This window comes from Actinoplanes sp. NPDC049118 (genome assembly GCF_040648555.1).
GTDB lineage: Bacteria > Actinomycetota > Actinomycetes > Mycobacteriales > Micromonosporaceae > Actinoplanes.
The window spans coordinates 1-56,771 of the sequence record NZ_JBEZDY010000041.1; the positions used below are offsets into that span (position 1 = coordinate 1).

The 56,771-nt window shown below is 71.7% G+C and carries 50 protein-coding genes and 1 pseudogene (1 of these 51 running past the window's edge); 28 read left to right on the forward strand and 23 right to left on the reverse strand.

Annotated elements, in window-relative coordinates:
- Positions 1 to 288: 288 nt before the first annotated feature.
- Positions 289 to 756, forward strand: coding sequence for a hypothetical protein (locus tag AB0B58_RS39290; protein WP_360235370.1), 468 nt, complete (start codon positions 289 to 291; stop codon positions 754 to 756).
- An 85-nt stretch (positions 757 to 841) separates the two neighbouring features.
- Here the strand turns inward: AB0B58_RS39290 and AB0B58_RS39295 are convergent, their stop codons facing one another.
- Positions 842 to 2,263, reverse strand: coding sequence for a WGR domain-containing protein (locus AB0B58_RS39295; protein WP_360235373.1), 1,422 nt, complete (start codon positions 2,261 to 2,263; stop codon positions 842 to 844).
- A 120-nt stretch (positions 2,264 to 2,383) separates the two neighbouring features.
- Entirely contained in the window at positions 2,384 to 3,259 is an 876-nt protein-coding gene (locus AB0B58_RS39300; protein ID WP_360235376.1) for a LysR family transcriptional regulator, read from the reverse strand.
- Positions 3,260 to 3,327: 68 nt separating this feature from the next.
- On the opposite strand from AB0B58_RS39300, the gene AB0B58_RS39305 reads away from it, so the two are divergent.
- Entirely contained in the window at positions 3,328 to 3,864 is a 537-nt protein-coding gene (locus tag AB0B58_RS39305; RefSeq protein WP_360235379.1) for a hypothetical protein, read from the forward strand.
- Here the strand turns inward: AB0B58_RS39305 and AB0B58_RS39310 are convergent.
- The gene (locus AB0B58_RS39310; protein ID WP_360235382.1) at positions 3,833 to 4,417 is read right to left on the reverse strand and encodes a TetR family transcriptional regulator; all 585 of its coding nucleotides are present in this window, start codon (positions 4,415 to 4,417) and stop codon (positions 3,833 to 3,835) included. The genes AB0B58_RS39305 and AB0B58_RS39310 overlap by 32 nt on opposite strands.
- A gap of 84 nt (positions 4,418 to 4,501) precedes the next feature.
- Between AB0B58_RS39310 and AB0B58_RS39315 the strand changes: the two genes are divergently transcribed.
- A complete protein-coding gene (locus tag AB0B58_RS39315; RefSeq protein WP_360235385.1) occupies positions 4,502 to 5,413 on the forward strand; it encodes an ABC transporter ATP-binding protein in 912 nt (303 codons plus the stop codon).
- Positions 5,394 to 6,131, forward strand: a complete 738-nt coding sequence (locus AB0B58_RS39320) for an ABC transporter permease (RefSeq protein ID WP_360235388.1) — start codon at positions 5,394 to 5,396, stop codon at positions 6,129 to 6,131. Before AB0B58_RS39315 ends, AB0B58_RS39320 begins: the two co-directional genes overlap by 20 nt.
- A gap of 3 nt (positions 6,132 to 6,134) precedes the next feature.
- On the opposite strand, the gene AB0B58_RS39325 is transcribed toward AB0B58_RS39320, so the two are convergent.
- Positions 6,135 to 7,148, reverse strand: a complete 1,014-nt coding sequence (locus tag AB0B58_RS39325) for an AraC family transcriptional regulator (RefSeq protein ID WP_360235391.1) — start codon at positions 7,146 to 7,148, stop codon at positions 6,135 to 6,137.
- A 116-nt stretch (positions 7,149 to 7,264) separates the two neighbouring features.
- On the opposite strand from AB0B58_RS39325, the gene AB0B58_RS39330 reads away from it, so the two are divergent.
- From AB0B58_RS39330 to AB0B58_RS39360, 7 genes are read left to right on the forward strand one after another with little or no spacing between them, the layout of a single operon-like run.
- On the forward strand, positions 7,265 to 8,254 hold the full coding sequence (locus AB0B58_RS39330; RefSeq protein WP_360235394.1) for a quinone oxidoreductase: 990 nt from the start codon (positions 7,265 to 7,267) through the stop codon (positions 8,252 to 8,254).
- A 25-nt stretch (positions 8,255 to 8,279) separates the two neighbouring features.
- The gene (locus tag AB0B58_RS39335; protein ID WP_360235397.1) at positions 8,280 to 9,170 is read left to right on the forward strand and encodes a TauD/TfdA family dioxygenase; all 891 of its coding nucleotides are present in this window, start codon (positions 8,280 to 8,282) and stop codon (positions 9,168 to 9,170) included.
- 27 nt (positions 9,171 to 9,197) lie between these two features.
- A complete protein-coding gene (locus AB0B58_RS39340; RefSeq protein WP_360235400.1) occupies positions 9,198 to 10,250 on the forward strand; it encodes a 3-keto-5-aminohexanoate cleavage protein in 1,053 nt (350 codons plus the stop codon).
- Positions 10,251 to 10,303: 53 nt separating this feature from the next.
- Positions 10,304 to 11,638, forward strand: a complete 1,335-nt coding sequence (locus AB0B58_RS39345) for an MFS transporter (RefSeq protein WP_360235405.1) — start codon at positions 10,304 to 10,306, stop codon at positions 11,636 to 11,638.
- 29 nt (positions 11,639 to 11,667) lie between these two features.
- A complete protein-coding gene (locus AB0B58_RS39350) occupies positions 11,668 to 12,222 on the forward strand; it encodes an alpha/beta hydrolase (RefSeq protein ID WP_360235408.1) in 555 nt (184 codons plus the stop codon).
- Positions 12,219 to 13,772, forward strand: a complete 1,554-nt coding sequence (locus AB0B58_RS39355) for a long-chain fatty acid--CoA ligase (RefSeq protein WP_360235411.1) — start codon at positions 12,219 to 12,221, stop codon at positions 13,770 to 13,772. The genes AB0B58_RS39350 and AB0B58_RS39355 overlap by 4 nt, the downstream gene beginning before the upstream one ends.
- The gene (locus tag AB0B58_RS39360) at positions 13,769 to 14,803 is read left to right on the forward strand and encodes a putative sulfate exporter family transporter (RefSeq protein WP_360235414.1); all 1,035 of its coding nucleotides are present in this window, start codon (positions 13,769 to 13,771) and stop codon (positions 14,801 to 14,803) included. Before AB0B58_RS39355 ends, AB0B58_RS39360 begins: the two co-directional genes overlap by 4 nt.
- Before the next feature lie 34 nt (positions 14,804 to 14,837).
- On the opposite strand, the gene rraA is transcribed toward AB0B58_RS39360, so the two are convergent.
- The 4 genes from rraA to AB0B58_RS39380 form a co-directional block, all read right to left on the reverse strand.
- Positions 14,838 to 15,308, reverse strand: a complete 471-nt coding sequence (rraA, locus tag AB0B58_RS39365) for a ribonuclease E activity regulator RraA (RefSeq protein ID WP_360235417.1) — start codon at positions 15,306 to 15,308, stop codon at positions 14,838 to 14,840.
- An 86-nt stretch (positions 15,309 to 15,394) separates the two neighbouring features.
- Positions 15,395 to 16,177 (reverse strand): hypothetical protein, encoded by a 783-nt coding sequence (locus AB0B58_RS39370; RefSeq protein WP_360235420.1) that lies wholly within the window; start codon positions 16,175 to 16,177, stop codon positions 15,395 to 15,397.
- 12 nt (positions 16,178 to 16,189) lie between these two features.
- Positions 16,190 to 16,804 (reverse strand): TetR/AcrR family transcriptional regulator, encoded by a 615-nt coding sequence (locus AB0B58_RS39375; RefSeq protein ID WP_360235423.1) that lies wholly within the window; start codon positions 16,802 to 16,804, stop codon positions 16,190 to 16,192.
- Positions 16,805 to 16,874: 70 nt separating this feature from the next.
- Complete coding sequence (locus AB0B58_RS39380; protein WP_360235426.1) at positions 16,875 to 18,167, reverse strand: acetyl-CoA C-acetyltransferase; 1,293 nt, start codon at positions 18,165 to 18,167, stop codon at positions 16,875 to 16,877.
- Between the two features lie 51 nt (positions 18,168 to 18,218).
- On the opposite strand from AB0B58_RS39380, the gene AB0B58_RS39385 reads away from it, so the two are divergent.
- The 5 genes from AB0B58_RS39385 (at position 18,219) to AB0B58_RS39405 (ending at position 24,621) form a co-directional block, all read left to right on the forward strand.
- Entirely contained in the window at positions 18,219 to 19,532 is a 1,314-nt protein-coding gene (locus AB0B58_RS39385) for a 3-oxoacyl-ACP reductase (protein WP_360235429.1), read from the forward strand.
- Between the two features lie 32 nt (positions 19,533 to 19,564).
- Positions 19,565 to 20,347, forward strand: a complete 783-nt coding sequence (locus AB0B58_RS39390; protein WP_360235567.1) for a MaoC/PaaZ C-terminal domain-containing protein — start codon at positions 19,565 to 19,567, stop codon at positions 20,345 to 20,347.
- A gap of 86 nt (positions 20,348 to 20,433) precedes the next feature.
- A complete protein-coding gene (locus AB0B58_RS39395) occupies positions 20,434 to 21,645 on the forward strand; it encodes an acyl-CoA dehydrogenase family protein (RefSeq protein ID WP_360235432.1) in 1,212 nt (403 codons plus the stop codon).
- 24 nt (positions 21,646 to 21,669) lie between these two features.
- Complete coding sequence (locus AB0B58_RS39400; protein ID WP_360235435.1) at positions 21,670 to 23,223, forward strand: AMP-binding protein; 1,554 nt, start codon at positions 21,670 to 21,672, stop codon at positions 23,221 to 23,223.
- 54 nt (positions 23,224 to 23,277) lie between these two features.
- Positions 23,278 to 24,621, forward strand: coding sequence for a hypothetical protein (locus AB0B58_RS39405; protein WP_360235438.1), 1,344 nt, complete (start codon positions 23,278 to 23,280; stop codon positions 24,619 to 24,621).
- Positions 24,622 to 24,646: 25 nt separating this feature from the next.
- On the opposite strand, the gene AB0B58_RS39410 is transcribed toward AB0B58_RS39405, so the two are convergent.
- On the reverse strand, positions 24,647 to 26,551 hold the full coding sequence (locus tag AB0B58_RS39410; RefSeq protein WP_360235441.1) for a methyl-accepting chemotaxis protein: 1,905 nt from the start codon (positions 26,549 to 26,551) through the stop codon (positions 24,647 to 24,649).
- Positions 26,552 to 26,800: 249 nt separating this feature from the next.
- Here AB0B58_RS39410 and AB0B58_RS39415 point away from each other — a divergent pair, with 249 nt between their 5' ends.
- On the forward strand, positions 26,801 to 27,601 hold the full coding sequence (locus AB0B58_RS39415) for an alpha/beta hydrolase (RefSeq protein ID WP_360235444.1): 801 nt from the start codon (positions 26,801 to 26,803) through the stop codon (positions 27,599 to 27,601).
- Positions 27,602 to 27,672: 71 nt separating this feature from the next.
- Here AB0B58_RS39415 and AB0B58_RS39420 read toward each other — a convergent pair whose 3' ends face one another.
- Genes AB0B58_RS39420 through AB0B58_RS39430 form a run of 3 tightly spaced genes read right to left on the reverse strand, consistent with a single transcriptional unit; the run spans position 27,673 to position 31,137 of the window.
- On the reverse strand, positions 27,673 to 28,344 hold the full coding sequence (locus tag AB0B58_RS39420; protein WP_360235447.1) for a TrkA family potassium uptake protein: 672 nt from the start codon (positions 28,342 to 28,344) through the stop codon (positions 27,673 to 27,675).
- Positions 28,337 to 29,674: a potassium transporter TrkG gene (locus AB0B58_RS39425; protein WP_360235450.1), complete on the reverse strand. Its 1,338-nt coding sequence runs from the start codon at positions 29,672 to 29,674 to the stop codon at positions 28,337 to 28,339. Before AB0B58_RS39425 ends, AB0B58_RS39420 begins: the two co-directional genes overlap by 8 nt.
- A 32-nt stretch (positions 29,675 to 29,706) precedes the next feature.
- Positions 29,707 to 31,137 carry a DNRLRE domain-containing protein gene (locus AB0B58_RS39430; protein WP_360235453.1) on the reverse strand — a complete coding sequence of 477 codons (1,431 nt, stop codon included), beginning with the start codon at positions 31,135 to 31,137 and terminating at the stop codon, positions 29,707 to 29,709.
- 374 nt (positions 31,138 to 31,511) lie between these two features.
- On the opposite strand from AB0B58_RS39430, the gene AB0B58_RS39435 reads away from it, so the two are divergent.
- Positions 31,512 to 33,113, forward strand: a complete 1,602-nt coding sequence (locus AB0B58_RS39435) for an MFS transporter (protein ID WP_360235456.1) — start codon at positions 31,512 to 31,514, stop codon at positions 33,111 to 33,113.
- Positions 33,114 to 33,123: 10 nt separating this feature from the next.
- On the opposite strand, the gene AB0B58_RS39440 is transcribed toward AB0B58_RS39435, so the two are convergent.
- Complete coding sequence (locus tag AB0B58_RS39440; RefSeq protein WP_360235459.1) at positions 33,124 to 34,716, reverse strand: glycoside hydrolase domain-containing protein; 1,593 nt, start codon at positions 34,714 to 34,716, stop codon at positions 33,124 to 33,126.
- 327 nt (positions 34,717 to 35,043) lie between these two features.
- Positions 35,044 to 35,853, reverse strand: coding sequence for an isocitrate lyase/phosphoenolpyruvate mutase family protein (locus AB0B58_RS39445; protein WP_360235462.1), 810 nt, complete (start codon positions 35,851 to 35,853; stop codon positions 35,044 to 35,046).
- Between the two features lie 202 nt (positions 35,854 to 36,055).
- Here AB0B58_RS39445 and AB0B58_RS39450 point away from each other — a divergent pair.
- Positions 36,056 to 36,937: pseudogene (locus AB0B58_RS39450) on the forward strand (alcohol dehydrogenase catalytic domain-containing protein); the annotation flags it as partial.
- 9 nt (positions 36,938 to 36,946) lie between these two features.
- Here AB0B58_RS39450 and AB0B58_RS39455 read toward each other — a convergent pair.
- From AB0B58_RS39455 to AB0B58_RS39470, 4 genes are all read right to left on the reverse strand, one after another.
- Positions 36,947 to 37,750 (reverse strand): hypothetical protein, encoded by an 804-nt coding sequence (locus AB0B58_RS39455; RefSeq protein WP_360235465.1) that lies wholly within the window; start codon positions 37,748 to 37,750, stop codon positions 36,947 to 36,949.
- Positions 37,751 to 38,516: 766 nt separating this feature from the next.
- A complete protein-coding gene (locus AB0B58_RS39460; protein WP_360235468.1) occupies positions 38,517 to 39,350 on the reverse strand; it encodes a PhzF family phenazine biosynthesis isomerase in 834 nt (277 codons plus the stop codon).
- 14 nt (positions 39,351 to 39,364) lie between these two features.
- Positions 39,365 to 39,940 carry a carboxymuconolactone decarboxylase family protein gene (locus AB0B58_RS39465; protein ID WP_360235471.1) on the reverse strand — a complete coding sequence of 192 codons (576 nt, stop codon included), beginning with the start codon at positions 39,938 to 39,940 and terminating at the stop codon, positions 39,365 to 39,367.
- A 42-nt stretch (positions 39,941 to 39,982) separates the two neighbouring features.
- Positions 39,983 to 40,327: a helix-turn-helix domain-containing protein gene (locus AB0B58_RS39470; protein WP_360235474.1), complete on the reverse strand. Its 345-nt coding sequence runs from the start codon at positions 40,325 to 40,327 to the stop codon at positions 39,983 to 39,985.
- 263 nt (positions 40,328 to 40,590) lie between these two features.
- On the opposite strand from AB0B58_RS39470, the gene AB0B58_RS39475 reads away from it, so the two are divergent.
- On the forward strand, positions 40,591 to 42,648 hold the full coding sequence (locus AB0B58_RS39475) for a transglycosylase domain-containing protein (protein WP_360235477.1): 2,058 nt from the start codon (positions 40,591 to 40,593) through the stop codon (positions 42,646 to 42,648).
- A gap of 108 nt (positions 42,649 to 42,756) precedes the next feature.
- Complete coding sequence (locus tag AB0B58_RS39480) at positions 42,757 to 43,059, forward strand: hypothetical protein (RefSeq protein ID WP_360235480.1); 303 nt, start codon at positions 42,757 to 42,759, stop codon at positions 43,057 to 43,059.
- A 143-nt stretch (positions 43,060 to 43,202) separates the two neighbouring features.
- Here AB0B58_RS39480 and AB0B58_RS39485 read toward each other — a convergent pair whose 3' ends face one another.
- A complete protein-coding gene (locus tag AB0B58_RS39485) occupies positions 43,203 to 44,429 on the reverse strand; it encodes a hypothetical protein (protein ID WP_360235483.1) in 1,227 nt (408 codons plus the stop codon).
- A gap of 212 nt (positions 44,430 to 44,641) precedes the next feature.
- Between AB0B58_RS39485 and AB0B58_RS39490 the strand changes: the two genes are divergently transcribed.
- The 3 genes from AB0B58_RS39490 (at position 44,642) to AB0B58_RS39500 (ending at position 50,041) form a co-directional block, all read left to right on the forward strand.
- Positions 44,642 to 45,616, forward strand: coding sequence for a hypothetical protein (locus AB0B58_RS39490; protein WP_360235486.1), 975 nt, complete (start codon positions 44,642 to 44,644; stop codon positions 45,614 to 45,616).
- A gap of 348 nt (positions 45,617 to 45,964) precedes the next feature.
- The gene (locus AB0B58_RS39495; protein ID WP_360235489.1) at positions 45,965 to 47,776 is read left to right on the forward strand and encodes an alpha/beta hydrolase; all 1,812 of its coding nucleotides are present in this window, start codon (positions 45,965 to 45,967) and stop codon (positions 47,774 to 47,776) included.
- 372 nt (positions 47,777 to 48,148) lie between these two features.
- Positions 48,149 to 50,041, forward strand: a complete 1,893-nt coding sequence (locus tag AB0B58_RS39500; protein ID WP_360235492.1) for a PAS domain S-box protein — start codon at positions 48,149 to 48,151, stop codon at positions 50,039 to 50,041.
- A 39-nt stretch (positions 50,042 to 50,080) separates the two neighbouring features.
- On the opposite strand, the gene AB0B58_RS39505 is transcribed toward AB0B58_RS39500, so the two are convergent.
- Positions 50,081 to 50,638, reverse strand: coding sequence for a hypothetical protein (locus AB0B58_RS39505; protein ID WP_360235495.1), 558 nt, complete (start codon positions 50,636 to 50,638; stop codon positions 50,081 to 50,083).
- A gap of 212 nt (positions 50,639 to 50,850) precedes the next feature.
- Here AB0B58_RS39505 and AB0B58_RS39510 point away from each other — a divergent pair, with 212 nt between their 5' ends.
- Positions 50,851 to 51,621 (forward strand): SDR family oxidoreductase, encoded by a 771-nt coding sequence (locus AB0B58_RS39510; RefSeq protein WP_360235498.1) that lies wholly within the window; start codon positions 50,851 to 50,853, stop codon positions 51,619 to 51,621.
- Between the two features lie 44 nt (positions 51,622 to 51,665).
- On the opposite strand, the gene AB0B58_RS39515 is transcribed toward AB0B58_RS39510, so the two are convergent.
- The 3 genes from AB0B58_RS39515 to AB0B58_RS39525 form a co-directional block, all read right to left on the reverse strand.
- The gene (locus AB0B58_RS39515) at positions 51,666 to 51,869 is read right to left on the reverse strand and encodes a hypothetical protein (RefSeq protein ID WP_360235501.1); all 204 of its coding nucleotides are present in this window, start codon (positions 51,867 to 51,869) and stop codon (positions 51,666 to 51,668) included.
- An 88-nt stretch (positions 51,870 to 51,957) separates the two neighbouring features.
- The gene (locus AB0B58_RS39520; RefSeq protein WP_360235504.1) at positions 51,958 to 53,277 is read right to left on the reverse strand and encodes a Dyp-type peroxidase; all 1,320 of its coding nucleotides are present in this window, start codon (positions 53,275 to 53,277) and stop codon (positions 51,958 to 51,960) included.
- An 11-nt stretch (positions 53,278 to 53,288) separates the two neighbouring features.
- A complete protein-coding gene (locus AB0B58_RS39525) occupies positions 53,289 to 53,867 on the reverse strand; it encodes a hypothetical protein (RefSeq protein WP_360235507.1) in 579 nt (192 codons plus the stop codon).
- A gap of 235 nt (positions 53,868 to 54,102) precedes the next feature.
- Here AB0B58_RS39525 and AB0B58_RS39530 point away from each other — a divergent pair, with 235 nt between their 5' ends.
- The 3 genes from AB0B58_RS39530 to AB0B58_RS39540 all read left to right on the forward strand — a co-directional run.
- Entirely contained in the window at positions 54,103 to 55,224 is a 1,122-nt protein-coding gene (locus AB0B58_RS39530; RefSeq protein WP_360235510.1) for a catalase family protein, read from the forward strand.
- A 27-nt stretch (positions 55,225 to 55,251) separates the two neighbouring features.
- Positions 55,252 to 55,929: a GAP family protein gene (locus AB0B58_RS39535; protein ID WP_360235513.1), complete on the forward strand. Its 678-nt coding sequence runs from the start codon at positions 55,252 to 55,254 to the stop codon at positions 55,927 to 55,929.
- Between the two features lie 240 nt (positions 55,930 to 56,169).
- Positions 56,170 to 56,771: the 5' portion of an SPFH domain-containing protein gene (locus tag AB0B58_RS39540; protein ID WP_360235516.1), read on the forward strand. It continues 250 nt past the right edge of the window; the window shows 602 of its 852 coding nt (coding positions 1-602); the start codon lies at positions 56,170 to 56,172; the stop codon falls past the right edge of the window.

The window sequence follows — 56,771 nt, forward strand, 5'->3', positions numbered from 1 at the left end:
CGAGCCGAGACCGGCCTTGATCCGGTCGACGATGCCCACGCCGTAGGGCTGGCCGTCGTCGATGACGGCCACCGCGGTGGCCGGGCCCCCCGGCCGGAACCAATGTCGACATCGGACGGCGAACGGTCCGACATAAGAGAATGATGCTAATCGTCCGGTATATCTGTATCTATCAGTTTATGGGAGAGATGCGAAAGATATACGCAATACTGGGCACGGCTCAGCGGCGACCGGCCGAGGTCGCCTGAAACGTGAGGGCCGGATCCAAGACCCAGGAGGAAAGACAGCATGAACCTGTCCCGTTCCCGCGCCTCGCTGATGCGTGCCACCGGCTCCGTCGTGGCGATGGCAGCGGCCGCGCTGGTCACGGCGCTGCCGGGTACCGCCCAGGCCACACCCGCCGAGCACGAAGGAGACGGCGAGCGCAGCGTCTCCGTCACCGTCAAGAACCACACCGACGTGCGGCTCAACCTGGACGACGCCGACGCCGCGGAAGGGGAATGGACGATCGCCCCGCCATACGCCATCAAAGCATTCAAGATCGCGTACTTCGCCTCGATCTCGGACGAATTCGAGGGCGGCACCGAGGCCAGCGCCACCTACCGGACGAAATTCGGCAAGGTGGAGTTCTACTGGAGCAACCCGTGGCAGGTCGACAACGACTTCACCTGCCACACACCGCCGGAACTGGAGTGTGGGATCGACAGTGACCTGGGCCCCAACGCCAAGGTGACATTCGACCTCTGGGTGAGCTGACCGGCCGCACCGGCTGACATCCGGCCCGGCGTCCCGTTCCGGAAGGCGCGGGACGCCGGCGTGCGCGCGCCGGATCGAGGCCTAGCTAGAGCAGGCGGCGGATCTCGCCGTAGGCACGGTAGAAGCCGCCGCGGCTCGCCGGCCGGACGCCGGTCACCACGTAGCGGCTGCCGCGTTCGCGGATGCCCTTCGGGAACTGGACCTGCCAGTCCTGGTGGTAGCCGGACGACACGACCCGGACCCGCAGCCGACCGCCGTCCTCGATGCACTCGACCAGCACGCCGTCCGCGACGTCGTGGACGATCTCGACCGTGCTGGACGGTGCGACCGCGGGCATGCGCGGCGGCGCCTTCACGTCGATCGCCTGGGGGATGGTGCCGCCCACCGCGGACCGGATCGCGTCCTCGCCGGCGTCGATGCAGGCCAGCGAGCCGTCGGTGGTGACGATGTATAGGCGCTCGGCGCGGTACTGCATCGAGTAGGCCGAGCCGCAGCCGGTGCCCAGTTTCCACAGCCGGGTGCCGTCGGTGTCGAAGCAGTAGATCGACGACGCGCTGTCCCCCGCGAAGACGTAGCGGCCGTTCTGCGCGGTGGCGCACGAGTAGACCGGGGCGTCGCAGCGGTAGGTCTGCCGGTGCGCGCCGTCCTTGCCCAGCTCGACGATCTGCCGGGTCGCCGTGCCGGCGTAGAGCGTGGCGCGCTCCTGCCAGCCGAACAGGACCGCACCGGTGGCGGTGTGCCACAACTCGCGGCCGGTGCGCCAGTCGTAGCTCGTGACGCCGCCGGAGTGGCCGTGGTGCACGGCGTCGGCGTCGCAGCGGACCATCCAGGCCGAGTTGCCGCGCCCGGGCCGCTGCCACAGGAACTCGTCCTCGTGGTCGATCGCGGAGATCCCGCCGTCGGCGTCGGAGACGCCGAGGACGCCGTCGTGGATGTCGAGCCAGTAGATGTCGATCTCGGGCGCGATCCGGTATGCCATGCGCGGCACCTTGCCGGACAGGTCATAGACGTTGCCGTCATCGCAGCCGGCATAGATCCAGCCGTCGTCGGCGACGATGCACTTGACGCCCTCGGGCAGGCGGAACTGCCGCACCACCTCGGCGTCGTGGCTGAGCGTCGTGATCAGACCGCTCTCGTTGCCGACCATGCAGACGTCGTCGTCGACGAAGATGCCGAACGCCGGGCTGCCGGACGCGTAACGCCACAGGATCGGGGCCCGGGTGGCCGTCGAGCGGGTGCTGACGATCTGCCGCCGGGAGACGGCGCGCCTCTGCCGGCCCCCCGGGACGGCCGGGGCGTAGCCCTTGCGGATCTTCTCGCCGATCTTCTTCGACGCCTCGGCCTTCGCCTTGTCGGCGCTGGTGAAGGACGACTGCTTGACCTGGCCGCGTTCGCCGATCCGCCCGTAGCGGATGGTCACGTCCGTGCCGTCGACGGCCACCTCATAGAACTTGTGCGCGCTCCCGGCGTCTTCCGAGAGCTCGAGGTACGTCGTGTCGGCTGGCATCGGAGCCACCTTTCAGCATGGGTTGCGGCGCGCTGGGCGCATCGATGGAGGGACCGTAGCGACGGGGTGCGACATTTCTCCCACCGGGTCCACTGTCGACACGCGACGGTAGCGGACGGGTCAGCGCGCGCGAGGCCGGAGGCGGTCCAGCAGGCCGGCGACCCTCGGGTCGGACAGGGCCGCCGGCAGGTGCACCGCGTGATAGGTGACCGGCGGCAGATCGGTGACCGGCCGGGCGACCAGCCCGCTCGGCGCCGGCACGCAGCCGTTGACGACCGCGACACCCACGCCGAGGGCCGCGAAGTGCGTGATCAGGGGCCAGCCCTCGGCCTCGACGGCGACCGTCCAGTCCACGCCGGCGGCACCGAGGGCCCGCTCCAGCAGCGTCCGGTGCGGCCGGGGCCGGGGCGGGAGGATCAGGCTCGCACCGTCCAGGTCGCGCAGCGCCACCGACCGGCGCCGGGCCAGCCGATGGCCCTCCGGCACGAGCAGCACCTGCGGAAACGTCGCCAGCTCGACGGCGGTCAGATCGTCGGGCGGCGCGGCGAGCACGCCGACGCCGAGGTGCGCCTGTCCGGTACGGACGGTGGCGAGCATCTGCCGGTGATCGCAGTTGATCAGGCGCAGCCGGGTCGGCTCCTCGGCCAGCGCGGCCCGGATCGCGTCGCCGAGCAGGTAGAGGTAGGCGCCCTGGCCCGCGGCGAGCACCACCGGCCGGCTGGGCGCGACGCCGGCGAACTCGGCCAGGAAGTGCGCGAGCCGCTCGTCGTGCGCGCGGGCGAACCGGGCGACCGCCGCGCCGTCCGCGGTGAGCACCAGCCGCCGGCCGCTGCGGTGATAGAGCGGCCGCCCCAGGGCCTGCGCCAGCTTGCGGATCTTCACGTGCAGCGCCGGCTGGGAGATGTGCAGTTCCGCGGCGGCGTGCGTGAAGTTCAGGTGATCGGCGAACACGGCGAACGACGCCAGCGCGTCGGCGGAGACCGCACGCTCATCCATAACGGCAAACTATAGTCACGCCGACATCGATAGTTCTGTTGTAGCTCAGCGAGGGCCAGGCTGATCGTATGAACACACAGGGCATCCGGCTCGGGGTCGACATCGGCCGGGTCATCATCGGCGGTGGCGTCGTATCCGGCAGCAGCGACACCCAGTTCTTCGGCAGCGACACCGCCCGGATGCTGGCGACGCCGGCCGTGCCCGGCGCGTTCGACGCGCTGTCGCGCCTCGTGCCGCGCTTCGAGGGGGTGTGGCTGGTGTCCAAGTGCGGCGAACGGGTACAGCGCCGCTCCCGGCAGTGGCTCGACCACCACGACTTCTGGGCCCGCACCGGCATGTCCCGGCACAACGTCCGCTTCTGCCTCGCTCGGCCCGACAAGGCCGTGCACTGCGCGGAACTGGGGATCACGCACTTCGTCGACGACCGGCTCGACGTGCACCGGGCGCTGCGCGGCGTCGTCGCGCACCGGTACCTCTTCGGGCCGCAGCCCGCGCCGCCGCCCGACTGGGTGCGGCACACCGCGACCTGGCCGGCGGCGGAGGCCGCGATCGTGCGCAGCCTCCGGACCGCGGTCACGCTGGGCCGCGCCCCAGGATCGCCTTGAGGCCGGCGGTGTACACCTCGACCGGCACCGCCCGCGGGTCGAGCAGCCGCTGCAGCGACACCCCGATGTCGAGGGCCAGCAGCACCGCGGCGAGCTGGTCCGCCGGGAGCGGAAGGTCGTCGGCCAGCTCGGCCGCCTCCCTCGCGTTCGCGTCACGAACGCTCTGCAGCCACTGGGCGAGCGGGGCCCGGGCGGACCCGTCCCGCATGCCGTAGAGCCAGAGCTCGACGAACGCCAGCGCGAAACGGCGGATCTCGGGACGGTCGACCGCGGACTCGTAGGTGTCGCCGAGGCGGCCGGCCCAGGCGGCGAGGGACGCGCTCGGCGGCTCCGGCTCGTCGGCGCCCAGCTTGCGTTCCAGGATCGCCGCGATCAGGTCGCCCTTGCTGCCGAAGTTCGCATAGATGGCGCCCTTGGTCAGGCCCGCGGCCGCGGCGATCCCGTCCAGCGATGTCTGGTGGATCCCGCGGTCGCCGAAGAGGGTCTCCGCGGCGTCCAGCAGGCGGGCGCGGGTGACCGCCTGCTGCTGCACCCGGGTGAGTCGCTCGGTCATGGTGCCGAATCTACCCCGTTGACATTCGATGCGGTATCCAGATACTAATCAGTATTCGAATACCAACGGGTATGTGAGGCGACCATGCTGCACATCGACAACCTGACCAAGGTCTACCGCCGCGGCGTCCGGGCCAACGACGGCATCACCCTGGAGGCGGCCGCCGGCGAGGTGCTCGGCCTGCTCGGGCACAACGGCGCCGGCAAGACCACCCTGCTCGGCCAGGTCGTCGGCCTGGTGCGCCCGACCGGCGGCCGGATAACCCTGCTCGGCCGCGACCCGGTCGCGGAGCCCGCCTGGGCGCGCTCGGTCTGCTCCTTCCAGCCGCAGGCACAGGCGCCGCTCACCGGCGTCACCACCCGGCAGGCGATCGAGATCGTCGGGCGGATCCGGGGCGGTGGCCACCGGGCGGTGCGGCGGCGCACCGCCGAGCTGCTCACCGCGCTGGACATCGAGGAGTGGGCCGACCGGCCCGGCGAGCGGCTGTCCGGCGGCGTGCGGCGCCTCACCGCGTTCTGCATGGCGATCGTCGAGCCCGGCGGCCTGGTCATGCTCGACGAGCCCACCAACGACGTGGACCCGGTGCGCCGCCGGCTGCTCTGGGAGCAGGTGCGCTCGCTGGCCGCCGACGGCCGCGCCGTCGTCCTGGTCACCCACAACATCGCCGAGGCCGAGCGCGCGATCGACCGCGTCGTGGTCCTCGCCGGCGGCCGGGTCGCCGCCTCGGGCACGCCGGCGACGCTTGCCGCCGGCCGCGAGATGAGCCTGGAGCTGACCCTGCCCGCCGATCCCCCGCTACCGGCCTGGGCGCTGCGGACCGGCCGGAAGGGCGACCGCCTCACCGTCACCGTCGCCGGGGAGGACGCGCACCGCGCGGTCGCCTGGGCGCAGTCGCTCACCGCCCGCTTCTCCCTGAACCCCGTCAGCCTCGAGGACGTCTACCTCGCGCTGTCCGACGACCCGGAGGTCGACCGCGATGCGGCACTGGTTCCGTAGCTACCTTCTTCTGCTGCGCTGGTCGGCGATCCGGCTGCGGTACCTGCTGCCCCTGGTCCTGATCATCCAGATCTTCCTGTCCGTCGGGATCGTCATCGGCTTCGCGTTCCTGCTGCCGCAGGTCGACCCGGCCACCGCCCGCTACCTGTCCACCGGGGCGCCGACCCTGGGCCTCATCACGATCGGCATGGTGATGGCGCCGCAGCTCGTCGCCACCGCGAAGACCGAGGGGACATTCGCCTACAACCAGACGCTGCCGGTGCCGCGCACCGCGGTCCTCGGCGCGGACGTCACCGTCTGGCTGGTGGTCGGCGCCCCGGGGCTGATCCTGGGACTGCTGGTCGCGGCGCTGCGCTTCGACTTCACCCTGCGGGTGGGCTGGGCGGCCGCGCCCGCCATGCTGCTGGTCGCGCTGACCGCGACCACCATCGGCTTCGCGATCGCGTACGCCGCCACGCCGCCGGTCACCAACCTGGTCACGCAGTTGATCGTCTTCATCGCGCTGATGTTCTCGCCGATCAACTTCCCGGCCGACCGGCTACCGGGGTGGCTGCAGGCGATACACCGGGTGCTGCCGTTCGAGTACATGGCCGACGCGGTCCGGGACACCCTCACCTCGCCGCCGCACGGCATCGCGGCGCGGCCGTTCCTGGTGCTGGCGGCGTGGTGCGCAGCCGGCCTGGCCGTCACGCTGCGGGTGATGACCCGGCGCGACTGAGGGTCAGGCCGCCGGCAGTTCCGCGCGGCGCGCGCGCCACTGGCTGGGGCTGTCGCCGAACCGGTGGCGGAACCACCGGGAGAAGGCGCTCGGCGCGGCGAAGCCGAGCAGGTCGGAGATCTCCGTCAGCCGGTAGCGGTCGTTGGACAGGTAGCGCTCGGCGAGACCGGCACGCACGACGTCGACCATCGAGGTGAAGGTCTCCCCCGTGGCGGCGAGGCGCCGGTGCAGGGTCCGCCGGTCCATGCCCAGGGTGCGCGCGACCTCATCGACGCCGCAGCGGCCGGTCGGCAGCAGAACCTCCACGAGGTCCCGGACCCGGTCCGAGGTGGTGAGGCCCCGCGGCGCGGCCAGCGAGGTGAGCAGCTCGTCGAGGTGCCCACCGGACTCGGGACCGGCGAGCACGTTCGGCGCGTCGAGGTCCTTCGCGTACAGCACCAGGCCGGTGAAGGCGTGTCCGAAATGCACGCGTCCGCCGAACAGCGCGGTGTGCGTCTCGACGTCCGCCGGGGCGGCGTGCGAGAAGCACGCCGCTAGAGGCTGCCACCGCGCGCCGAGGACCTCGCGGACGATGCCGTGCAGCGCGCCGACCGCGAGCTCCTCCGCCTGGGTCGAGGGCGCCGGCTCGCCCAGCTCGAACCACATCCGGAGGGACGCGAGCCCTTCGGTCTCCACGACCCGGATCCGTAGCGCCTCGTTGTACGTGTGCTCGTAACGCATCAGCAGGCCCAGCGCGTCACGGAGGGTGTTCTCGCCGCGCAGTGCGAGGCTCAGCGGTCCCAGCGTCGACAGCCGGCGGTACTCGGCGAGCTTGAGCCCGAAGTCGGCGTGGCCCGAGGCGCGGGCGGACAGCTCCAGCAGCCGCGCGACGCGGACCGCAGGCACCCACCTGTCGGGCGTGGCCAGATCGGCCGGATCGAGGTCGACGGCGCGCATCAGGGTGGCCGGGTCAACGCCGAATGACTGGGTGAGCTGCAGATAGCCGCTGAGTGATGCATACCGGATAGAAGGCTTCAAAACACCATCCAAGTGTCCCTGAGGGATAAGGAATGTGTCCCCTGGAGTAAAGCATGTGGCGGGCATCACGCCTACTGTTGCCTGCATCACGACAGCGCATCCCCTGGAGGCAACACGTGGCGAAGGCCATCCGCTTCGACCGGCCCGGTGGCCCGGAGGTCATGCAGTGCGAATCGGTCGAGGTGGGTGAACCGGGCCCCGGCGAGGTCCGCCTCCGGCACCACGCCGTCGGGCTCAACTTCGCCGACACCTACTTCCGCAGCGGCCTCTACCCCGCCGCGCTGCCCGCCGGAATGGGCGTCGAGGCGGCCGGCGTCATCGAGGCGGTCGGCGCGGGCGTGTCCGGGTTCGGCGCCGGGGACCGGGTGACCTACACCGGCAGCCCGCTCGGCGCGTACAGCACCGAACGGGTCATGTCCGCGGCGCCACTGATCAAGCTGCCGGACGACATCGGTTTCGAGACCGCCGCCGCGATGACCATGCGCGGGCTGACCTCCGCCTACCTACTGAGGCGCATCACGACGCTGACGCCGGGCGACACCGTGCTGCTGCACGCCGCGGCCGGCGGCGTCGGCCTCATCTTCACCCAGTGGGCGAGCCTGCTGGGCATCGACGTGATCGGCACCGTATCCACCGACGAGAAGGCAGAGGTCGCCCGGGCTCACGGCTGCGCGCACACCATCGTCTACACCCGCGAGGACGTGGCCGCCCGGGTACGCGAGCTGACCGGCGGCGCCGGCGTGCCGGTGGTCTACGACAGCGTCGGCGCGACGACGTTCCACCAGTCCCTGAGCTCGCTGCGGCGCCGAGGGCTGCTGGTCTGCTTCGGCACGGCATCCGGCGCCGTACCACCGATCGACGCGATGCAGCTGGCGATCAAGGGCTCGCTGTTCGTCACCCGGCCGGCACTGGCCGACTACATCGCCGACGGGACCGAGCGGGCGGCCCTGGCGGGCGAGCTCTTCGACCACGTCTCGACGGGCCGGATCAAGATCCAGATCAATCAGCGGTACCCGCTTGAGGACGCCGTGCAGGCGCACCGGGACCTGGAGTCCGGCCGCAGCATCGGCTCCTCGGTCTTCACGCTCCCCGCCACCACCTACTGACATCCCGAATCCCAGGGAGGCTCACATGCAGGACACCATCGCCGAGACCGCCGCGACCGTAGGCTCGTTCGAGGCGCACCCGTTGACGGTGCACATCGGCGCCGAGCTGCGCGGCGTGAACCTGGCCGAGGTCGCACACAGCGACGACCTCTTCGCCGAGCTCAAGGCGCTGCTGCTGCGCCACAAAGTGTTGTTCGTCCGCGACCAGGACATCAGCCGGGCCGAGCACGTGACCCTCGCCGAGCGGTTCGGGTCGCTGGAGGACCATCCGATGGCCGGCAGCGACCCCGACCACCCCGGCCTGGTGCGCATCTACAAGGACCTGGACAGCCCGGCGGAGCACTACGAGAACGCGTACCACTGCGACGCGACCTGGCGGGAGGCCCCGCCGATGGGCTGCGTGCTCAGGATGGTCGAGGGTCCTCCGGTCGGCGGCGACACGATCTGGGTGAACATGGCCGAGGCGTACCGGCGGCTGCCCGAGGACGTCAAGGCACGCATCGCCGGCCTGCGGGCGCGGCACAGCATCGAGGCGTCGTTCGGCGCGAACCTGCCGATCGAGCAGCGCCTGGCGCTGCACGAGCGGTTCCCGGACGCCGAGCACCCGGTGGTGCGCACCCACCCCGAGACCGGCGAGAAGGTGCTGTTCGTCAACGCGTTCACGACGCACCTCACCAACCTGCACACCCCGAAGAACGTGCGCTTCGGCTTCGACTACTCCCCCGGCGGCAGCGAGTTGCTCAACTACCTCATCCGCCAGGCGGCCGTACCCGAGTACCAGGTGCGCTGGCGCTGGACGCCGAACAGCTTCGCCATCTGGGACAACCGCAGCACCCAACACTACGCCGTGCAGGACTACTGGCCCGCCGTTCGCAAGATGGAGCGCGCCGGGGTCATCGGCGAGAAGACGTTCTGACCTTCCACCTAGGACAGGAGACCCCCAATGCACTTCCTCGACGACTCGCTGTGGCCCGAAACCCAGGAGAAGCTGGTCATCACCGCCGCGCCCTACGGGCCGGAATGGGAACCGGGCGACTTCCCCGAGGACATCCCGGTGACGATGGACCAGCAGGTACAGGCCGCGGTCGACTGCTACAACGCCGGCGCCACCGTGCTGCACATCCACGTACGCGAGCTGAACGGCAAGGGCTCGAAGCGGATGTCGATGTTCAACGAGCTGCTCGGTCGTATCCGCGAGGCCGTGCCGGACATGATCCTGCAGATCGGCGGCTCGATCTCCTTCACCCCGGAGAACGACGGTGAAGCGGCCAAGTGGCTGGAGGACGAGGCCCGGCACCTGCTCACCACCCTCGACCCGGCGCCCGACCAGGTCACCATCGCCATCAACACCAGCCAGATGAACATCGTCGAGTTGATGACCGCCGACGACATCGCCGGCACCTCCTTCGAGCGGCCCGCACTGCACGAGGCATTCCGCAACATGGTCGTCCCGGCCGAGCCGGCCTGGGTCGAGGAGCACCTCAAGCGGCTGCGTGCGGCCGGCATCCAGCCGCACTTCCAGCTCGCACACAGCGCCCAGCTGGAGACCGTCGAACGCCTGGTCCGCCGCGGCATCTACACCGGCCCGCTCAACATCAGCTGGGTGGCCATCGGCGGCGGCTTCGACGGCCCGAACCCCTACACCATGATGGACTTCATCCGCCGGGTGCCGGACGGCGCGAGCCTGACCCTGGAATCCATCATGCGCGCCGTGCTGCCGATCAACACGATGGCCATCGCCATGGGCCTGCACACCCGCTGCGGCAACGAGGACAACCTCTGGTACGCCAAGGGCGAGAAGATGACCTCCGTCAAGCAGGTCGAGCAGCTCGTCCGCATCGCCGGCGAGCTCGGCCGCAAGGTCGCCGACGGCAAGGAAGCCCGCGACATCTACAGGATCGGCGAGTACTGGGACAGCCCCGACGAGGCCCTGGCGAAGCTCGGCTTCCCGCCGAACCGCCGCCCCGGCCAGCTGGGCTTCACCTTCCACTCCTGAGCGTTCCCTCCACGATCTGGTAAACCCCACCCCGGCTCATTCTTGGAGCGATCATGGCCATACAAGTCAGACCGGCCGTCGCGGCCCCGGCCGCACCTCCCGCCCGGCTCTACCGGGTCTTTCCGTGGGTCGTCTTCGCGCTCACCTTCGGCCTGCTGCTGTCGGACTACATGTCGAGGCAGGTCCTGTCGGCGGTCTTCCCGTTCCTCAAGCAGGAGTGGGGGCTCACGGACACCCAGCTGGGCAGCCTGACCAGCATCGTCGCCCTGACCGTTGGCGTTCTGGCGGTGCCGCTGTCGCTGGTCGGCGACCGCTGGGGACGGGTCAGGGCGATCGTCGTCATGGCCGTCGTGTGGAGCCTCGCCACGCTGGGCTGCGCGCTCGCCGCCGGCTATGGTCACCTGCTCCTGGCCCGCCTCATGATCGGAGTCGGCGAGGCCGCGTACGGCAGCGTCGGTCTCGCGGTCGTCCTCGCGGTCTTCTCCGCGCGCCGACGGGCCTCGCTCACCGGTGCGTTCATGGCGGCGGGCTCGTTCGGTTCGGTACTGGGCGTCGCGCTCGGCGGCGTGCTCGCCGTCCAGTTCGGCTGGCGCTGGGCGTTCGCGGTGATGGGCATCTTCGGCCTGGTGCTCGCCGGCCTCTACTGGGGCGTGATCACCGAGCGCAGGCTGACCGCGCACAAGGTCGACGACGCGCCCGGCGCCGGGCCGGCGCTGGCCGCCGGGCACCGGCGCGCCCGCCTGACCACGCTCTTCTCCACCCCCGCGGTGGTCTTCGCGTACCTCGGTGGCGGCGTGCAGCTGTTCATCGCCGGTTCGCTGTTCGCCTGGCTGCCCAGCTACTTCAACCGGGCGCACGGGCTGGCCCCGGACTCCGCCGCCAAGGTCGCCGCGCTGTTCATCCTGATCATGGGCGCCGGCATGATCGTCTGCGGAATGATCACAGACCGCGCCGGGCGGAGCAGGCCGGTCAGCAAGTGGACCACCGCCATCGCGTTCGCCGCCGTGACGTTGGTCTTCCTCGGCGCCGCCTTCGCGGTACAGCCCGGCGGCCCGCAGATGCTGCTGCTCGCGGTGGGCTGCTTCTTCGCCGCCGGCACGACCGGACCCACCGGGGCGATGGTGGCCGGGCTGACCCACGAGTCCATCCGGGCCACCGCGTTCGGCACGCTCACCTTCTTCAACAGCGTCCTCGGCCTGGCCGCCGGCCCGGTCATCACGGGCATTCTCGCCGACCGGGTCGGCCTGCAGACCGCGATGAGGTACGTCCCGCTGGCCGCCGTGGTCGCCGTCGTCCTGCTGTTCCTGGGGCGGCGCGCCTACCCCGCCAGCATCCGGCGGCTCGAGCCCGCTGCGACGACCGGCACCACGGACGGGGGGCCGGCGTGACCTGCGGCCCGGGCACGGTGATCGTTACCGTGCCCGGGCTCCGGGGGCGGGTGAAGGACCACTGGCAGACCCGGCTCGCGCACGCGCTGCCGAACGTGCGGGGCGTCCCGCCGCTCGGCCGGGAGAACCCGAGCCTGGACGAGCGGGTGGCGGCGCTGCACCGGACGATCGAGGCGACCGACGGACCCGTGGTGATCGTCGCGCACAGCGCCGGCGTGATCACGACCGTCCACTGGGCCGCCCGCCACGCCGGGGCCGCCCGACGGATCCGGGGCGCCCTGCTCGCCACCCCGCCGGATCTGGCGGCACCGCTGCCCGCGGAGTACCCGCCCCTGTCCGAACTGGCCGCCCTCGGCTGGCTGCCGGTACCGCGACACCCGCTGCCGTTCCCCAGCATCGTCGGCGCCAGCGCCGACGACCCGCTCGGCGATCCGGCGTTGATCCGGGCCCTCGCCGAGGCCTGGGGCAGCCGCTACCGCGAGCTCGGCGCCGTCGGCCACCTCAACCCCGCGTCCGGCTACGGCGACTGGCCCGGCGCCGAACCACTCATCAAGGAACTCGACCACCCGGAGGCACCCCGATGACCCTGAACCTGGCCACCCTGCTGGAGGACAGCGCCCGCCGCCACCCGGGCCGCGACGCGGTCGTGCTCGGCGACACCCGGCTCTCGTACGCCGCACTCGACGCGGCCGCGGGCCGGGTGGCCGAACTGCTGGCGAGCCGGGGCATCCGGCCGGGCGACCGGGTCGCCCTGTCCTGCCCGAACCTGCCGTACTTCCCGATCGCCTACTACGGCATCCTCAAGGCCGGCGCGGTGGTCGTGCCCCTCAACGTGCTGCTCAAGAGCCGGGAGATCGCGTACCACCTGGCCGACTCCGGGGCCAGGGCGTACCTCTGCTTCGAAGGGACCGCCGAGCTGCCGATGGGCGCCGAAGGCTTCGCCGGCTTCGGGCGGACCGAGGGGTGCGAGCAGTTCTTCCTCATCACGACCGACCCCGCCGCCGACTCGCCGATCGAGGGTGCGCAGACGCTCGGGCGGGCGCTCGCCGGCCGCGGCGGCACCTTCGACACGGTGCCCACGAGCGAGACCGACACCGCGGTCATCCTCTACACCAGCGGCACGACCGGGCAGCCCAAGGGCGCCGAGCTGTCGCACGCCAACCTGGTGCTCAACGCGCTCACCTGCAACCGCCTGTTCGGCGGCCTCGCCACCGAGCACGAGCGGCACCTGGTCACGCTCCCGCTGTTCCACTCGTTCGGCTCGACGGTGCAGATGAACGCGGGCTTCGCGGTCGGCTCCACGCTGGTGCTGCTGCCGCGGTTCCAGGCGGACGAGGCGGTGCGGCTGCTGCAACGGGAGAAGATCACCTTCTTCGCCGGCGTGCCGACGATGTACTGGGGACTGCTCGGCGCCCTCGACGAGGACGTCGACGTGGCGGAGATCGCCCGCAACCTGCGGGTGGCGGTCTCCGGCGGGGCGTCGCTCCCCGTGGAGATCATCCGGCAGGTCGGGGAGCGGTTCGGGGTCCGGATTCTCGAGGGGTACGGCCTGTCGGAGACCTCGCCGGTGGCCACCTTCAGCGACCCGGAGCGAGACCCGCGCCCCGGCTCGATCGGCGTGCCGATCTGGGGCGTACGGGTGAAGCTGATCGACCCCGAGTGGAAGACGATCGAGGGCACCGACGAGGTCGGCGAGATCGCCATCGCCGGGCACAACATCATGAAGGGCTACCACGACCGGCCGGAGGCGACCGCCGAGGTGATGCGGGACGGCTGGTTCCGCACCGGCGACCTGGCACGCCGCGACGGCGACGGCTTCTACTACATCGTCGACCGGGCCAAGGACATGGTCATCCGGGGCGGCTTCAACGTGTACCCCCGCGAGATCGAGGAGGTGCTCCTGACGCACCCGGCCGTCTCCCTCGCGGCGGTCGTCGGCGTGCCCCACGACGGCCTCGGCGAGGAGGTCAAGGCCTTCGTCATCCGCGGCGGGGACGTCACCGAGGACGAGCTCATCGCGTGGTGCCGGGAGAACATGGCCGCCTACAAGTACCCGCGCCTGGTCGAGTTCGTCGAGTCGCTGCCGATGACCGCGACCGGCAAGATCCTAAAACGAGAGCTGACCGGTCGGTGACCAGCGGATGCGTCAACGTCGCCGTTTCCGCCCCACCGCACCGGTCCCCGCACCCGGCCGTATCGGCCCTGCTGGTCCTCGCCGCCGGCCTCGGCGCCGCGGCCCTCGGTCACCGGCTCGTGCCACAGGTGGGCATGCTCACCTGGGCGGTCGCCCTCGGCGTCGCCGCCGCCAACCTCAACCTGCTGCCCGCCCGCGGCCGAGCCGCGATCGCCGGGCTGACCAGGAGGCTGCTGCGGGCCGGCGTGATGCTGCTGGGATTCTCGGTGTCGATCGGCGCCGTCATGGCGCTGGGCGCCCCGGTGATCGCCGTCGTGGCCGGCACGCTGCTGGCCACCGTCGTGTTCACCACGTGGCTGGGCACCCGGCTGCGGCTGGGCGGACCGAGAAGCCTGCTGATCGGCGCCGGGGTGGCGATCTGCGGCGCGTCCGCCATCGCCGCCATGGAGGACGCCGCCGGCGCCGACGACGAGGACGTCACCGCCGCCATCGCGATGATCACCCTGTTCGGCTCGATCGCGCTGGTGGCGTTCCCGCTGCTGCGGGCGCCGCTCGGCCTCGGCGACGTGCAGTACGGCGTGTGGACCGGCGCGGGGGTGCACGAGGTCGGCCAGGTGGTCGCCGCCGCCAGCCCGGCGGGCGCGGCCGTCGTCACCGTCGCGGTCATCGTCAAGCTCACCCGGGTGCTGCTGCTGGCCCCGGTCGTCGCCGGGGTGAGCGTCGTCCGCCGGCTCCGCGCACCCCACGCCGGCGGCGGGACCGCCCGCCCACCGCTGATCCCGTTGTTCGTCCTCGGCTTCCTCGCCTGCGCGGGCCTGCGCAGCGCCGGAGTCGTGCCGCAGCAGGCGCTCGGCTGGATCGGCACGCTGCAGGTGACCGCGCTCGGCGCGGCCCTGTTCGGCATGGGCAGCTGCGTGCACCTCGCCTCGCTGGTGCGCCGGAGCAGGGTCTCCATCGTGGTCGCGGCGGCGTCGACGCTCTTCGTCACCGCCCTCGCGCTCGGCGCCACCCTGCTCGTCGTCCGTGGCTGAGCGGCCGCCCGCCCCGGCCACGTCGAAAATGGGTTCACCTGTCGGCGAGCACGACGATCCCGTCGTCGTCGCTGAAGACCTGCGCGCCGGGGGTGAACCGGCAACCGCCGAACTCGATCACCACGTCCCGCTCGCCGGCGCCGGTCTTGGCGCTCTTGCGCGGGTTGGAGCCGAGCGCCTTGATCCCGATGGGCAGCGCGCGCAGCGCGGCGACGTCGCGGACGGCGCCGTTGATGACCACACCGGCCCAGCCGTTCTCCACGGCCAGGCCGGCGATGATGTCGCCCATGAGGGCGGTGTGCACGGAACCCCCGCCGTCGACCACGAGCACCCGGCCCGCACCGGGCTCGGTCAGCACGGACTTGAGCAGCGCGTTGTCCTCGAAGCAGGTCACGGTGACCGCCGGACCGTGGAACGCGGCCGCGCCACCGTACTGGCGCAGCTGGGTGTCGCAGGACCCGAGCTCCTCGCCGTACTTGTCGTAGAGGTCCGCGGTGTTGTCCATGATCTTCCTTCCGGATGGCGGCCGAGCGCAGCGCGAGCATAACGTCGGCGGCGGCACCGGCGATGTTGCGTGCGGCACCATCGGCGTCAGGGTGCGGCACCGGCGAGGAACGGGCGGGCCAGCAGCCCGCCCGCGCCCCTGGGGTGCAGCACGGCCGACACCAGCACGGCGACCGCGACCGTCCCGGCGGCCGGACCCAGCAGGGTGAGCAGGGCCGCGGCGCCGACCGCCGTGCCCAGCCCGAGGCCGAAGATCGCGATCAGCACGAGCCCGGTGAGCCGGGCCGGCCCCGGCGCGTCCGGCGACCGCAGGCCCCGGGACCACCAGCCCGCCTCCATCCACAGCAGCAGGGGCACCAGCACCACACCCATGGCGTAGAGGGTCAGCGCCACGTCGCTGGTGAGGAAGGCGGCCGGGTCGAATCCGCCGGTACGCCAGTCGGCGGTGGTGGGTGCGAAGAACCGGCGGTACCCGGTGCCGTCCCAGCCGTATGCGAGGACGAAGAACATCGCGAGGTAGCCCAGCGGCATCTGCAGCCAGGACAGGTAGTGGTGGCCGCGCCGCCACAGCTCCCGCGCGACGAGATAGCCGACGACGCCCTGGCTGATGTTGGTGACCGCGAACGCGGCGACCAGCCAGCCGGGCAGGTCCGCGTGCGCGCCCGCCGCGTGCATCGTCTCCCAGCCGGGGAACCGCCAGAGCAGCCAGATCCCGCTCGGCGCGAACACGCAGCCGAGGAACAGCACCGTCACGGTGAACCGCCGGTCGTCCAGCGGTTCGCGGGCGGGTTCCCGCAGCGAGGCGCACGCGGCGGCGGCGCCGCAGCCGGCGCCGATGGCGTACGACCAGAAGACGTCGACCTGGACCATGGCTGGTTCCCTTCAGGACGGGTCGGTACGGGCGAGACCGTCGAACATCAGCGTCACCACGGCCCGGATCCACGCGTCGCGCAGCGCCACCGCGGTCGGGTCGCGAGCCACCTGGGCGGCGCCCTCGAAGACCATTCCGTTGACCACGCGGGCGGTGACGTCGACGTCGAGGTCGCCGCGGAGGAAGCCCCGCTCCAGCCCGTTGCGCAGGTAGGCGGCGGTGTAGTCGGCGAAACGGTCGAGCGCCTCCCGGTGGCGTTCGCGCAGCTGCTCGTCGACGGTCGCCAGGTCGAAGAAGACCAGCCGGCCCAGGGCCGGGTCGGCGGCGAAGAGCTCGTACAGGCGGTGGCCGATGCGCCACACCTGGGCCCGGTACTCGGCGAGGCTGCCGGTGGTGTCCGGGGACTCCGCGGCGACCACCTCGGCGATGCGCCCCAGCGCCCGGTCGAGGACGGCCGCCGCCACGTCGCGCTTGTTGCCGAAGTACCGGTAGACCGTGCCGTGCCCGATGCCCAGCTCGCCGGCGAGGTCGGCGACGCCCGCGGCGGCGTAGCCCTTGCGGGCGAAGACGGCGTGGGCGGCGTCCAGGATCGCGTCGCGACGACCGGGTTCCGCGGTGCGTGCCATTGATGAATGACACATCATTCCGGAATAGACGTCAATACCCGTCGATGGCTTCGGGCAAACTCCTGCCCGGTCAGCGTTCGAGGATGGCGACCACACCGAGGCCGCCGGCGGCGCAGATGGAGATCAGGCCCCGGCCGGAACCCTTCTCGGCGAGCAGCCCGGCCAGGTTCGCCACGATCCGGCCGCCGGTCGCGGCGAACGGGTGTCCGGCCGCCAGCGACGAGCCGTTGACGTTGAGCCGGGCCCGGTCGATCGGGCCGAGCGGGGCGTCCAGGCCGAGGCGCTCCTTGGCGAACTCCGGCGACTCCCAGGCGGCCAGGGTGGCCAGCACCTGCGAGGCGAACGCCTCGTGGATCTCGTAGAAGTCGAAGTCCTGCAGGGTGAGGCCGTTGCGGGCGAGCATCCGCGGCACCGCGTACGCGGGCGCCATCAGCAGGCCCTCGTCGCCGTGCACGAAGTCGACGGCGGCGGTCTCGCAGTCGGTGAGGTAGGCCAGCACCGGAAGCGAACGCTCCCGCGCCCACTCCTGCGAGGAGAGCAGCACGGTGGACGCGCCGTCGGTCAGCGGCGACGAGTTGCCGGCGGTCATGGTGGCGCGGGCGGCGTCCGGGCCGCGGGCGCCGAAGACCGGCTTGAGCCGCGCGAGCCGCTCCAGGCTGGTGTCGGCCCGCAGGTTCTGGTCGCGGGTCACCCCCAGGTACGGCGTGACCAGGTCGTCGAAGAAGCCCCGGTCGTACGCGGCCGCGAGGCGCTGGTGCGACGCGAGCGCCAGCGCGTCCTGCGACTCGCGGTCGATGTTCCACCGCGCGGCGGTGACGGCGGCGTGCTCACCCATCGACAGGCCGGTACGCGGCTCGGCGTTGCGCGGGATCTCCGGCCGGAACGCCTGCTGCGGGCGCAGCCGTGCGACGGCCCGGAGCCGGGCGCCGAGCGTACGGGCGCGGTTGAGCTCCAGCAGCGCCCGCCGCATGTCCTCGTTGAGCTGCAACGGCGCGTCGGAGGTCGTGTCGACCCCGCCGGCGATGCCGGCCTCGACCTGACCCAGTGCGATCTTGTTGGCGACCAGGATGGCGGCCTCGAGCCCGGTGCCGCAGGCCTGCTGGATGTCGTACGCCGGGGTGCGCGGATCCAGCCGGGAGCCGAGCACCACCTCACGGGTGAGGTTGAAGTCGCGGGAGTGCTTGAGCACCGCGCCGGCGACCACCTCGCCGACCCGCTCCCCGGCCAGGCCGTACCGGGCGACGAGCCCGTCCAGGGCGGCCGTGAGCATGTCCTGGTTGGAGGCCTGCGCGTAAGGGCCACCGGACCGGGCGAACGGGATGCGGTTTCCGCCGACGACGGCGACGCGGCGCACGGACTGCACGACTTCCTCCAGCTGCGTTGCTAATGACCTACCCGCGGGTAGGCTACGCCCGTGCGCGACAGGTATGCGAGCTTCGCGAACTCCGACCTCGGCCGGACGCTGGTGCGGCGGCTCGGGCTTCCCGACCCGCCCCGGCTGCGGCGCCATGTTCCGGGCGACCCGCTCACGCCCGGGCCGGTGCTGCTGGGCGCGGCGCCCGGCGGCCGGCTCGCCGACCCGGTCCGCAAGCTGCTCGACGTGACCGAGTCCGCCGCCGAGAGCACCCGCTACGGCGCGCTGGTCTTCGACGCCACCGGCGTCACCGAGTCGGCCGGCCTGCGCGCCCTCTACGACTTCTTCCACCCGCGGGCCCGCTCGCTGCTCGAATCCGGCCGGGTGGTGGTGCTGGGCACCCCGGAGCAGGCGTGCGGGTCGCCGCGGGAGGCGACCGCGCAGCGCGCCCTAGAGGGGCTGGTCCGCAGCATCGGCAAGGAGTTCGGCCACGGCAGCACCGCCCAGCTCGTCCTCGTGGCGCCGGGCGGCGAGGCGGCGATCGAGTCGACGCTGCGCTTCCTGCTCAGCGGCCGCTCGGCGTACGTCTCCGGCCAGGTGATCCGGGTCGGCGCCGGAACCGTGACCGCGCCCGCCGACTGGGAGCGCCCGCTGGACGGCAGGACCGCCCTGGTCACCGGCGCGGCGCGGGGCATCGGGGCGGCCATCTCCCGGGTGCTCGCCCGCGATGGCGCCGAGGTGATCGCCCTCGACGTCCCGGCCGCCGGCGACGCCCTGGCCGGGGTGGCCAACGACGTGCGCGGGCGAGCCCTGCAGCTCGACCTGACCGCGCCGGGCGCCGCCGAGCGACTGGCCGCCCATCTCAGCGGCGGCATCGACGTGCTGGTGCACAACGCGGGAATCACCCGCGACCGGACGCTCGCCCGGATGGACGCCGAGCGGTGGGACTCGGTGCTGGACGTCAACCTGTCCAGCCAGGAGCGGATCAACGAGGTGCTGCTGGAGCGCGAGCTGCTCGGGGAGGGCGGCCGGATCGTCGCGGTGGCCTCGATCGCCGGCATCGCCGGCAACCGGGGCCAGACCAACTACGCCACCTCCAAGGCCGGCGTGATCGGCCTGGTGCGGTCCACCGCCCCGCTGCTGGCCGACCGCGGGATCACCGTCAACGCGGTCGCACCGGGGTTCATCGAGACCGCGATGACCGCCCGGATCCCGGTCCTGCTGCGCGAGGCCGGCCGCCGGATGAACAGCATGGCGCAGGGCGGCCTGCCGGTCGACGTGGCGGAGACGATCGCCTGGTTCGCCTCGCCCGGCTCCGGCACGGTCACCGGCAACGTGGTCCGGGTCTGCGGCCAGAGCCTGCTGGGCGCGTGAGGAGCGTGCCGGCCGCCCGGACCGCGCTCGCCCTGCTCCCCCGGCGCCGGCCCACGACGCTGCCCGAGGCCGAACCGGCCCGCCGGGTGGTGACGGTGGACCGCGGGCACCTCGCCCGGTACGACCGGGTGTGCGGCTTCCGACTGACCGACACGCTGCCGGCCACCTACCCGCACGTCCTCGCCTTCCCCCTCGCCCTGCACCTGATGTCGGCCCCGGACTTCCCGTTCCCGCTCGCCGGGCTGGTGCACGTCGTCAACCGCATCACGGTGCGCCGGCCGATCCACGCCGGAACCCCGCTCGACCTCACCGTGCACGCGGCCGGCCTGCGGCCGCACCACCGCGGACGGCAGTTCGACATCGTCGCCACCGCCGTCGCCGACGGCGAGGAGGCCTGGCGCGGCGTCTCCACGTACCTCCGCAGGGAAGGCGAGCGCGAGCGACGCGACCGGGGTGACCGGCCCGCCCGGCCGGTACCGTCCGCGCGCTGGACGGTACCGGCGCGGGTGGGCACCGACTATGCGGCCGCCTCCGGCGACCACAACCCGATTCACACCTCGCAGCTGGGTGCGCGGCTGTTCGGCTTCCCGCGCCCGATCGCGCACGGCATGTGGAGCAAGGCGCGCTGCCTCGCGGCCCTCGAGGGGCGGCTGCCGGCGCAGTACAGCGTGGACGTCGCCTTCGGGCCGCCGATCCCGCTGCCGGCGACGGTCGGCTTCGCCGCGACGCCGGCCGGCGAGGGCTGGGACTTCTCCGTGCTCTCGGCCGGCACCGACCGGGTGCACCTGACCGGCTCGGTCGCCGCGCCGCATTGACGCACAGCTCTTGCGGGCCCACGTACGTGTCCGTAGCGTTACCGGCGAGTAATAACTCTACGAACCGCCGGGAGGCCTGGTCTGCCATGGAGTTCTGGCTCGACCTGAATGACGAGCAGCGCGACCTGCGCGAGTGGGTCCACGGCTTCGCCGAGGGAGTCGTCCGGCCGGCGGGTGCCGAGTGGGACGAGCGCGAGGAGACGCCCTGGCCGGTGATCCAGGAGGCGGCGAAGATCGGCCTCTACGGATTCGAGTTCCTGGCCAACACCTGGTCCGATCCGACCGGCCTCTCGTTGCCGCTGGCCAACGAGGAGCTGTTCTGGGGCGACGGCGGCATCGCCATGGCGATCTCCGGCACCTCGCTCGCGGTCGCCGCGATCTACGGTTCGGGCACACCGGACCAGCTCGTCGAGTGGGTACCGCAGTGCTTCGGCGACGCCGCCGACCCCAAGCTCGGCGCGTTCTGCACCACCGAGCCGGAGGCCGGCTCCGACGTCGGCGCGATACGCACCCGGGCCGTCTACGACGAGGCGAAGGACGAATGGGTCCTCGACGGGCAGAAGGCGTACGCCACCAACGGCGGCATCGCCAACGTCCACGTGGTCACCGCCTCGATCGACCCGGAGCTCGGCTCGCGCGGCCAGGCCGCCTTCGTCGTACCGCCCGGCACGCCGGGCCTCGCCGCGACCCGGAAGCTCAAGAAGCTCGGCCTGCGGGCCTCGCACACCGCCGACGTCTTCCTCGACGGCGTACGGGTGCCCGGCAGCTGCCTGCTCGGCGGCAAGGAGGCGCTCGACGAGCGGCTGGCCCGGGCCCGGTCGGGGCAGCGGGCGAGCCGGCAGGCCGCCATGCGCACTTTCGAGCTGTCCCGCCCGGCGGTCGGCGCACAGGCGATCGGCATCGCCCGGGCCGCCTACGAGTACGCCCTCGACTACGCCCGGACCCGGGTGCAGTTCGGCAGGCCGATCATCGAGAACCAGGCGGTCGCGTTCGCCCTCGCCGACATGCGAACGGAGATCGACGCCGCCCGGCTGCTGGTGTGGCGGGCCGCCTGGATGGGCCGCAACGACCGGCCGTTCACCGCGGGCGAGGGCTCGATGTCGAAACTCAAGGCCGGCGAGGTGGCCGTTTCGGTCACCGAGAAGGCGGTGCAGATCCTCGGCGGCGCGGGCTACCTGCGCGAACACCCGGTCGAGCGGATGTACCGCGACGCCAAGATCTACACGATCTTCGAGGGCACATCCGAGATCCAGCGGCTGGTCATCTCCCGGGCGATCTCCGGCATGCCGATCCGCTGAGCCGTTGGTGGAGGTGACACCGGCATGGCTGTCCCGTTCCTCCTGACGACCCTGGCCCGGCGCGGACTGCTCCGTCCCGCCCCGCCGGCCGACGTGGTGAGACAGCTCGCCGCGCTGCGCCGGTGGGGCTTCGGCCTCGCCGGCGAGCTCCGGCAGGCCGCCGCCCGCGAGCCCGGACGGGTCGCCGTCGTCGACGAACGCGGCGGCCTGACCTACCGCGAGCTGCTGGACGGGGCGGAGCGGCTGGCCCGCGGCCTGCGCGCGGCGGCCGGCGTCGGTCCCGGCGACCGGGTCGGGCTGCTCTGCCGCAACTCCGCCGGCATGATCGAGACCCTGGTCGCGGTCGCCTCGCTCGGCGCCGACCCGGTGCTGATCAACACCGGGCTGTCCGGGCCTCAGCTCATCGCCGTCGCACACGACCAGCGGCTCCGGACGCTGATCCACGACGACGAGTTCGAGCTGCCCGACGGCCTCGACGGCATCGGCGAGGCCCGGCTCGGTGAGCTGATCGCCGAGGCCCCGCCCGGCGAGCTGAGGCCGCCGGAGCGCGAGGGGCGCACGATCGTGCTGACCTCCGGCACCACCGGCGTGCCCAAGGGCGCCCTTCGGCGTACGCCCGGCGGGTTCGGCCCGCTCTGCTCGCTGATCGACCGGATCCCGCTGCAGGCCGGCGAGCGGGTGCTGATCGCCGCGCCGCTGTTCCACACCTGGGGCTACGCCGGGCTGCAGATCGCGCTGGCGCTGCGCGCCACCGTCGTGCTGCGCCGCCGGTTCGAGCCGGCCGACGCGCTGACCGCGATGGTGCGCAACGGGTGCACCGCCCTGATCGCCGTCCCGGTCATGCTGCAGCAGCTCATGGAGATGCTGCCGGCCGGGCCCCGGCCGCCGCTGCGGGTGGTCGCGGTCAGCGGATCCGCCCTGCCCGGCGGGCTGGCCACCCGGTTCATGGACCGGTACGGCGACGTCCTCTACAACCTGTACGGCTCCACCGAGGTCTCCTGGGCGTCGATCGCCACCCCGGCCGACCTGCGGGCCGCGCCGAACACGGCCGGCCGGCCCCCGCACGGCACCCGGGTCGCGGTGCTCGACGCGGCCGGCGAGCCGGTGCCCACCGGCACGCCCGGGCGGCTGTTCGTCGGCAACGAGATGCTCTTCGAGGGCTACACCAACGGCAACTCCCGGGAGCTGCGCGACGGCCTGCTGGCCACCGGCGACCTCGGCCACCTGGACGCGGCCGGGCGGCTCTTCGTCGACGGCCGCGAGGACGACATGATCGTGTCCGGCGGCGAGAACGTCTTCCCGTCCGAGGTCGAGAACCTGCTCGCCGACCTCCCCCAGGTTCGCGAGGTCGCCGTCATCGGGGTCGACGACGCCGAGTACGGCCGGCGGCTGGCCGCGTACCTGGTGGTGCAACCCGGCGAGGCGCTCACCGCGGAGCAGGTCCGGGACCACGTGCGCGGGCACCGGGCGCGCTTCTGCGTACCGCGCGACGTCGTGTTCCTCCCGTCGCTGCCGCGCAACGCGACCGGCAAGGTCCTGACCCGCGACCTGCCCCGCCGCGCCGGCCCGACGTCGTGATCGGCCGGAGCGACGGGGTAGCGCATGATCCACTCCATGCGGCATGGTGTCGCAATGAATGACCCTGCGGACGCCACCGATCCCGGACCAAGCGACCTCGGGCGGCCGGAATCCGCTGCGGCGCCCGCCGGATCGGGCCGGGCGGACACGGCGGCGCCGGACGCCGGGCAACCCGCGACGGCCGAGCCCGAACCTGCCGACCCCACGGCCGAGGCCGAACCTGCCGACCCCACGGCCGAGCCCGAACCTGCCGAGCCCACGGCCGAGCCCGAACCTGCCGACCCCACGGCCGAGCCCGAACCTGCCGACCCCACGGCCGAGGCCGACGAGGTCGCGGCTCAGCCCGCCGATTCCGCGACGGCAGAGCCCGACGACTTCGCGCCGGCAGCCGCCGTGGCGGACGAGGTTCCGCCGGAAGCGGACGAAACCGACGAAGTCCTGCCGGAGGCCGCCGAGGTTCTGCCGGAGGCGGACGACGCCGCGGCCGCCGAGCCGGAGCCGGAGCCGGAGCCGGCCTGGGACGGCGTCGATCCGCTGGTCCCGGCGGCCGGTTCGGGACTGCAAGGGTGGGCCCTGCGGGTCGGCGCGGTCCTGCGGGAGTCCGCCGCGCCGTTCGTCGTCATCGCGTTGCTCGCCGCGCTGCCGATGTACTACTTCGTCGCACGGGTCCGTGACCTGTTCATCGTCCTGCCCGCGTTCTTCGATCTGGTGGGTAACGCCGTCCTGATCATGTTCCCGCTGCTGATGCTCGCCTACTACGCCGTCGCCACGACGCCGACGGTGATCTGCCTGGCCGGCACGGTGGCCGTGGCGGTCGTCAGGGCGGCCACCGGGACCTGGCCCGGCGTCGGCACGGTGTGGCGGCTGGTCGCCTTCCGGCTACGCCCGCTCTGGATGTGGCTCACCGGCTTCGCCCTCGTCCCGCCGTTGTTCTCGCTGCTGCTGACCTTCGTCCTGACGCTGAACCCCACGCGGGTCGAGCCGGCCGCCTTCTGGTCGGTCCGCATCGCCATGGCCGGGCTCTCCACCGCGCTGCTCACCCTGGCCGGCATGGTCGGCTGCGTCGCGCTCGTGGAGGGCGGTGACGCGCTCCGCCGGGCCTGGCGGCTGCTCTCCCCGGCGCCGGCGACCGGCCTGGCCGCGGCGGCTCTGACGTTCGTCGTGCTGCCCGAGATCGCCACCGCGCTCTGGGGCGCGGTCGGCGGCACCGCCGGCGCGGTGCTCGGCGCGATGCTGTGGTCGGTCGCCTCGCTGGTCGCCTACGCCCAGGCCCGCTCCCGGTTCGAGCCGGTGACCAGCCGAACGCTACTCGCCGAACTGGCCGACGAGTTCGAGGACGCCGATCCGGTGCCCGCCGCCCCGGAGACCGCTACCGCCGGCGCCGCGCGCGTCGACTGAGCCTGCCGGGGGGGTGCCGCGTTCCTCAGAACCTGAACTGGCCCACCAGGGAACGCAGCTCCGCGGCCAGTCCGGCGAGTTCCTGAGCGGCCTGGTCGGTGGCGCCGCTGCCGGTGTTGGTCTCCCGTACGGAGGCGGCGACGTCCCCGGCGGTGCCGGCGATGTCGGAGGAGCCGGTGGCGGCCTCGGCGACGTTGCGGGTCATCTCCTGGGTGGTCGCAGTCTGTTCCTCGACGGCGCTGGCGATCGTGGTCTGCAGTTCGTTGATCCGGTCGACGACCTCGACGATCTCCGTGATCGCCGCGACCGCCGTCGAGGTGTCGGTTTGGATCAGCTGGACCCGGCGGGCGATGTCCTCGGTGGCCCGGGCGGTGTCCTGGGCCAGTTCCTTGACCTCGCCGGCGACGACCGCGAACCCCTTGCCCATCTCCCCGGCGCGGGCGGCCTCGATGGTGGCGTTGAGCGCGAGCAGGTTGGTCTGCTCGGCGATCGACGTGATCACCTTGACCACCTCGCCGATCTCGGTGGAGGAATCGCCCAGCTTGACCACGCTGTGCGTGGTGGCCTGGGCGACCTCCGCGGCGCGCCGGCCCACCCGGGCCGCCTCGCTGGTGCTCGTGGCGATCTCGCGGATCGACGCGTCCATCTGCTCGGCGCCGGCCGCGATCGTCTGGACGTTGCTGGAGACCCGCTCCGCGGCGTCGGACACCGCCTGGGCGCGATCGAAGCTGTGTTCCGCGGTGCTGCGCATCCGCTGGCTGACCGCGGTCAGTGAGCCGGCCGACACGGCCACCCGTTCGGCCTTGTCATCGATGTGCCGGACCACGTCGGCGATCTTGGTGGTGAACCGGTTGAAGGCGGCGCCGAGCTGGCCGATCTCGTCGCGGCGGCTCTCGTCGACGCGCTGGGTCAGGTCGCTGTCGCCGTCGGCGATCTCGGCCAGCCGGTTGCGCAGGCGGTGGATCGGCCGGGTCAGCCCGGTGCCCAGGAGCCACACGACCGTTCCCGCGACCAGGAACGCCAGCACCGCGGCGATCAGCAGGCTGCGGGCCATCCCGTTCGCGGACGCGGTGATCGTGCTGTCGGGCACCGCGACAAGCAACGCCCACGAGTCTCCGGTGGCGAGCTTGACCCCGGTTGCCACCTCGGTGGCCTCGTCGCGCAGGAAATCGTCGTGCCCCTGCCACCGCACGGCACGGCCGTCGCGTACCGCGGTCTGCAGGACGCCGGCGACCGCACCGGGCAACTGCTTGCCCAGCAGATCCCCCTGCGGGTGGGCGACGACCGCGCCGCTCTCGGTGAGCAGCGCCTTGTAGCCGGTGCCGTACGGCTTCTCGGCCATCAGCGAGGTGCGCAGTTCGGCCAGCGCGAGGTCGACCGTGACCACGCCCATGAACTCGCCGTCCACCATGATCGGAGAGGTGGCGGTGGTCATCAGCACCTCCTGGCCGTTGACCGGGTAGACGTACGGGTCGACGACCATGCTGGTGCCGTTCGTGCGCGGCTTCAGGTACCAGTCGCCTGCGCCGGGCTTGTCGTAGTCGACGAGCGGGTCGTTGCGCAGCGCGTCGCCGTCGCGGTACCAGTACGGGATGAACCGGCCGGTGGCGTCGCTGGGCGAGACGTTGCGGAAGGCGCGGTCCCGGCCGTCGAAGGCGTTGGGTTCCCACCCGGTGGACATGCCGAAGAATTCGGGATGCCGCTTCAGCGTCGCCCCGACCAGGCCACCGACGAGCTTGCGGTCGGTGATGCCGGCCTTCTTCAGCTGTGCCATGGTGCCGGCCAACTCGTCGGTGACGTGCACCGCACCGTCGATGACCTGGCTCACCCGCCCCGCCTCGCGCAGGGCGAGCTGCTCGGCGTAGTCGCCGGCCTGGCGCAGCCCCAGGTTGCGGGTCTTGGTGGTGGCGATACCCAGCAGCACCGCCATGGCAACCAACACGGTTGCCAGAACGCTTGCCACCAGTCGGGTACGAACGCTGGCCAGTCTGGCGCGGATCCCCTGCATGTTTCTTCCTCAACCTCTCGACGACCAGGCACTGATCGGTCGCCGGGCCCGGGTCCTTAAGCCCCCATGCCGATGGAAATAGTGGAGATGGCCACCCGATGAGGACGGCACCCCCGACACGACGCGCTGCCTGCCCGAGATCAACGGGCGGCCCCCGGGTTCAATGTCGGGATGAAGAGAGTGGAGATCCACCGCGACGGGGTCCGGCTGTCCTGCCTGGACGGTGGTTCGGGGTCGGACGTGGTCGTCCTGCTGCACGGCCTGGCCGGAAGCGCGCGGGAGATGCTGCACACGGCCGAGAGCCTGCTGCCGGGCCGGCACGTCATCGCGATGGATCAGCGCGGTCACGGCCGTTCCACCCGCCGCCCCGGCGACCTCTCCCGCTCGGCGTACGTCGACGACGTGGTCGCCGTCATCGGCGAACTCGCGGACGGGGTACCGGTGACGCTGGCGGGTCAGTCCATGGGCGGCCACACCGCCATGCTCACCGCCGCCCGGCACCCCGGCCTGGTGAGCCGGCTGGTGATGCTGGAGGCGGGGGTCGGCGGCCGCGACAACGACGACGACTATCCAGCCCGGCTGGGCGACTGGTTCGCCTCATGGCCGGTGCCGTTCCCCGACGCGCACGCCGCAGCCGCGTTTCTCGGCTCGACCCCGATCGCGCGATCGTGGGTCGGCGACCTGGAGGAGCGCGCCGACGGGCTGTGGCCGCGATTCGAGCCCGAGGTGATGCGGGCCGCCATCGAGGCGGTCGCGGAGCGGGCGCGGTGGACGGAGTGGCTACAGGTGACGGCTCCCACCCTGTTGGCCCGCGGCAGCAACGGCACCACGACGGCGGTCGAGGTGTCGCGCATGCTGGAGTTGCGTCCGGACGTCGAACACGTCGTCATCCCGGACGCCGGCCACGACGCCCACCTGGACCGGCCCGATGAATGGGCCCGCCTCCTGCAGGAGTTCCTCCGACGTCGATGACCGCGCCCTGACCCCGGTCAGCCACCCCGCCGCCGTGCTGGTGACGCCGGTGCTGCAGCGCGGCGGCGACCTTACGTGCTCGTCTCGACGGCGAATCTCTCGATGGCGCTTCGGGCGCCGGATACGATCAGCAGGTCACCCTCGCGCACGCCGGTGTCCGGTAAGGCGTGGTTGAACGCCTCACCAGGAGACTTGACCCCGACGACCGTTACGCCGTATCGGGTGCGCAGCGCCGACTCCGCCAAGGTCTTGTCCCACGTTGCCCGCGGAGCACGTACCTTGACGATTGCGTAGCCGTCGTCGAACTCGATGTAGTCAATCAGCCGGCCGTTGAGCAGGTGGGCGACACGGCGGCCGGTGTCACGCTCGGGGTAGACGACGTGCCCGGCGCCGATGCGCTCCAGCAGTCGGCCGTGCGCTGTGGTGATCGCCTTGGCCCAGACCTCGCGCACGCCGAGATCGACGAGCACTCCGGTGCTGAGCAGGCTGGCTTCGATACCGGTGCCGATCGCCACCACCGCGACGTCGACCTCATGGGCGCCGATCTGCCGCATCGCGGTCGCACTCGTCGCGTCCGCCTGGGTGACGTGGGTGAGCTGGTCGGACCACTCCTGCACCAGGTCGAAACTCCTGTCGACGGCCAGCACGTCGTGGCCGAGCCGCTGCAGATCCTCGGCCAGAGCGGAGCCGAACCGCCCCAGACCGACGACCAGCACGGCGCCCTCGTGCAGTCCCCTAGCCAACGATCACACGCTCCTCAGGACGGCGGAACAGTTTGCGGCTCTGCCGCAGTGCCAGCGCCGCGGCGAAAGTGATCGGCCCGATCCGACCCAGGAACATCAACCCGATAAGAATGTACTGCCCCGCGGGCGGCAGTTGGGCGGTGATCCCGGTAGACAGCCCGACCGTCGCGAATGCCGAGACCGCCTCGAACAGCACCCGGTCAAGGTCGAGACCGGAGACCGCCAGCAGGGCGAGCGTCGCACCGCCGACCACGGCCACGCCGACCAGGGCCACCGACAACGCCTGCCGCAGCACCGCCGCGGGGACCTGCCGGCCGAACGCATCGACCGTCGGATCGCCGCGCACCTCGGCGACGATTGCCAACAGCAACAGCATGAAGGTGGCGACCTTGATCCCGCCGGCGGTGCCGCCGCTGCCGCCGCCGATGAACATCAGGCCGTCGGTGACCAACAAGCTCGTCTCGTGCACCTGGGCATAGTCGAGGGAGTTGAAGCCGGCCGTGCGGGGCTGCACACCACCCTGAAAGAAACCCACGAACAGTTTGTCCGCCACCCCCATCGGCCCCAGAGTGCCCGGATTGCGCCACTCGAACGCGGTCACCAGGCCGGTACCGGCGACCAGCAGCAGCGCCGTACCGAGCAGGGTGATCTTTGTGTGCACGGACCACAGCCCGGTGCTACGCAGTCCGCGGCGCAACTCCAGGATGACCGGAAAGCCGATCCCACCGATGATGACCGCCGCCGCGATCGGCAGGCAGACCAGCGGGTCGGTGGCGAAGCCGATCAGGTTGTCGGTGTAGAGGGCGAAGCCGGCGTTGTTGAACGATGACACCGCGTGGAACGCCCCGTAGTACATCGCACGACCGGCACCCATGTCGTAGCCGAGCCAGAAGCGCAGCGCCAACAGGACCGCGACGGCACCCTCCACCACCAGGCTGATCAGCACCACGCCGCGGATCACCTGCCGCACGTCACCGAGCCCGACCGAACGTGTCTCCGCCGCGGCCAACACCCGCGAGCGCAAGCCGAGCCGGCGGGCGACCAGCACACCCAACAGTGAGGCGGACGTCATGAACCCGAGTCCGCCGGCCTGGATCCCCGCGACGATCACCAACTCACCGAACGTCGACCAGTGCGTCGGGGTGTCCACGACGACCAACCCGGTCACACACACCGCCGACGTGGCCGTGAACAGCGCCTGCCGAAAGGTCGTCGCCTCGCCACCCTCGTGGGCGGCCGGCAGCATCAGTAGAACTGTCGCCACCAGGATCATCGCGGCGAACCCCAGCGCCACCACCACGGCAGGGCGGCGCAGCTGCGCGGCGGCCAAGCGAGCAAGGCCGCGCCACAGGCGCCCTGCCGTCAAGGCCGGCAGGTCCCGGTTCCGGAGTCGGTGAAGGTCTTGCCCGCCTGCGGTACGAACAGCCAGTCGTAGCCACCGGAGTGCAGTGTCATCCGCAGGATGCCGTACGTCGTGCCGTCTCGGACCTCACTGTTGGGCTGGGTGGGACCGAACTCGTAGAAGAACCCTCCACCCGTGCCGACCACGAACTGCCGGATGCCCCGGGCGGTGTCCAGCCGCCCCCGCGGGTCCTGCGGCGCGAACCGCTCGTAGTTGTGGTTGTGCCCGGTGAGCACCACCTCGGCGCCGTCGTCGTACAGCGCCTGATACAAGGGGCGGACCGCCGCCTCGCCCTTGTGGTTGGCCGCGGAGGTGAACAGGGGGTGGTGCCAGTACGCCAGCGTGCACCTGCTCTTGTCGGCCGCAAGGTCGGCCCGGAGCCACCGTTCCTGCGCCGAACCGGCTGCGCAGGACACGAAGGTGCAGTTGGAGTTGAGCACCACCACGTGCCACTCTCCGAGGTCATAGGCGTAGTAGCCCTTACCGGGCTCGCCGGCCGCTGCTCCGAAGTACGCGAAGTACGGCGCGGCTCCGGGGGTGCGGTACTCGTGGTTGCCGACCGCCGGCCGGGTCCGCGCCCGGTGCCGGCCCCACGTGGGTTCGTAACACTGCGCGAACTGCTCGGCGGTGCCCTCCATGTAGGCGGTGTCGCCCATCGCGGCGATGGCGCCGTCGAGCGTGTCCAGCAGCGCCGCCGTCGCCTCGTCGCCGCCCGAGGCGCAGTCGCCGATGTCACCCGCGGCCAGCAGCACCGGATCGGTGGTGGTGCTGGGCACCGTCGTCGTGACGACGAGCTGCGGCGCCGATGCGGCCCGTTCCCGGCTGTCGAAGTAGACGCCGTCGGCATGGCTGGAGAGCACCGCGAAGCTCAGCGTCGCGTCGCGCACCACGGCCGTGGTGACGTCCAGGTCGTACCAGTGGTCACGGACCACCGCCCCCAGCGTGGCGAGGGCCGTGGCGGAGACCGCCGGCCGGTTCTTGTAGGTCATCGCCGACTCGGACCAGCGGGTGTCCGCCACCACGGCCACCTTCCCGCCGGACGGACCGGCGGCGTCGGCCTTGTCGCGGGTGTGCAGCCGCAGCCGGGCCGAGGTGACCGGCGCGGTAAGGCCCGAGAGGACGAACTTGAGGTAGGCGATCTTCGTGGGTGAGCCGTCCACGGCCAGGTGGTCCTCGGAGCCGTAGTTGCGCGTCGGAGTGTCCGAGGCGACGTAGGTGTCGGCCGCCGCGGTCACGGTCACGGTCGAGGTGGCTCCCGGTACGGCAGCCGAGCTCGTCGTGGCCGAGCCGATCGTGGTGAGTGCGGCAACGGTCGAGCCGGGCACCGCGGCGATCGCCGCAGCACCCACCGCCGCCGCCGTCAGGCTGATACCGATCGCTCGAAAATTCATTGTCACTCCCGTCGCGCTGCCGCCGCCTCCGGCGAGCATGGAACCGACGCAGATTCTTCCGCTCATGACCATCCCCGGAGGCCTTTTGCCGGGATTCGGCCGCCGGCCCGCGTCGCTGAGGGCATTGCCGGGCGGGCCGGTCCTCCTCCGGGGAGGATGACCGGCCCGTGGATGACCGGCCCCGTCACCCCGCTCCCGTGCGGGGGTGTGCGGCCTTCCCGCGCCGCCTTCCGGAGCACTGCCGGCGGGGTCCGGCGCCGCGCCGATCTCATCCGGAGCGAGCGAGGTGACACCTGCCCGCCCGGGCCATGCTGGGAGCAGTCGGTATCTAGGGCCGTGGCCCGCTGGCCACCTCGGCGAGGAGGACGACCAACGTGGCCGGTACTGTGCGTGGCCCGGACACGCAAGCCCCCGGACGGGCCGGCCTGGTGCTGGTCGCGCTGATCGTGGTGGCGGCCGTCGCGAACCTGAACCTCTCGGTGGCCAACGTCGCGCTCCCCTCGATCGGGCGGTCCTTCGACTCCTCGCAGACCACGCTGGATCTGATCGCCGTCGGCTACTCGCTCGGGCTCGCCGCCTCGGTTCTCTACCTGGGCGCGCTGGGCGACCGGTACGGGCGCAAGCTGATGCTGCTGATGGGCATGGCGCTGTCGATCCCCGCCTGCCTGCTCGCGGCCTATGCCCCGTCCGACCTCGTCCTGTTCGCGGCGCGTGTGCTCGGCGGGCTGTCGGCCGGCATGGCCTATCCGACGACGCTGGCGCTGATCGCGGCCCTGTGGTCCGGGCCTGGGCGGACCAGGTCCATCGCGCTGTGGTCGGCGACCGGCGGTGGAATCGCCGCGCTCGGGCCGCTCGTCGCCGGTGCCCTGCTGCAGCAGTTCTGGTGGGGCTCGGTCTTCCTGATCACCTTGCCGCTGGCCGTGGTGGCCCTCCTGCTGGCGTACTTCCTCGTGCCCGGCCATGTCAACGAGACGACCGAGCCGGTGGACAACCTCGGCGGCGGCCTGTCCGTCGTGCTGGTGGGTTCGCTGATTCTGGCCATCAACTTCGCCCCGGTGCCGAACAAGGGCATGCTCACCGTCGTCCTCGCCGTCATCGCGGTGTGCTCGCTGGCCGGCTTCGTCGCCCGGCAGCGAAGTGCCCGGAATCCCCTGTACGACCTGCACGTGGCCGGGCGCCGGATCTTCTGGGTCGCCGGGTGCGCCGGTGTCATCGTGTTCGGCTCGCTCATGGGCTCGGCGTTCGTGAGCCAGCAGTATCTGCAGAACGTGCTCGGCTACTCCACCTTCGAGGCCGGGGCCGCGTTCCTGCCGGCGGTCGTCTTCATGGTCGCGGTGGCGCCGCGGTCGGCGCAGCTCGTCGAGGCGCGGGGCGCCCGCTTCACCCTGCTCACCGGCTACGTGTTCCTCCTGCTGGCGTTCGCCTGGATGCTCGTCTTCTGGACCGAGTCGAGCGCGTACTGGCAGATCGGGCTGGCGTACGGCTTCATCGGGATCGGCGTCGGTTTCGCCGGTACCCCGGCGTCGCACTCGCTCACCGGCTCGGTGCCGGTGCAGCGGGCGGGCATGGCGTCGGGCACCGCGGACCTGCAACGCGATCTCGGCGGCGCGATCCTCCAGTCGGTCTTCGGCGCGCTGCTCGCGGCGGGGTACGCGTCGGCGTTCGCGGCGAGCATCGCGGCGTCGCCCGAGCACCAGCAGGTCAGCGACGACGTCGAGAACGTCCTCACCAAGTCGTTCTCCAGCGCGGCGGACGCCGCGCAGAGCTACCCGCAGTACGCGAGCCAGATCACCGCCGCCGCCAAGTCGTCGTTCCTGTCCGGCGCCGACTCGGCGTACCTGGCCGGAGTCATCGCGATCCTGGTCGGCGCCGTGATCGTGTGGTTCCTGTTCCCGAGGAAGGAGCGCGAGCTGCAACTCCTGGAGTCCTATCAGGCCGAGGACGAACCCGGCCGGAAGCCGCAATCCCCGGCGTAGCTCCCGGCGTTCAGAGCAGCGGCGAGCGGCCGCCGTAGCCGGTCGCCAGGCGTACCCCGGGACGAAGCCCGGTGCCGGTGCCCCGGTAGAGGGTGAGGGCGCCGTTCGCCTTGAGGACCGCCGCCAGGTCGGTGTAGCCGTCCCGGTCGAAGTCGCCGACGCCGATCAGGTCACGCATGCCGTTCCAGCCCATCGCGAGCTGCTTCTTGGTGCCGAGCGCGCCCGCGCGGCCGGGGCAGAGGAACAGCTTGCCGGTCGAGGTCTGGCGGGCGACGAGGTCGGCGTGGCCGTCGCGGTTGAAGTCGCCGACGCCGGCCAACTCGCTCATCGTGTGCCAGCCGCCCGCGCCGATCAGCTTGCGGGTGCCCAGCTTCGTGCCCTTCGCGCCCGGGTAGAGGTAGAGGTTGTGGTTGCTCGTCTGTGCCGCGATCAGGTCGGGGTAGCCGTCCTTGTTCAGGTCGCCGATCGCGGTTATCTCGCGCATCTTCTTGAAGCTCTTCGAGAGCAGCTTGCGCGTGCCGAGGGTGCCATCGCTCTTTCCCGGATAGAGATACAGGTAGCCGGAGGAGGCCACCCGCGCGACCACGTCGGTGTATCCGTCCCGGTTCAGGTCGCCGATCCGGACGAGCGCGTTCATCGACTTCCAGCCGCCGCTGACCTTCCGCCGGGCCTTCTCGTCGGCGTAGGTGCCGTTGCCCGGATAGAGGAACAGGTTGCCGGTGCTCGACGTCCGGGCCAGCACATCGGACCAGCCGTTGCGGTTGTAGTCGGCCAGCTTCGCGCCGGGCAGCGGCGCGAAGTCGACCAGGTTGCTGTCGATGTTGATCGTGACGCCGCCCCAGGTCTCGCGGTGGTCGCCGTGGTACTGCTTCATCCGGCGGTGCGGCCACCAGTAGCTTGCCGGGATGGCCGCGTCGGTGACGGTGGAGACCTGGTCCCAGCGGGCGAAGTCGAGGTAGTCGGGGCGCACGTAGCCGGGGGTGTTGTAGTTGGCGACCTGGTCGGCCACGCCGGAGCCCATGCTGCTGTAGAAGCCGGACAGGTAGCCGAGGTCGTGCAGCTTGGCGGTCCAGGCGCTCATGAACGCGAGGACGCCGGAGCGGCAGGCGGCGTCGTCGGTCCGGTACGCCTCCATGTCATAGATCAGCACGCTCTGCGCGGCGAGACCGAGCGCGCGCGCCTGTGCGGCGGCGTCACTCGCGGCGGCGGCACCCTGCGCGGCCGCCTGCGAGTTGTTGATCAGGTTCTTCTTCTTGGTCGCGAGCGTGCAGGACGCCTGCGGGCCGACGTACAGCGGGATCAGGTGCCAGCCGGCCGCGACCTGGGTGCGTACCCAGTCTGCGGTGAGGTTGGCCTGGGTGCAGCCCCGGTTGTTGCCGCCGAAGTAGATGCCGACCGCCCGGTAGGGCGACGCCAGCCACGCCGTCATGCTCGCGCTGGACGGGGCCGTGCAGGCGTCGAAGGCGGAACCCGAGAAGGTTCCCGGCTGGACGGTCGCCGCCGCGGCCGAGGTGACGGTCGCGTCGGCCCGGGAGAGGGTCGTCGCCGACGCCAGCACGACCGCGACGCAGAACACCGCACGGAGGACGGGATTGCGGTGCACCGGCGCCATTTTCCGCATGACTACCTTTTCTCGGGCGAGCTTCATCGACGGGGGAATACATAAATAACGCTCGACTAAAACAGATTTCCGGGAAGACTGGTACCGCCCGAACAGTCGATCTTCGCGCTCGAACGGTCATTCCGGCTGCGGGCGGCCGCCGAACCTCCAGGGGTGGATCTCGACGCTGCCGTAGAGCCCGGCCCGGGCCCGGCGTAACCGTCCATGAACGACCAGTGCGCCTCCGCCGGCTCCCTGCGCAGCTCCGCCGAGCCGGGCCGGTCGCGGCAGTAGAAGAGGTAATCCACGCCCGATTCCCCGATCTGCAGCCTAGGTGTCGATCTTATTGATCTCTCTGCAGATTTCCCGCGACGGCCGGTCGGTCAGCGTGGCGAGGGCCGCCGGCGGCATCCGGTCGACCCGCTCGGCGTCGCCCTCCTCGGCGATCGCGCGGTAGGCGAGCGACGCCGCCCGCAGCGCGGCGAGCACGGCGGCGAGCGGATGCAGCACGAGGCACACGCCCAGCCCGGCCAGTTCGGCGCCGGTCAGGCGGCCGCCGCCGGTCTCGGTCTCGGACCGGCAGGCGACCATGGGTACGCCGGGAAGCGCGGCCCGCAGCCGGCCGAGATCCGCCTCTCGGACGGCCACGGGGAGAACCGCGTCCGCGCCGGCCGCCGCGTACGCCCGGCACCGCTCGAACGTGTCGTCGAGCCCGTCGCCGCGGGCCCGCGCGATCAGCGCCACCCCGGGCACCCGCTCGGCGAGCACCGCGATCCGCTCCGCCGTTCGGCCGGCGTCCTCGCCGTCGTCGAGGCAGAGCCCGCTGATGCCGGCGCGCTGGTAGGCGAGCGCGGTCCACACCGCGTGGTCCGGGCTGTCGTAGCCGACGTCCGCGTCCGCCAGCAGCGGCACCCCGCCGAGCGCCGGGATCAGGATCGCGGCCCGGTCGGCGATCTGCGTGGCCGGGGCGAAGCCGAGGTCGGGCGCGCCGAGCATGGTGGCCGAGATCGCCGGCCCGGACAGGTGCACGGCCCGGTGCCCGGCCCGGACGGCGAGCGCGGCGCTGGCCGGGTCGTAGACGCCCGGTGCGTGCGTGACTCGGCCGGCGACGAGCATCGCCCGCAGGTCGGCGGCGGTCATGGTCGGTGCGCCTCGGGTTCGTCCATGCCGCTGATCATGACTCATCGATCGGCGGCCCGCGATCCGGCATCACGGTGTTAGCGTCCATCCGTGACCGAGCTGAGCATGCGAGCGGCCCGTCTGCACGGCGCCCGGGACATCCGGTTGCACGCCGAGGAGCGACCGGGGCCGGCCGGGGCCGGCCGGTGCCGGCGAACGGCTCGTCGAGGTGACCTCGGTCGGGGTGTGCGGATCCGACCTGCACTGGTTCGCCGAGGGCGGGATCGGCGACGCCGTGCTGGCCCGCCCGCTCGTGCTCGGTCACGAGATGGCGGGCGTCGTCCGCGGCGGACCGGACGACGGCATCGCCGTCGCGATCGACCCGGCCATCCCGTGCGGCGCCTGCGCGTCCTGCCGGGCGGGGCACGGCAACCTGTGCCCGGACGTGGTCTTCGCCGGGCACGGCTCCTGCGACGGCGGCCTGCGCCAGTTCCTGACCTGGCCGGCCGAACGCCTGCACCCGCTGCCCGACGGGCTCAGCGCCGACGACGGCGCCCTGCTGGAGCCGCTGGGCGTCGCGCTGCACGCGCTCGATCTCGCACACCTGCGGATGGCCTCGACGGTGGCGGTGGTCGGCTGCGGCCCGATCGGCCTGCTGCTCGTCCAGCTGGCCCGCAGGTGTGCCACCCGGGTGCTCGCCGCCGAGCCGTTGCCGCACCGGATGGAGGTCGCGGCGGGGTTCGGCGCGGAGCCGGCCGGCGCCGACGGCATCGCGGACGTGGTCTTCGAGGTGTCCGGCTCGGACGACGCGGTGGACACGGCGCTGCGGCTGGCCCGGCCCGGCGCCCGGGTCGTGCTGGTCGGCATCCCCGACGGCGACCGCACCACGTTCAGCGCGGCGCTCGCCCGCCGCAAGGGCCTGACCCTGGTGCTGGCCCGCCGGATGGGCGAGGTCTACCCCCGCGCCATCGACCTGGCCGCGCGGGGCCTGGTCGACCTGGCTCCGCTCGTCTCGGACGTCTTCACGCTGAGCGAGGTGGGCGCCGCGATGGCCACCGCCGCCGCCCGTACCGGCCTGAAGGTCGTCATCCACCCGAACGGCTGACGCCGCGCCTCAGAACGTCGCCGTGAAGACGGCGGCGACGGCGCCGGAGGTGGCCACGTCGTAGCGGTTCCTGGCGCCCGACCACCCGGCCGACGCGAGCGCGGCGCCGGCCTTGACCTCGAGGTGGGTGTTCCCGTCGACGACGGCGGTGCCCGCGCCGTCGCCGAGGCGGAGCCGAACCGGCGTTCCGGCTTCGGTGCGCACGACGAGTTCGCCGACCGGGCCGATCACCGACAGCGGCACGGTGCCCTTCGGCGCACCCAGCTGCAAGACGACGTGGGCGGTGCCGCCGTTGACCTCGATGCTTCGCAGGCCGCCCGCCCGCATGTCGATGTTGCGCTCGGTCGAGCCGCCGGTGAGCCGCAGGATCCACGCCACCTTCGCGTTGAGCCGGATCTCCGCACCCGCCGTCCCGGCGTCGCCGGTCCGGACCAGTTCGAGCCGGGACCCCCGCTCGCCGTCGGTCAGGACCGGAACCGCGCCGCGGTCCGTCGTCGCGATGTCGAACAGCGTCTCGCCGAGGTCCGCGCTGCGCACGCGCAGCACGGCCGAGGCACCGACCACCTCGAGGAGCCGGGTACGCACCGAGCCGAGCGGCGCCGTCACCCGGTGCGCGGCGTCCGGCCACGGCTCGCCGGGCGCGCTCGGTGGCGCGGACGCGGCGGTCACGGTCTCCGCGCCGGCCGCCGGCCGGTACACGGGTTCGAACGCGGCCGTCTGTCCGAGGACGACACCGACGGTCAACGCGACCAGCGCCACCGTGAAGACCCAGAGCCGCCAGGGACGGCGCGGCCGCTCCTGGTAGACGATCACCGCGCGCGGTGATCGTCGGCGGTCGCGGTTCGGCGGTCGCGCGCGGCGAGGGTTCGAACCATCCCCGGCCGTTCCCGGGCTCCGGGGTCGTGCCGAAGGCGTCCGGTGGCTCCTCGCCGAACCTGCCGATCACCGTGGCACCTCCGCTCACCGAATGCCTGCCGGCCCCCACGGTGACACGGATCATAGCCGAAGCGGATCGACGATCATCGGTGGGTTTTCGGCGGGTTCCCCCGGCAGGTAAGCGGACCGGGGTGCGCGAGGCGTCAAGGCGCACCGGCGCTGGGCGAGCATCGAGGCGGACCAGCCGGACGAGTACCTCGTCAGCTTGGGGCCGCGCACCGAGGCGCAGGTGCTGCGGTTCGCGGCCGGGCTGCGTCCGGGCCTGGTGGTGGGCGGGGCCGCGCCGTTCACCTTCGCGGCGGTGCCGCCCGGCCTGACGCTGCAGCACCAGAGCCGCGGGATGACGTGTCTCGCGCCGCAGGGCGAGGAGGTACCGGACACCGACGACCCCGACCGATTCAAGACGTCGCCGCGCGGGCTCTGCCTCACCGCGGCCGAGGAGCCGTTCGACACCGGGGGCGCGGACGAGCTTCTGGACCTCGGTGGCCGTCGCGCGGCGTACTTCTCCGGCGCCGGTCTGCTCCTGGTCGACCTCGGCGCGGGACGGGTGCTGAGCATGGACTGGGACCCCGAGGGGATCCCGCTCACCCGCGACGACGTCGTCCGCTTCGCGCGGGGCGTACGAATGGGTTTCCTGACGTGGTCACGCGGGCGGCCGGACCGCGGCCGTCCCGCCGATCCTGACGGCGATGCCGGCCCGGGTACCGGTCGCGGCGGCGTGCACCACGCAGGGGCGGCCGAGCGCGTCACCCTGGCGGACCTCGATGCGTGCGCCCCGGCCCGTCGAGAGCAGGTGTGCGGCGAGGCAGCCGGCGCTGTTCGCGTTGACGAGGTCCTCGTCGACCCCGATCGCCGGGGCGAACATCCGGGCGTCCGCCGTCGTTCCCCCCGGCGACAGCGCGAAGGCGAAGCAGCCGAGCCAGCCGAGCCGGCGGCATTCGGCCGCGAGGCGATCGAGGTCGGGCCGCATCGACAGCAGGGCCCGGCGCCCGCGGACCCCGACCAGGAGCCGCGGCGTGCCGGGCGAGGCGATCCGCAGGTCGCCGGCGAGGTCCCGCGGCGCGAGGCCGAGCGCCGTGACGATGCCGTCGCCGTCGGCACCCCCGCGGTCCCGGAGCTCGACGACGCCCTGGTCGAACCAGACCTCGACGCCGTCGCGACGCCGGACGGCACGCGTCGCGAAGGTACGCCCGCCGGTGCGCTGTCGTCCCCGGTACGGGCCGGCGCCGCCGCGTTCCAGCAGGAACGCCTGCGCGGCGATGGTGCCGTGGCCGCAGTTCCTCAACTCCCCCGCGGTGGTGAAGAACCGCACGGCCGGGACGCCGTCGGTTCCGGTGCCGAGGAACGCGGCGTGCGAGGTGCCGGCCTTGTGGACGATCGCGCGCCGCGTGCCGTCGGTGAGCGCGTCGTCGTCGATCACGACCGCGGTGGGGCTGCCACCGCGCCCGTCGCGGGTGCACGCGTCGACAACGGCCACCGGGCCGCCGGGCGTCACGCGGCGGCGAGGTCGGCGAAGCGGGGGCCGCCCGGTTCCGGTTCGACCCGGGCGGCCCGGGCGGCCCGGGCGGCGAAGCTGATCGCGTGGTACCACCCGCAGAGCAGGAACAGGTCGAGCAGTCGCGGTTCGTCCAGCACGTCCCGCGCGGCGAGCCACAGGTCGTCGTCGACGTCCGCGGAATCGTGCAGCGCGTCGGCCACGCGGATCAGCACCCGTTCGCGTACGGCGGTCCAGCATGGATCCTCCGGCGACCCGTCGGTGAGCGAGACGATCTGATCGGGGGTGAGCCGCACGCGGTCGGCGAAGAACCTCAGGTGTACGGCCCACTCGTACTCGCAGCGGCATCGCGCGCAGGTCCGGACGATGACGATCTCCCGCTCGCGCATCGTCAGCGACATACGCGGGCCGAGCTGATATCTGCCCCAGTCGCTCATCGCGACCGTCATGGGCAGGTTGCGGGCGAAGGTGCGGAACAGGCCGATCGGCGGCACGCCGGCGGGCATCATCGATTCGAGCTGCGCCGCCACGTCCGCCGGGTAGGGGGCGTCGAGCGGAGGGATGCGGGACATGGCCACCTCCATGCTTCGGATTCAGAAGCACGGTAGCGCTTCTTATTCAGAAGCACCAGGCGGAGTCGCCACGGTCGATGCCCACTCGCCGGACCAGCGCACGAGGGGTCGCAGCGCGCGGTAGGCGCCGTGCCCGAGCTCGGTAAGGGTGTAGGCGGCGTCCGGCAGCTGCTCGACGAGGCGGGCGTCGAGCAGTTCGTTCAGCCGCTGCCGCAGGACGCTGGAGGACATGTCGTCGCAGCGCTGCTGCAGCGCGCGGAAGCCGACGGCCCCGTCGCGCAGCTCCCAGACGATGCGGAGGTTCCATCGGCGTCCGAACAGGTCGAGCGCGGCCATGAGCGGCCGGCCGGTGCTCGATCCGCGAACGGGTTTACCCGGCCTGACCATTTTCGCCCTCCCCATGCCTTGATCCCCGATTCTATTTCCGAATCGAAAGCGCGCGGCAACCGAGGGTCACACCGGCGTGACCGATCGAGGCCGCACGGGCCGGCCCATTGCGGCCGACGATGATCGAGACATATTGCACCCGATTCCGTTGAACCCTTGCGAACGCGCAGATCAGACTGTGTTTCGAGCGCGTTAAGGGTGCCTGACGCAAAGTAGTTCAGCGTTTTCGCCACCCTGGGGACGGCCGCAAACGTCTGGAAGACGTGTCTGATCAAATTGACGAACACAAGGAGTCCCGGCCGCGTCACCGGCGCCGGAGCCGGGCGCGTCGCCTGCTGAAGTGGGCGACGGCGGCGGTCACGGTACTGACGGCCGGTGCCGGCATCACCGTGGTGGGATACGTGCAGTCGGTGCGGTTGCCGGCGGATCCGGTCGAGGTGCAGGCGTCGACGCTCTTCTACCGCGACGCGAAGACGATCCTGGCCCGGGTCGGCACCCAGAACCACAACGACGTGCCGTTGTCCGCGGTGCCCCCGCAGGTGCGGCAGGCGGTCCTGGCCGCCGAGGACCGCGACTTCTACGACCACTCCGGATATTCGGTACGCGGCATACTGCGCGCCGCGGTGGCGAACCTCGGCGGCAGGCGCGAGGGCGCGTCGACGGTCACCCAGCAGTACGCGCGTAACGCGTTCCTGACCCAGGACGTGTCCCTGGACCGCAAGGCCAAGGAGTTCGCGCTCGCCATCAAGCTGGAGCGCAAGTTCACCAAGGACGAGATCCTCGAGCGCTATCTCAACACGATCTACTACGGCCGGAACGCCTACGGGATCGCCGCGGCGGCGTACGCCTACTTCGGCGTGACGACGGACCGGCTGACCGCCGCGCAGGGCGTGGTGCTCGCGGCCACGATCAAGGACCCGTTCGGATTCGACCCGGCCAACGATGCGGCGGCCGCGCAGCAGCGCTGGACCTGGATCGTCAACGCGGCGCGGGAGAAGGGCTGGCTGACCGCGGCCCTGGAGTATCCCAAGGTGTCCCGGTCGTCGACGGCCGACGCCGGTCCGAACGGCATCGTGATCGACCGGGTGGAGCAGGAGCTGGCCGACAACGGCGTGAGCTCGAGGGCGCTGCACACGCAGGGCCTCTCCGTCGTCACCACGCTGGACGCCAAGGCGCAGGGTGCCGGCATCGCCCAGGTCGCCAAGCACCTGGCCGGGCAGCCCAAGGACCTGCGGGTGGCGCTGGTCGCGGTGGATCCGCGCAGCGGCGGCGTCCTCGCGCACTACGGCGGCAAGCAACGCGGCTATTTCGACGACGCCGCTGCCGCGCACCCCGCCGCGTCGACGTTCAAGCCGATCGTGCTGGCCACCGCCCTGAAGGCCGGGATCAGCGCGCAGTCGCGATGGGACGGCAGCTCGCCGCGGTCGTTCCCGGGCCGGCTCGGCGTGCCGCTCTACAACCACGACGACGTGCAGTGCCCGGACTGCACGCTGGAACAGTCGATGATCGAGTCACTGAACACGCCGTTCTACGCCGTCACCGAGAAGCTCGGCGCGGATAGCGTCCGCAGAATGGCCCACGATCTGGGCATTCCACCCGCCTACGGCGACACCCGCGCACTGGTCGACGGCAAGGGCGACCCGAAGCCGGGCCGGACCCGCCCGGACATCGCGATCGGCCGCTACGCGGTCACCCCGGCGGACCTCGCCACCGTGTACGGCACGTTCGCCGGCGGCGGTGTCCGGCACCACCGGCACTTCGTCGAATCGGTCACCGGCGCCGACGGGCGCCGGCTCTGGAAGGCCGGGACCCAGCCCCGGTACGCGCTGGAGAAGGCGGCCGCCGCCGACGTCACGTCCGTGCTCGCCGCGGTCGTACAGAAGAACGGCATCGCGCCGGACCGCCCGGCCGCCGGCAAGACCGGCACCCAGCAGTGGGGCGACACCTCCGACAACCAGGACGCCTGGATGGCCGGCTACACGCCCGAGCTGGCCAGCGTGGTGTGGATCGGCAAGGGTGACCCCGGGCCGATCCGCGACAAGGGCGGTAAGGCCATCGAGGGCGAGAACCTGCCGGCTCAGCTCTGGAAGGCCTTCACCCGGGAGGCGCTGCGCGGCCGGCCGGTGACGCCCCTGCCGGAACCCGCCAATCTCGGCCGGCCGGGCGCCTTCGACGTCGCTCCCGAGGCCGGATCCCGGCCCGGCGGGAAGCCGGTACCGCTGGACAAGGTCGAGCCCGATCCGGAGCGGTCGGCACCGCAAGCCCGGTCCGGGAGCCAGGAGGAGAAGGGCTCGTCCCCCGCTCCGCGCCGCAGCGACTGACCGTCCTTAACGGATAGTAAATGAAGCGGTCACTCGTAGTGGTGAATCGCGGCGGAAAAGGCTTCAGAAGTATTTAGAGTGGACTTCTCAGGAGATTCTGGAGGTCACGTGCCCGTTATCATGATCCTGCGCGTCAAGGCCGATCCGACCGCCCTCGAACGATTCGCCAACGCCAACGCCGAACTGATGAAAGGCATCTCCGACGCCGGGCAGGCGGCCGGCGCCACCCGGCACACCTTCGCCGCCGGCGACGGCGAGGTTCTCGTGATCGACGAGTGGCCGGACGAGGCGACGTTCCAGAAGTTCTTCGACAGCCAGCCCGAGATCCCGCGGGTCATGCAGGAGGCCGGCGCCCAGGGCCCGCCGCAGATCACCTTCTACCGCAAACTCGACACCCCCGACCAGTTCTAGCCCCGCCGATCGCTCCCCGAGCCGGGCGCGCCGCCGTCGCCGACGGGTGGACGCCCGGCTCTGGCGTGTCCGACCATGAACTGCGGTGACCCGCCGGCACCTCCGCCGACGACCTCGTCGAGGCGCTGCCACACTGACCCGTTTCAGCCTGCCGCGATCCCCACCGCGCCGCGCGGCAGCTTGACCGCCTTGCCCGGCGCGCCGGACGCCGTGTCGACCGGCTGAAGCGACTCCTCGGTCAGGACGTAGGCGGTCGCGCCGTCACGACTGAAGTCGATCTGGTGCGGGGCGCCGCTGAGCTTGACCGGCGGGCCCGCGGTGTCGTCGGTGGTGTCGATCCGGCCGATCGTGGAGCCGCCGCCGTAGACGTAGGCCCGGCCCGCGCCCGGCGCGAGGGTGATCCGATAGGCGCCGTGGCCGACACCGGTCACCGTGATCGGGGCGCGCAGCTTCGCCGTCGCCACGTCGATGGGCGCGACGACCATCTCACCGTCCTCGATCGTCGCGTGCTCGCACAGGACGTAGACGGTCCGAGCGTCGGCCACGATGTCGAGCGGGTCGCCGGGAACCTCGACCGCCGGCCCGGCCGCCATCGTCGCCGTGTCGATGGGCGTGACGGCATCCCCCGTGATCACGTACGCGGTCCTGCCGTCCGGCGTGAACACGAGCCGCTGCACGTAACCCGGCAGCACCATCGGGCGCCCGGCCCGCCCGGTGGCCGTGTCGATCGCGGTCAGCCGGCCCGGGCCGTAGTCGATCGTGCCGTCCTGGGTCATCGAGACCTGGCCGGGATCCACCACGTAGAGGGTCCGGCCGTCCGGGCTGAGCGCGATCGCGTTGGCGCTCGCGCCGACGTCGACCGGTGCAGCGGCGTTGCCGTCCGCGACGTTCACCGCGATGAGCCGCAGCCTGCCGGGCCCGACGAGGCCCAGCAGGTACATGGTGCCTCCGTCCGGGCTGAGCTGCATCGTGGTCGGCGTGCTCAGCAGCGGGACCGTTCCCCGCACCGCGCCCGTCCGCGCGTCGATCAGCCGGGTGCCGTCCACCCCCATGGCGATCATGGTGCGGCCGTCGGGGGTGAACGCCATCTCCATGGCGTCGTGCTCGAGCTTCAGGAACCGGCGGATCCGGCCGGCCTCGAGATCGGCCTTGTACAGCCGGGCGGGGCCCGCGCCGAGGACGTACACGTTGGACGGTCCGCTCCTGCGGGCCGCAACCGTCGGGCCGGCCGCCGTCGTCGGCGTCGGCGGCGGCACGGCCTCCGTGCCGCGAGGAGCGAAGGCGATCACGGCCGCCGCCGCGACGGCGGCCGCCGCACCCAGGCAGACGAGGACGAGCCTGCGCCCGCCGACCGGTCCCGATCGGTGCATGACACGATTCCCTTCGATCACTGCCGACGATCATTTCGCCATTTCCTCCGCGTCCACCGAGAGGAGGAGACCGGTGGTCCGGAAATGACCGGCAGCTATCATTGCAGCCGCCAAGTCGATCGGGGAAGGTGCCAGTGGGAATGCATTCCGCGGAGGACTCCAATTCCGAAGAAGATTCACCACGGCAACGGTTTCGGCGCGGGAAGAAACTATTGATCGTCCCGGTTCTGGCACTGGTTTTCGGGCTCACCACCTGGACCGCCGGAAGTCTGCTGCCCGGCGCGAAAGCCGGCGACTTCAACCGCTGGGACCTCGCGATCGGCATCGCCACCACCGTGATCGCGGCGACGATGTGGCTGTGGCCGGCGAGCGGCGCCGGGCCCGGCGAGCGCGGGACCGGTCAGGGCGGCACCGGCCCGGTTGGTCCGGCGACGATCCGGGCGCAGGTCGGCGACAGCAGCGTCCGGACCGCCGGCGGCCACCAGATCAACCTGGCCGGCTCGGCCGTCATCGCGCTGGCCGCGCTGGCGGTACTCGCCATCGTCGTGGTCAGCGTCGTGCGCGACGGCGCCGCCGGCACGCGCCCCGAGGCCCGGCCGGCACCCTCGTCCGCCGGCACCGCCCCCGCCGGCGCGGTACGCGCCAAGGCCCGCTGGTGCTGCAAGCTGGTGCAGGGTGATCCGGGAACCGCGACGCGCTACTACTGGGCGGGCTCGGCCGCCGCGCTGGTGAGCGCGAAGCGGGCCGGCCGGCAGCCGGAACTCCCCTATGTGGACGAGGCGGCGATCGAGGTGGCGGTACAGTCCGCGACCGCCGAGACGGTGCTCCTGCAACGCGTGCAGGTCCGCGTGCGCGAGCGCAGGGAAAATCCGGAAGGGCTGGCGGTCACCTTCAAATGTGAATGCGGGGCCGGCGGCGACGTGCGCCGCTTCCACACCGATCTCGACGACCCCCGGCCGACCGTCCGGCCCGAGCGGGACGACGATTCCGAGGACTTCTATTACGTACGCCCGGACTCGCCGGAGATCTTTCTGCTCACGGTGACCGCGAAGAAGTGTGACTGCCTGTTCGATCTTGAATTGGAATGGCTGGCCGGCGAACGGGAGGGCCGGACGGTGCTGGACAACGACGGCCGGCATTTCCGGATGATCGGCGGTTCCGGCCTGACTCCGTACACCCTTTCCTGAGGCGCCGGCGTCCCCCACGCCCGCCTGCGCCGCACCGCGGGCGCGCAGGGTGGCGCCCGCTGACGGTCCCGTGCGCGGCGGCTCCTGCGAATTCCGGGGCGGATGTGGCGTCCGCCGCGCCGGCGGTCATCCGAACAGCGGACCGGCGGTACCCCTTCGATCGGCACGCCTCCCCCGGCCGGGCGACTACATAGCGTAGTCGGCCGATTATGTGGATTCAGGCGAGATGCGTTACTTGATCCCGAAAGACGAGCGCGGCGGTCGCCGGGCATCGTGACGACGGTCACCTGCCGTAACGGCGACGTCGATTCTTTCGGTCTGCGCCGCTCTCCAGGAGGCTTTCCCGCAATGTCGCTCATCGCTCGTCTGCTCGGTGCCGGGCTCATAGGTTCGCTACTCGCCGGCACGGCCATCGTGCCCGCGGGGGCGGCCACGCCGGTCGTCCGCGCCGTCAATGCCACGACCACCGGCGTCACCGGTGACGTCACCAGCGAGCAGGAGGCCGAGCGGGTCGACCGGGTACCGACGCCGGCCCTGCGCTGGTACAACTGCTACGGCCCCGCGCAGTGCGCCACCGCCCGGCTGCCGCTGGACTACGACGATCCGGATGGCGCGTCGGTGGAGATCGCCCTGCTGCGGATCAAGGCGCGCAAGCAGGCGAGCCGGATCGGCAGCCTGTTCGTCAACCCCGGTGGCCCCGGTGGCTCCGGCACCGAGATGGCCTTCATGGCCCCCGGATTCCTCAGCGACAGCGTCCTCGACCGGTTTGACGTGGTCGGCTTCGACCCGCGCGGCCTGGGATTCAGCGAAAACCTCAAGTGCTTCTCCTCGACGCGCGAGCAGACGCTGAACCAGAGGCACCTGGAGAAATTCTTCCCGTACGGCGCCGTGGAGGAGGCCGACTACACCAAGGCGGCCCGCGCGATCGGCCAGGCCTGCTCCACCACCGGCGCGGAACTGGCCGGGGCGATGTCCACCGCGGAGGCGGCCCGCGACATGGACGTCCTGCGCCGCGCGGTCGGCGACCCGAAGCTGACCTACCTCGGTTTCAGCTACGGCACCGTGCTCGGGCAGTACTACGCCAACATGTTCCCCGACCGGGTCCGCGCGCTCGCCCTCGACGGCGTCGTCAACCCGCGGTCCTGGACCGGCGGCACGACGGACCAGGGCTCGTTGCAGGACGACCGGCTGCGCTCGGCGGACGCCGCGTACAAGGCGCTGCACACGCTGCTGCTTCGCTGCGACCGCGCCGGCGTGCGGCGATGCGAGTTCGCCGCCGGTGACCCGGTGCGGCACTTCGCGGCGATCGCCCGCAAACTGCGCGCCAAGCCCCTGGTGCTGGGCCGCTACGACGGCAAGACGGAACGGCTGACCTATGCGGACTTCGTCGGCATCACGCTGATGTCCCTGTACTCCGCCTGGGGCGGCGAGTCCGTCACCTACCTCGCCGCGATCGTCTCCACTCTGCTCGCCGCGCCGACCAGCGCGACCGCGAAGCAGCGGGCGACCGCTCGGGCGGCGCTGCGTGATCGCCTCGCCCGGCTGCGTACGCCGGCCCGTGACTTCCCGTACGTCAACGCCGTCGAGGCCTTCAGCGGGGTCATCTGCACCGACGCCGACCACCCGGGCGACGCCGCGCTGTGGCCGGCGCTGACCGCGGCCGAGGACGAGCGCGCGCCGTACTTCGGCCGGGCCTGGGGCTGGGGAACCGTCTCCTGCGCCGGCGACGCGTGGACCGTGCGTGACGAGGACGCCTACCGCGGGCCGTTCAACCGGACCACCGGCGCGCCCGTGCTGTTCGTCGGCAACCACTGGGACCCGGCGACAAGCTACCGGCAGGCGGTGTCGGCGGCCAGGTTGCTGCCCGGCAGCGTGCTGCTCTCCAGCGACAACTGGGGCCACACCGCGTACGGCACCTCCACCTGCGTCACCACCGCCATGGACCGCTACCTGCTGCGCGGCACCCTCCCCGCGGCCGGCACCACCTGCCACTCGCCGATCCAGCCGTTCACCAGCCGGGACGGCTTGATCATCAAGGCGGCGGGCGGCGCGGCGCGGGCCGACGCGGCCGGCAACGGGCCGGCCACCGCGGAGGCCAAGCAGCTTCCGCCGGTCGCCGGTCCCTTCCCGGCGGCGGTCGTCGCCGGCGCGCTGCGCTGACCGAGCGCACCGGCCGGGCAACCCCGTAGCCCCGGTCGCCGACCCCTCCGTGGTCGGCGACCGGGGCTTTCGGCGTCCGTGCACCGGGCCGGGCCCTGATCGGTGAGGTCCAGCGGCCGTTCGAAGAGCGTCCCCAGCACGACGACGGCGCTCGGGAATGGCCGCGAGCGCGACGCGGATTCGGTCGGTTCAGCGGCTCTCCGGCCGGGGGCGTGGGATCCTGAAATGCACGGTTGCCGCACGCCGGGTGCTGCGGCCTGCCGACGTGCGCCGATTCCCGGGACCAGCGGTTCACGAGGGGTGTCCAGGGCCGGGCCGGGTGCGCCGCAGGCGTTGATGTCCGGCGTTCGGCAGCTGCTCCAGGGGGCCGCGATGAGGAAAGGGCGATGGCGGCACGTCGGGATCCTGGCGACCGCGGTGCTGCTGGTCATCGCCTGGGGTATCGCGGACCTCGCGACACCGCCGCAGCTGATGATGTTCGGGGTCGTCGTGCTCGGCCCGGTGCTGGCGGCGGCGTCGGCGCGCCCCCGGTCGGTGGCCGCCGTCGGCGTGTTCGCACTGCTGGTGGCGGGGGGCACGTCGTCCTGGCAGGGGCTGGCCGGCACCGCCGTCCAGGTGCTGGGGCTCTCGGTGATCGCCGGTACGACCCTGCTCAGCATGGCCGTCGCCCGCCATCAACAGGTCCTGGAGGGTCGAGGCTACGGGGCCGCCGAGAACCGGTCGACGCTCGCCGCCATCGTGGAGTCGTCGGGTGACGCGATCATCACCACCGACCTGATCGGCACGATCACCACCTGGAACGACAGCGCCACGCGCGTCTACGGCTGGACGGCGCAGGAGGCGATCGGACGGAGCATCACCATGCTGCTCAAGCCGGAGCGGGCGGCGCGGTTCCCGGCCATCATGGCCCGGCTCGCCGAGGGCCAGACCGTCGGCATGCTGGAAACCCAGCGGATACACAAGGACGGCACCGTCATCGACGTGTCGTCGAGCGTCTCACCGGTGCGCGACGAGTACGGCACCGTGGTAGGCGGCGCAGGGATCGAACGCGACATCACCGCCCGCAAACGCGCCGAACGGCAGCGCCAGCAGATCCTCGAGCGGTCGGCGCGCGCCGAACGGCTGGAGAGCCTCGGTCAGCTCGCCGGTGGCATCGCGCACGACTTCAACAACCTGCTCGCGATCAATCTCAACTATCTCGAGTTCGCCCGCGAGCAGACCACCGACCCGGAGGTGAGCAGGGATCTCGACCGTGCCCGGGCGGCCGCCGACCGCGCCCGCGACCTGACCCGGCAGCTGCTGCTCTTCGCCCGCAAGGAACCCGCGAACGCGGAACTCATCGACCTCAACGCCGTGATCGCCGAGACCCGCGCCCTGCTGCAGCGCAGCATCGGCGCACACATCGAACTGGTCGCGCACCTGGCCGAGGAGCCCGTCACCGTCCGGGCCGACCGCAGCCGCATCGAACAGATCCTGCTCAACCTCGTGATCAACGCCCGCGACGCGATGCCCGACGGCGGGGTCATCGCCATGGAGGCCGACTCGGTCGAGGTTCCCGACGACCCGGACCGGCAGCCACCGCTGCCCGCCGGCACCTACGTCCGGCTCCGGGTCACCGACACCGGCACCGGCATACCGCCGGAGGTCGCCGCTCACATCTTCGAACCCTTCTTCACCACGAAGGCCAAACAGCACGGCACCGGGCTCGGGCTGGCCACCGTGTACGGCATCGTCGCCGCGGCCGGCGGCGGCATCACCCTCGACTCCGAACCCGGCGTCGGCACCACCTTCCAGATCCTGCTGCCCCTGGCCACCGCGGACGACCCGCCGGCCGGCGCCCCCGCCCCGGTGCCCCGCGGCGACGGCCGGCACATCCTGCTGGTGGAGGACGACGTCCTGGACAAGGACGACAGCGAGGCGGGCCGGGTCACCGGCCGTATCCTCGAATCACACGGCTTCCGGGTCACCATCGTCGGGCACGGCCCGGCCGCCCTCGACGAACTCCGCCGGCGGCCGTTCGACCTGCTGCTCACCAACGTCATCATGCTCGGGATGTCCGGCACACAGCTCGTCGACGTGGTCCGCCGGGAGCACCCGTCGATGCCGGTGCTGCTGATCTCCGGCTACGCGGAGGACATCGCCAACGTGCACCGCCTGTGCGCCGCCGGCATCCCGGTGGTGCACAGGCCGTTCACCGCCGAGGAGCTGTTGCGGGCCGTGCACCGGGCGGCCACCGCCGCCAGATCCGCACCCGCGCAGCCCTGACGGGATGCCGCGAGATCGCGGCATCCCGTCACCTGGTGCTCAGACCCGGCACTGCCAGGTGCGCGCGTCGTGGAAGTTGACGAACCGTTCGACGGTGCCGGCACCGGAGGTCGTCTTCCGGCAGACCGCGAGGACATCGACCGGGAAGTAGGTCGGCCCGCCACGGCTGTGGTTGACGCACCGCCAGTCGTAGACCGTGGCACCGAGCAGCGCCGCGGCGCTGTGGCCCCTGGACGTGCAGTAGTTCTCGAAGTCCGGCGCGACGGCGCCGGGCGCAACCCGCCAGCACCGGACCGACGCGGGATCGCGGAAGTCGCCGATGCGGTCGACGGCGCTGCCCGTCGCGTACGTCCAGCGGCAGGCCGCCTCGAACGTGAGATCGCTCCGACGGCCGTCGGCGCCGACGCAGTGCCAGTCATAGGCGGTCGAGCCGGTCAGGACGGCGTCGGCGTTTCCGAGCGAGCGGCAGTACGCACCGAGGTCGAGCCCGCCGAGCTCCTGCGGCGGCGAGGCCGACGCGCCGGCCGGGCTCACGGCGGCGAGCGCGCCCGCGAGACCGACGAGAAGGGCGAGCAGGATCTTGCTGATCGAGCGCATGGATCTCCTGGGGATGTCGCGGTGACGATGTCCGGCCCGCCGTGGATTCACCTCGGCGGCGCGCGGCAGGGCCGTCCTCATTGGAAGATCGGCAGCGACAGCCTAGGGCGGTTCGGGCATTCTGCAAGAGTTTGCAAAGAGAACGTAACTTCTCTCACCGAATGGTTCATCTTGCACAGACGGACCGGGGTGATGATCGTTATGGTGGCCGCATGACGACAGCGGGCCGGCTTGCGGTGGTCTCCGGCGGCGGGACGGGCATCGGCCGGCGGATCGCCGGCATGTTCGCGGAACAGGGCGACCGGGTGGTCATCATCGGCCGGCGGCCCGAACCGTTGAATCGGGCGAGCGCCGAGATCAACCGGGCCGCGCACGGCGAACACGCGATCCCGATCAGCGCGGATCTGGCCGACCCGCGACAGGTCCGCGACGCGGCCGCGCGGATCGCCGAACTCGGCGCAGTCGACGTGCTCGTCAACAACGCGGGAGCGATCATCACGCCCCCGGCGGACGACAGCCTCGAGGCCCTGGCCTCGTCCTGGCGCCATGACCTGGACGTCAACCTGCTCACGGCGGTGCTGCTCACCAGCGCGCTGGTGAACCAGCTGAGCCGCCCGGGCGGCCGCCTCATCATGGTGAGTTCCGCGGCGGCCCAACGGGGCGGCGCCGGGCCGCATTCGGCCGGGTCGTACGCGGCGGCGAAGGCGGCCCTGCACGGATGGGCCTTCGGCCTGGCCCGGCAGCTCGGCAGGGACGGAATCACGGTGAACGTCCTCGCGCCCGGCTACGTCGAGGACACCGAGATCTTCCACGGCCGGGACACCGCGGACTTCGTGTCCGCGAAGGTCGCCGACACCCTGGTCGGCCGCGCCGGCACACCGGCCGACGTGGCGGCGGCCGTCCGCTACCTGTCCTCACCGGACGCCGGGTACCTGACCGGACAGATCATCGGCCTCAACGGCGGCGCCGTGCTCGGCCGCTGAGGCCGGAACGCCCGGCTCCGGGAGCGGAGCCGGGCGCATCGGTGTCAGCCGTTGCCGACACCCCAGGAGTCGAGCGCCGCCTCGACCGGGTGGGTTCCCGAGCCGATCATCGGCATCAGCGCCACGCCGGTCGGGCCCTCGGACGGCGATGCCACGTCACCAGCGTGCGCGGCCACGGCCAGGCCGGCCACCGCGATCGCGGCCGGTACGAGCAGGGCGCGGCCCAGGACGGCCATCCGTCGCTGCATGAACTCCTCCTTCATCGAGCGTGCGGACCTCGCACGCATGCGTCCGCAATGATCGACGAAGATCTTTGGGTGGCCTTTCGGTCGCTCCTCAGTCCTCCAGCTCGGCGATCCAGCGCAGGGCGCGCAGGCCCGGGAGGAAGCAGTACTCGCCGCCGCGGGTGGCCACAAAGCTGGGCAGGTTCCGCAGGCGGCGCCGGATCGGTTTCTCGGGGATGGTGACGGTGCCGGTTCCGTCGTGGTGTCCGGCGATCGGGTCCTGTTCGCCGGGATACCCGATGAAGTTGCCGTCGTTGACCCACTCGGCCTTGATGAACTCGAACTGCCGGCCGAGATTGGCCCCGGTGAAGACGCCGATCAGGCCCCGGTCGGCGCCGTCGTCCTCCATGACGCCCTCCGGCAGCGGCGGGCCGTAGGTGGTGCCGCGGCGGATGAGGCGGTGCATCCGCGCGTCGCCGACGATGGCGGCGTCGCGGGGATTGACACGCCGGATGTGCGCGCCGGCGGGGCACCGCAGGCCGCGATCGTCGTTCTCCCGGTACAGGAAGTCGTTGTTGCGGTGCGGATCGGCGCCAAGCTCCGGGTCGTCGTGCTCCGGGGTGAGCGTCAGCGGCGCCCCGCTCGGCCAGCGCCCGACCATCTTCGCCGCCAGGAGCGCCTCGTCCTGTTCGCCGGAGGTGTTCGCGCGCAGGTACTGCCGCCAGGCCGCCACCTTGGTCCGGATCTTGCGCACGGCGACGTAGGTCCCGTTGCGCCCCAGCACCTCGGGGCTGGGCATGGGCGGCAGATTGCCGGTCTCGTCGGGGTAGCCGAGGATGAATTCGCCGGCCTTGATGGGTGCCTCATGCGGGTTGGAGCCGGGCAGCCCGACGCCCTCGATGTTCGGATGGCTGATGCCGTCGCGGAAGCCGAAGGTGGTACGCCCGGTCGGGAGCTGGCGCACCTCCTGCCGCCAGATGACCCGCACGCCGGGCGTGTCCTCGAGGGCGATGTGTGCCCGCTCCAGGGCGGTGTGCAGCCGGCCCGCGTCAGGCGAGAGCGCGCTGACCGCGACATGCACATCGCCCGTTCCGAACGGTGGCTCCCAGTTGGCCGGGGCGCTCTCGCCGACGTCGCCGATCCGGTCCGCACGCGCGGCCATGCCCTCGCGAAACGGCTCCGAGAAGCTGTCCAGTGATTCCTGGGGAACCCCGAGGGCCCGCAGCCCTGAGTAGGTGAACGCGACCGACACCCAGGCGTCCCGGCTCGGGTCCGGATCGGCCAGGCCGCCCCCGACAACCGGGAGCAGCCGGCGCAGCAGGGTTCGCCCGGCGTGGCGGTCGTCGACGCGCAGGAACATGAACCTGCCCTCGTACGGCACGGGCCGTGGGCGCAACGCCCCGCTCTGAATGTCGTCGATCTCGATACCCACGGTTGGGGGTCCTAGGCTTCCGCTTCCTCCATCAGCCTCTGGAACTCCGGCGTGGCCTTCAGCGCCGCGATGGCCGGGTTGTCCAGCATCTCGCGGAATTCCGGGGTGTCCAGTAGCGCCTGGAACGCCTCGTTCACGTGCTGGTCCTTCCAGATCTGCTGAACGGTCAGATCGGGATAGGAGCTGATGAACACCGCCGCGCGCTCCTGGCGCTCGAGGAACCAGTTCTTCACCCCCGGATCCTTGATGCCGGGGAAGTCCTCGCAGTGCTGGAAGACCTGTCCGAAGCGGTCCCCGACCACCGTCTTGGCGAAGTCGTCGATGTAGTCGTCCCAGGTGCCGTCGAAGACGCTGGCGAACATGACCTGGGTGTCGTTGTCGAATATCACGTGGCGCGCGTCGTGCAGGGTGCCGATCTCGCGCACCGCGTCGTGGGCATTGGCGTCTGCCGCCGGGCTGGCCATTGCTGCGAGAACCTTTCGCAGCGCATCCGCATGACCGGGCTTGATCTTGGCAAAGACGGTGAACTCGGTGCTCATCCCATCCTTCGCGCCTTTGCGCTCGAGCTGGGCTGTCGATTTTCCGGCCATGGTGAGTCTCCTGCCGCGGATTCGTCCGAGGGTCGCCCGGTGCTCAGGGATGAGGCGCCATCGCCCTCGTCACCGATTCTGGACACGCCACCGGCGCCGGACTGCGGGATTGACGAAAGACGGAACAGAAACAGCGTCCCTCGATCTCGGGATCCGTGCCATCAAGCTGGGCTAGAGTTCATGCGAAAATACCTCATAGCCCCGATATCGGACACAACCGGAAGTCGGTCGAGTCATGGCATCAAAGTTCGTTCCATACACACCGGACGTTGAGGTCGTCGATACCCACTTCGACAAGCACTCCCAGACAGTGATCGGGAAGACCCAGCGGTTCATCACCGGGTCGGTCACCTCCGAGGGCACCGGGCAGGCGGTGCGAGACGCACACGCCAAGGGGTACGGAGTCGTCCGGGGCGAGGTGGAGATCCTCGGCGACCTGCCCGCCGAGTACGCACAGGGCATCTACGCCACACCCGGCCGGCACGACGCGCTCATCCGCTTCTCCAACGGCTCGCCGCATGCCGGCGCCGACGCGCGGCTCGGCAAGGCGACCGGACTGGCGCTGAAGATCTTCGACATCGACGGGGAGACGCTGCTCGAGGACGAGCCCGACAGCCACACCTTCGACTACACCAACATCAACGCCCCGATCTTCTTCTGCAACACCGTCGAGCACTACCTGTTCATCCAGGAACTCTTTCTCGACGCGCCGGAGTACTTCGCGCAGGGCCGTCCCGGCCAGCACCGGTTCTACCGGGACTTCATCACCGGCAAGGGAACGCTGAGCGAGGAGGACTGGGCGTGGGACGAGTTCCTGGCCTTCCTCGTCGTCGCGCAGCGGCCCCTGGTGAACCTCCTGCTCTCGACGTACTGGTCGATGGGCGCGGTCCGGCACGGTGACTACATCGCCAAGGTCCGCTTCGCACCCGACCCCGCCTCCGCGGCGGCCGTGGTCCAGCGCGCCATCGACCCGTCGTCCGCGGAGGACGTCTTCCGGCCCGCCCTGGCCGCCGAGCTCCGCGACCGGCCCTACACGTTCGACATCCAGGTCCAGCTCTGCGCCGACCTGCAGCGGATGCCCGTCGAGGACCTCACCGTCGAGTGGCCGGAGAAGCTGTCGCCGTTCGTCACGGTGGCCAAGCTGCGCCTGCCCCAGCAGGACATCTCCGGAGACGACAACCTCAGGAAGATGGACGCGCTCTCCTTCACCCCGTGGCGGGTCACGGCCGCGCACGCGCCGCTCGGCGAGTTGATGCGCGCACGCAAGGAGGTCTACCGCCAGTCCTCCATCCTGCGCCACGAGCTCAACAACCAGGAACGCCGCGAGCCACGCAGCGCGGACGAAGTGCTGCCGTAAGCGGCAGCCCTCGATCAGGAGGCCGGTATGGGTGCGGTTCTCGGCGATGAGCTGGGCTTCGCGGCAGGTGTGATGATCAGTCCGCTCCCGATCATCGCGATGATTCTCATCCTGGCGACCCCCCGCGGGCGGCTGAGCGGACTGGTGTTCGCCGCCGGCTGGCTGGTCGGGCTCTCGGCGCTCGGCGCGCTCACGCTGGCGATCGCCAATCCGGAGGGCGCCTCCGAGAACGGGCAGCCCGCCACCTGGGTGGGCGTTCTCAAGCTCGTCATCGGGTTGCTGCTCGTCCTGCTGGCCCTCCAGCAGTGGCGGCACCGCCCCAAGGACTCCTCGCAGGCGGAGTTGCCCAGGTGGATGGCCGCGATCGACCAGTTCACCCCGGTGAAGATCGCCGGCCTGGCGCTCGTGCTGTCCGCGGCGAACGCCAAGAACGCCGGGCTGACCATCGCCGCATCCGCCGCGATCAGCGCGTCCGGGATTCCCGGCGGGCAGCAGATCGTGGTGCTTGCGATGTTCGTGCTCATCGGCTCCCTGGGGATCCTGATTCCGCTGGTGGTGTTCCTGGTCGCTGGAGAACGCGCCAGAAACACCCTTTCCAGCTGGAAGAGCTGGGCCGCGCTGCACAACGCCGCCATCATGACGGTGCTGTTCACCGTGCTCGGCATGAAGCTGCTCGGTGACGGGATCGGGATCCTGATTCACTGACGCCTTCACGCGGGTGCCCGCCGCTTCGCGGAAATTGCGTTGTGGCCGGGCCGGGGCGTTTGCCATTCTCTATTCGGCCCCGGCGGCTTCAGAAGCAAGCGCCTACCACAACGGACGCACTGGCGATCAAACCAAGCTGGTCCGCTGCCTTCCCGGCGACCGATCCTTCACATCGGAACCGCTACGGGGCCACCCTTCGTCCCGGTTGTTTCGGGGATATCCCCGATATAGAGGTGAGTCATGCCCAATCGCCATGAGGTGATCGTCCGCAGCGGTTTCCGTGGTCTTCGATACGTCGACGGCCGTTTCGACCAGGTTCTCGAGCCCGGCCGCTACCGGCTGCCCGCCCGCCGGTACCCCGGACAGCGCCTGCCGCGGGTCGAGGTCGTCCCGGTCGACCTGCGTGAGCGCGAGCTCAACATCAAGGGCCAGGAGATCCTGACCGCCGACAAGGTCGCGGTGCGGGTCAACATCATCACCCATTTCCGGGTCGTCGACCCGGTCGCGGCGATCGAGCAGGTCGCCGACTACGGCGACCGGGTGTACAGCGACGTGCAGCTCGCCGCGCGCCGCTCCCTGGCGTCGATGACGCTGGAGGCCATCCTCACCAACCGCAACCAGCTCAGCGAGGACATCCTCCGCGACGTCGAGGGGGTCTCCGCCGGCTACGGCGTCGAGATCATTCGCGCCGACGTCAAGGATCTGGTGTTCCCGGGCAACCTGCAGGACATCATGAACCGGGTGCTGACGGCACAGCGGATGGCCGAGGCGCAGATGGTCGAGGCGCGCACCCGCGCCGACCGGGAGGCGCTGGAGGCGAACTCCAAGGCGGATTCCGAGCG

Bases quoted from the DNA above. Each gene is read 5' to 3' on its own strand.
- AB0B58_RS39515 (WP_360235501.1), bottom strand. From the start codon at position 51,869: ATGCAGCGACGGATGGCCGTCCTGGGCCGCGCCCTGCTCGTACCGGCC.
- AB0B58_RS39310 (WP_360235382.1), bottom strand. From the start codon at position 4,417: ATGACCGAGCGACTCACCCGGGTGCAGCAGCAGGCGGTCACCCGCGCC.
- AB0B58_RS39500 (WP_360235492.1), top strand. From the start codon at position 48,149: ATGAGGAAAGGGCGATGGCGGCACGTCGGGATCCTGGCGACCGCGGTG.
- AB0B58_RS39445 (WP_360235462.1), bottom strand. From the start codon at position 35,853: ATGACCGCCGCCGACCTGCGGGCGATGCTCGTCGCCGGCCGAGTCACG.
- AB0B58_RS39510 (WP_360235498.1), top strand. From the start codon at position 50,851: ATGACGACAGCGGGCCGGCTTGCGGTGGTCTCCGGCGGCGGGACGGGC.
- AB0B58_RS39430 (WP_360235453.1), bottom strand. From the start codon at position 31,137: ATGAATTTTCGAGCGATCGGTATCAGCCTGACGGCGGCGGCGGTGGGT.
- AB0B58_RS39370 (WP_360235420.1), bottom strand. From the start codon at position 16,177: ATGGTCCAGGTCGACGTCTTCTGGTCGTACGCCATCGGCGCCGGCTGC.
- AB0B58_RS39410 (WP_360235441.1), bottom strand. From the start codon at position 26,551: ATGGCGGTGCTGCTGGGTATCGCCACCACCAAGACCCGCAACCTGGGG.
- AB0B58_RS39405 (WP_360235438.1), top strand. From the start codon at position 23,278: ATGAATGACCCTGCGGACGCCACCGATCCCGGACCAAGCGACCTCGGG.
- AB0B58_RS39290 (WP_360235370.1), top strand. From the start codon at position 289: ATGAACCTGTCCCGTTCCCGCGCCTCGCTGATGCGTGCCACCGGCTCC.
- AB0B58_RS39345 (WP_360235405.1), top strand. From the start codon at position 10,304: ATGGCCATACAAGTCAGACCGGCCGTCGCGGCCCCGGCCGCACCTCCC.
- AB0B58_RS39335 (WP_360235397.1), top strand. From the start codon at position 8,280: ATGCAGGACACCATCGCCGAGACCGCCGCGACCGTAGGCTCGTTCGAG.
- AB0B58_RS39495 (WP_360235489.1), top strand. From the start codon at position 45,965: ATGTCGCTCATCGCTCGTCTGCTCGGTGCCGGGCTCATAGGTTCGCTA.
- AB0B58_RS39415 (WP_360235444.1), top strand. From the start codon at position 26,801: ATGAAGAGAGTGGAGATCCACCGCGACGGGGTCCGGCTGTCCTGCCTG.
- AB0B58_RS39470 (WP_360235474.1), bottom strand. From the start codon at position 40,327: ATGGTCAGGCCGGGTAAACCCGTTCGCGGATCGAGCACCGGCCGGCCG.
- AB0B58_RS39525 (WP_360235507.1), bottom strand. From the start codon at position 53,867: ATGGCCGGAAAATCGACAGCCCAGCTCGAGCGCAAAGGCGCGAAGGAT.
- rraA (WP_360235417.1), bottom strand. From the start codon at position 15,308: ATGGACAACACCGCGGACCTCTACGACAAGTACGGCGAGGAGCTCGGG.
- AB0B58_RS39400 (WP_360235435.1), top strand. From the start codon at position 21,670: ATGGCTGTCCCGTTCCTCCTGACGACCCTGGCCCGGCGCGGACTGCTC.
- AB0B58_RS39340 (WP_360235400.1), top strand. From the start codon at position 9,198: ATGCACTTCCTCGACGACTCGCTGTGGCCCGAAACCCAGGAGAAGCTG.
- AB0B58_RS39300 (WP_360235376.1), bottom strand. From the start codon at position 3,259: ATGGATGAGCGTGCGGTCTCCGCCGACGCGCTGGCGTCGTTCGCCGTG.
- AB0B58_RS39395 (WP_360235432.1), top strand. From the start codon at position 20,434: ATGGAGTTCTGGCTCGACCTGAATGACGAGCAGCGCGACCTGCGCGAG.
- AB0B58_RS39530 (WP_360235510.1), top strand. From the start codon at position 54,103: ATGGCATCAAAGTTCGTTCCATACACACCGGACGTTGAGGTCGTCGAT.
- AB0B58_RS39465 (WP_360235471.1), bottom strand. From the start codon at position 39,940: ATGTCCCGCATCCCTCCGCTCGACGCCCCCTACCCGGCGGACGTGGCG.
- AB0B58_RS39305 (WP_360235379.1), top strand. From the start codon at position 3,328: ATGAACACACAGGGCATCCGGCTCGGGGTCGACATCGGCCGGGTCATC.
- AB0B58_RS39485 (WP_360235483.1), bottom strand. From the start codon at position 44,429: ATGCACCGATCGGGACCGGTCGGCGGGCGCAGGCTCGTCCTCGTCTGC.
- AB0B58_RS39375 (WP_360235423.1), bottom strand. From the start codon at position 16,804: ATGGCACGCACCGCGGAACCCGGTCGTCGCGACGCGATCCTGGACGCC.
- AB0B58_RS39355 (WP_360235411.1), top strand. From the start codon at position 12,219: ATGACCCTGAACCTGGCCACCCTGCTGGAGGACAGCGCCCGCCGCCAC.
- AB0B58_RS39295 (WP_360235373.1), bottom strand. From the start codon at position 2,263: ATGCCAGCCGACACGACGTACCTCGAGCTCTCGGAAGACGCCGGGAGC.
- AB0B58_RS39535 (WP_360235513.1), top strand. From the start codon at position 55,252: ATGGGTGCGGTTCTCGGCGATGAGCTGGGCTTCGCGGCAGGTGTGATG.
- AB0B58_RS39320 (WP_360235388.1), top strand. From the start codon at position 5,394: ATGCGGCACTGGTTCCGTAGCTACCTTCTTCTGCTGCGCTGGTCGGCG.
- AB0B58_RS39505 (WP_360235495.1), bottom strand. From the start codon at position 50,638: ATGCGCTCGATCAGCAAGATCCTGCTCGCCCTTCTCGTCGGTCTCGCG.
- AB0B58_RS39315 (WP_360235385.1), top strand. From the start codon at position 4,502: ATGCTGCACATCGACAACCTGACCAAGGTCTACCGCCGCGGCGTCCGG.